Source organism: Salibaculum halophilum, from assembly GCF_002094885.1.
Taxonomy (GTDB): Bacteria; Pseudomonadota; Alphaproteobacteria; order Rhodobacterales; family Rhodobacteraceae; genus Salibaculum; species Salibaculum halophilum.
Genome location: NZ_MSIT01000015.1, coordinates 1 through 53913, shown reverse-complemented (window position 1 = coordinate 53913; position 53913 = coordinate 1). Strand labels below are relative to the sequence as shown.

At 68.6% G+C, this 53913-nt stretch carries 60 protein-coding genes, 1 tRNA gene and 1 pseudogene (1 of these 62 only partly in view); 16 read left to right on the top strand and 46 right to left on the bottom strand.

Features of this window, described 5'->3' with window-relative positions; all coding sequences use genetic code 11:
* The 23 genes from BU124_RS10835 to BU124_RS10730 all read right to left on the bottom strand — a co-directional run.
* Positions 1-1413, bottom strand: the 5' portion of a protein-coding gene (locus BU124_RS10835) for a baseplate multidomain protein megatron (protein WP_084863598.1). It extends 2490 nt beyond the left edge of the window; the window shows 1413 of its 3903 coding nt (coding positions 1-1413); the start codon lies at positions 1411-1413; its stop codon lies beyond the left edge, outside the window.
* Between the two features lie 3 nt (positions 1414-1416).
* Positions 1417-1857: an NlpC/P60 family protein gene (locus BU124_RS10830; protein WP_084863597.1), complete on the bottom strand. Its 441-nt coding sequence runs from the start codon at positions 1855-1857 to the stop codon at positions 1417-1419.
* The gene (locus BU124_RS10825; RefSeq protein ID WP_084863596.1) at positions 1854-2756 is read right to left on the bottom strand and encodes a DUF2163 domain-containing protein; all 903 of its coding nucleotides are present in this window, start codon (positions 2754-2756) and stop codon (positions 1854-1856) included. Before BU124_RS10825 ends, BU124_RS10830 begins: the two co-directional genes overlap by 4 nt.
* The gene (locus BU124_RS10820; RefSeq protein ID WP_084863595.1) at positions 2753-3385 is read right to left on the bottom strand and encodes a DUF2460 domain-containing protein; all 633 of its coding nucleotides are present in this window, start codon (positions 3383-3385) and stop codon (positions 2753-2755) included. Before BU124_RS10820 ends, BU124_RS10825 begins: the two co-directional genes overlap by 4 nt.
* A gap of 10 nt (positions 3386-3395) precedes the next feature.
* On the bottom strand, positions 3396-4055 hold the full coding sequence (locus BU124_RS10815; protein WP_084863594.1) for a phage tail tape measure protein: 660 nt from the start codon (positions 4053-4055) through the stop codon (positions 3396-3398).
* Positions 4042-4236, bottom strand: a complete 195-nt coding sequence (locus tag BU124_RS10810; RefSeq protein ID WP_084863593.1) for a rcc01693 family protein — start codon at positions 4234-4236, stop codon at positions 4042-4044. Before BU124_RS10810 ends, BU124_RS10815 begins: the two co-directional genes overlap by 14 nt.
* A 5-nt stretch (positions 4237-4241) precedes the next feature.
* Positions 4242-4556: a gene transfer agent family protein gene (locus BU124_RS10805; RefSeq protein ID WP_084863592.1), complete on the bottom strand. Its 315-nt coding sequence runs from the start codon at positions 4554-4556 to the stop codon at positions 4242-4244.
* The gene (locus BU124_RS10800) at positions 4556-4972 is read right to left on the bottom strand and encodes a phage major tail protein, TP901-1 family (protein WP_084863591.1); all 417 of its coding nucleotides are present in this window, start codon (positions 4970-4972) and stop codon (positions 4556-4558) included. Before BU124_RS10800 ends, BU124_RS10805 begins: the two co-directional genes overlap by 1 nt.
* Before the next feature lie 25 nt (positions 4973-4997).
* Complete coding sequence (locus BU124_RS10795; RefSeq protein WP_084863590.1) at positions 4998-5408, bottom strand: DUF3168 domain-containing protein; 411 nt, start codon at positions 5406-5408, stop codon at positions 4998-5000.
* Positions 5405-5740 (bottom strand): head-tail adaptor protein, encoded by a 336-nt coding sequence (locus BU124_RS10790; RefSeq protein WP_084863589.1) that lies wholly within the window; start codon positions 5738-5740, stop codon positions 5405-5407. Before BU124_RS10790 ends, BU124_RS10795 begins: the two co-directional genes overlap by 4 nt.
* Entirely contained in the window at positions 5740-6336 is a 597-nt protein-coding gene (locus tag BU124_RS10785; RefSeq protein WP_084863588.1) for a head-tail connector protein, read from the bottom strand. The genes BU124_RS10790 and BU124_RS10785 overlap by 1 nt, the downstream gene beginning before the upstream one ends.
* Positions 6337-6505: 169 nt before the next feature.
* Positions 6506-7699: a phage major capsid protein gene (locus BU124_RS10780; RefSeq protein WP_084863587.1), complete on the bottom strand. Its 1194-nt coding sequence runs from the start codon at positions 7697-7699 to the stop codon at positions 6506-6508.
* Between the two features lie 39 nt (positions 7700-7738).
* Positions 7739-8278: an HK97 family phage prohead protease gene (locus tag BU124_RS10775; RefSeq protein WP_084863586.1), complete on the bottom strand. Its 540-nt coding sequence runs from the start codon at positions 8276-8278 to the stop codon at positions 7739-7741.
* A gap of 12 nt (positions 8279-8290) precedes the next feature.
* A complete protein-coding gene (locus BU124_RS10770) occupies positions 8291-8518 on the bottom strand; it encodes a GTA head formation protein, RCAP_rcc01685 family (protein ID WP_084863585.1) in 228 nt (75 codons plus the stop codon).
* Positions 8511-9710 (bottom strand): phage portal protein, encoded by a 1200-nt coding sequence (locus BU124_RS10765; protein ID WP_084863584.1) that lies wholly within the window; start codon positions 9708-9710, stop codon positions 8511-8513. The genes BU124_RS10770 and BU124_RS10765 overlap by 8 nt, the downstream gene beginning before the upstream one ends.
* 181 nt (positions 9711-9891) lie before the next feature.
* Positions 9892-11169: a DNA-packaging protein gene (locus BU124_RS10760; protein ID WP_245831673.1), complete on the bottom strand. Its 1278-nt coding sequence runs from the start codon at positions 11167-11169 to the stop codon at positions 9892-9894.
* On the bottom strand, positions 11156-11509 hold the full coding sequence (locus tag BU124_RS15035; RefSeq protein ID WP_245831672.1) for a hypothetical protein: 354 nt from the start codon (positions 11507-11509) through the stop codon (positions 11156-11158). Before BU124_RS15035 ends, BU124_RS10760 begins: the two co-directional genes overlap by 14 nt.
* 159 nt (positions 11510-11668) lie before the next feature.
* Positions 11669-12829, bottom strand: a complete 1161-nt coding sequence (gene mltG / locus BU124_RS10755) for an endolytic transglycosylase MltG (protein WP_084863582.1) — start codon at positions 12827-12829, stop codon at positions 11669-11671.
* Positions 12830-14089 carry a beta-ketoacyl-ACP synthase II gene (gene fabF, locus BU124_RS10750; protein ID WP_084863581.1) on the bottom strand — a complete coding sequence of 420 codons (1260 nt, stop codon included), beginning with the start codon at positions 14087-14089 and terminating at the stop codon, positions 12830-12832. It abuts the gene before it with no gap.
* A gap of 215 nt (positions 14090-14304) precedes the next feature.
* Positions 14305-14538, bottom strand: coding sequence for an acyl carrier protein (locus tag BU124_RS10745; RefSeq protein ID WP_084863580.1), 234 nt, complete (start codon positions 14536-14538; stop codon positions 14305-14307).
* Between the two features lie 195 nt (positions 14539-14733).
* Complete coding sequence (fabG, locus tag BU124_RS10740; RefSeq protein ID WP_084863579.1) at positions 14734-15471, bottom strand: 3-oxoacyl-[acyl-carrier-protein] reductase; 738 nt, start codon at positions 15469-15471, stop codon at positions 14734-14736.
* A gap of 83 nt (positions 15472-15554) precedes the next feature.
* Positions 15555-16493, bottom strand: coding sequence for an ACP S-malonyltransferase (gene fabD / locus BU124_RS10735; RefSeq protein ID WP_084863578.1), 939 nt, complete (start codon positions 16491-16493; stop codon positions 15555-15557).
* Between the two features lie 80 nt (positions 16494-16573).
* Positions 16574-17152, bottom strand: coding sequence for a hypothetical protein (locus tag BU124_RS10730; RefSeq protein ID WP_084863577.1), 579 nt, complete (start codon positions 17150-17152; stop codon positions 16574-16576).
* 248 nt (positions 17153-17400) lie between these two features.
* Between BU124_RS10730 and rpsF the strand changes: the two genes are divergently transcribed.
* The 3 genes from rpsF to rplI are packed head-to-tail and all read left to right on the top strand — an operon-like array spanning position 17401 to position 18651.
* The gene (rpsF, locus tag BU124_RS10725) at positions 17401-17745 is read left to right on the top strand and encodes a 30S ribosomal protein S6 (protein ID WP_084863576.1); all 345 of its coding nucleotides are present in this window, start codon (positions 17401-17403) and stop codon (positions 17743-17745) included.
* A gap of 29 nt (positions 17746-17774) precedes the next feature.
* The gene (gene rpsR, locus BU124_RS10720) at positions 17775-18002 is read left to right on the top strand and encodes a 30S ribosomal protein S18 (protein ID WP_084863575.1); all 228 of its coding nucleotides are present in this window, start codon (positions 17775-17777) and stop codon (positions 18000-18002) included.
* A 13-nt stretch (positions 18003-18015) separates the two neighbouring features.
* Positions 18016-18651, top strand: a complete 636-nt coding sequence (gene rplI / locus BU124_RS10715; RefSeq protein WP_084863574.1) for a 50S ribosomal protein L9 — start codon at positions 18016-18018, stop codon at positions 18649-18651.
* 164 nt (positions 18652-18815) lie between these two features.
* Here rplI and tig read toward each other — a convergent pair whose 3' ends face one another.
* The 3 genes from tig to BU124_RS10700 form a co-directional block, all read right to left on the bottom strand.
* The gene (tig, locus tag BU124_RS10710; RefSeq protein WP_084863602.1) at positions 18816-20150 is read right to left on the bottom strand and encodes a trigger factor; all 1335 of its coding nucleotides are present in this window, start codon (positions 20148-20150) and stop codon (positions 18816-18818) included.
* Positions 20151-20279: 129 nt separating this feature from the next.
* Positions 20280-20364 (bottom strand) — tRNA-Leu (locus tag BU124_RS10705).
* 62 nt (positions 20365-20426) lie between these two features.
* Positions 20427-21479 (bottom strand): Hint domain-containing protein, encoded by a 1053-nt coding sequence (locus BU124_RS10700; RefSeq protein WP_084863573.1) that lies wholly within the window; start codon positions 21477-21479, stop codon positions 20427-20429.
* 200 nt (positions 21480-21679) lie between these two features.
* On the opposite strand from BU124_RS10700, the gene BU124_RS10695 reads away from it, so the two are divergent.
* Positions 21680-22147 carry a Hint domain-containing protein gene (locus BU124_RS10695; RefSeq protein ID WP_245831671.1) on the top strand — a complete coding sequence of 156 codons (468 nt, stop codon included), beginning with the start codon at positions 21680-21682 and terminating at the stop codon, positions 22145-22147.
* A 24-nt stretch (positions 22148-22171) separates the two neighbouring features.
* On the opposite strand, the gene BU124_RS10690 is transcribed toward BU124_RS10695, so the two are convergent.
* Positions 22172-23695, bottom strand: coding sequence for an NAD(P)H-hydrate dehydratase (locus BU124_RS10690; protein WP_084863572.1), 1524 nt, complete (start codon positions 23693-23695; stop codon positions 22172-22174).
* Between the two features lie 179 nt (positions 23696-23874).
* On the opposite strand from BU124_RS10690, the gene BU124_RS10685 reads away from it, so the two are divergent.
* Positions 23875-24213 carry a P-II family nitrogen regulator gene (locus BU124_RS10685; RefSeq protein WP_084863571.1) on the top strand — a complete coding sequence of 113 codons (339 nt, stop codon included), beginning with the start codon at positions 23875-23877 and terminating at the stop codon, positions 24211-24213.
* 45 nt (positions 24214-24258) lie between these two features.
* Complete coding sequence (glnA, locus tag BU124_RS10680) at positions 24259-25665, top strand: type I glutamate--ammonia ligase (protein WP_084863570.1); 1407 nt, start codon at positions 24259-24261, stop codon at positions 25663-25665.
* A 66-nt stretch (positions 25666-25731) separates the two neighbouring features.
* Here glnA and BU124_RS10675 read toward each other — a convergent pair whose 3' ends face one another.
* Complete coding sequence (locus BU124_RS10675; protein WP_084863569.1) at positions 25732-26547, bottom strand: class I SAM-dependent methyltransferase; 816 nt, start codon at positions 26545-26547, stop codon at positions 25732-25734.
* Positions 26548-26744: 197 nt separating this feature from the next.
* Here BU124_RS10675 and BU124_RS10670 point away from each other — a divergent pair, with 197 nt between their 5' ends.
* The 3 genes from BU124_RS10670 to BU124_RS10655 all read left to right on the top strand — a co-directional run bounded on the left by BU124_RS10670 (position 26745) and on the right by BU124_RS10655 (position 30301).
* A complete protein-coding gene (locus BU124_RS10670) occupies positions 26745-27413 on the top strand; it encodes a winged helix-turn-helix transcriptional regulator (RefSeq protein WP_084863600.1) in 669 nt (222 codons plus the stop codon).
* A gap of 500 nt (positions 27414-27913) precedes the next feature.
* A complete protein-coding gene (locus BU124_RS10660) occupies positions 27914-28855 on the top strand; it encodes a hypothetical protein (RefSeq protein WP_084863567.1) in 942 nt (313 codons plus the stop codon).
* A 234-nt stretch (positions 28856-29089) separates the two neighbouring features.
* Positions 29090-30301: a bifunctional alpha/beta hydrolase/OsmC family protein gene (locus tag BU124_RS10655; protein WP_084863566.1), complete on the top strand. Its 1212-nt coding sequence runs from the start codon at positions 29090-29092 to the stop codon at positions 30299-30301.
* A gap of 159 nt (positions 30302-30460) precedes the next feature.
* Here BU124_RS10655 and BU124_RS10650 read toward each other — a convergent pair whose 3' ends face one another.
* Together BU124_RS10650 and BU124_RS10645 are read right to left on the bottom strand one after the other, a co-directional pair.
* Complete coding sequence (locus BU124_RS10650; protein WP_084863565.1) at positions 30461-31057, bottom strand: biotin transporter BioY; 597 nt, start codon at positions 31055-31057, stop codon at positions 30461-30463.
* A gap of 129 nt (positions 31058-31186) precedes the next feature.
* Positions 31187-31612, bottom strand: coding sequence for a DUF6314 family protein (locus tag BU124_RS10645; protein WP_245831670.1), 426 nt, complete (start codon positions 31610-31612; stop codon positions 31187-31189).
* An 84-nt stretch (positions 31613-31696) separates the two neighbouring features.
* On the opposite strand from BU124_RS10645, the gene purB reads away from it, so the two are divergent.
* Complete coding sequence (gene purB, locus BU124_RS10640) at positions 31697-33004, top strand: adenylosuccinate lyase (RefSeq protein WP_084863564.1); 1308 nt, start codon at positions 31697-31699, stop codon at positions 33002-33004.
* A gap of 56 nt (positions 33005-33060) precedes the next feature.
* On the opposite strand, the gene BU124_RS10635 is transcribed toward purB, so the two are convergent.
* Complete coding sequence (locus BU124_RS10635) at positions 33061-33711, bottom strand: acyl-homoserine-lactone synthase (protein WP_084863563.1); 651 nt, start codon at positions 33709-33711, stop codon at positions 33061-33063.
* 128 nt (positions 33712-33839) lie between these two features.
* Positions 33840-34457, bottom strand: coding sequence for a helix-turn-helix transcriptional regulator (locus tag BU124_RS10630; RefSeq protein ID WP_084863562.1), 618 nt, complete (start codon positions 34455-34457; stop codon positions 33840-33842).
* A gap of 133 nt (positions 34458-34590) precedes the next feature.
* On the opposite strand from BU124_RS10630, the gene BU124_RS10625 reads away from it, so the two are divergent.
* Both BU124_RS10625 and BU124_RS10620 read left to right on the top strand, forming a co-directional pair.
* Positions 34591-35088 (top strand): autoinducer binding domain-containing protein, encoded by a 498-nt coding sequence (locus BU124_RS10625; protein WP_084863561.1) that lies wholly within the window; start codon positions 34591-34593, stop codon positions 35086-35088.
* An 87-nt stretch (positions 35089-35175) separates the two neighbouring features.
* The gene (locus BU124_RS10620) at positions 35176-36201 is read left to right on the top strand and encodes a flagellar motor switch protein FliG (protein WP_084863560.1); all 1026 of its coding nucleotides are present in this window, start codon (positions 35176-35178) and stop codon (positions 36199-36201) included.
* Between the two features lie 21 nt (positions 36202-36222).
* Here the strand turns inward: BU124_RS10620 and BU124_RS10615 are convergent, their stop codons facing one another.
* Entirely contained in the window at positions 36223-36927 is a 705-nt protein-coding gene (locus tag BU124_RS10615; protein ID WP_084863559.1) for a DUF1223 domain-containing protein, read from the bottom strand.
* A 225-nt stretch (positions 36928-37152) separates the two neighbouring features.
* On the opposite strand from BU124_RS10615, the gene acnA reads away from it, so the two are divergent.
* Positions 37153-39903, top strand: a complete 2751-nt coding sequence (acnA, locus tag BU124_RS10610; protein ID WP_084863558.1) for an aconitate hydratase AcnA — start codon at positions 37153-37155, stop codon at positions 39901-39903.
* Here the strand turns inward: acnA and BU124_RS10605 are convergent.
* The 10 genes from BU124_RS10605 to yajC all read right to left on the bottom strand — a co-directional run bounded on the left by BU124_RS10605 (position 39867) and on the right by yajC (position 47248).
* Complete coding sequence (locus tag BU124_RS10605) at positions 39867-40151, bottom strand: hypothetical protein (RefSeq protein WP_084863557.1); 285 nt, start codon at positions 40149-40151, stop codon at positions 39867-39869. The genes acnA and BU124_RS10605 overlap by 37 nt on opposite strands.
* 164 nt (positions 40152-40315) lie before the next feature.
* Positions 40316-40849 (bottom strand): DsbE family thiol:disulfide interchange protein, encoded by a 534-nt coding sequence (locus tag BU124_RS10600; RefSeq protein ID WP_084863556.1) that lies wholly within the window; start codon positions 40847-40849, stop codon positions 40316-40318.
* A complete protein-coding gene (gene ccmD, locus BU124_RS10595) occupies positions 40842-41003 on the bottom strand; it encodes a heme exporter protein CcmD (protein WP_084863555.1) in 162 nt (53 codons plus the stop codon). Before ccmD ends, BU124_RS10600 begins: the two co-directional genes overlap by 8 nt.
* A complete protein-coding gene (locus tag BU124_RS10590) occupies positions 41000-41725 on the bottom strand; it encodes a heme ABC transporter permease (protein ID WP_084863554.1) in 726 nt (241 codons plus the stop codon). Before BU124_RS10590 ends, ccmD begins: the two co-directional genes overlap by 4 nt.
* A 42-nt stretch (positions 41726-41767) precedes the next feature.
* Positions 41768-42424, bottom strand: coding sequence for a heme exporter protein CcmB (gene ccmB / locus BU124_RS10585; protein WP_084863553.1), 657 nt, complete (start codon positions 42422-42424; stop codon positions 41768-41770).
* 85 nt (positions 42425-42509) lie between these two features.
* Positions 42510-43127, bottom strand: a complete 618-nt coding sequence (ccmA, locus tag BU124_RS10580) for a heme ABC exporter ATP-binding protein CcmA (protein WP_084863552.1) — start codon at positions 43125-43127, stop codon at positions 42510-42512.
* A gap of 22 nt (positions 43128-43149) precedes the next feature.
* Positions 43150-43503, bottom strand: a complete 354-nt coding sequence (locus tag BU124_RS10575; protein WP_084863551.1) for an Mth938-like domain-containing protein — start codon at positions 43501-43503, stop codon at positions 43150-43152.
* A 3-nt stretch (positions 43504-43506) separates the two neighbouring features.
* Positions 43507-44226: a sulfite exporter TauE/SafE family protein gene (locus tag BU124_RS10570; protein WP_245831669.1), complete on the bottom strand. Its 720-nt coding sequence runs from the start codon at positions 44224-44226 to the stop codon at positions 43507-43509.
* A gap of 30 nt (positions 44227-44256) precedes the next feature.
* Positions 44257-46893, bottom strand: a complete 2637-nt coding sequence (gene secD / locus BU124_RS10565; protein ID WP_084863549.1) for a protein translocase subunit SecD — start codon at positions 46891-46893, stop codon at positions 44257-44259.
* Between the two features lie 73 nt (positions 46894-46966).
* Positions 46967-47248, bottom strand: coding sequence for a preprotein translocase subunit YajC (yajC, locus tag BU124_RS10560; protein ID WP_084863548.1), 282 nt, complete (start codon positions 47246-47248; stop codon positions 46967-46969).
* Between the two features lie 234 nt (positions 47249-47482).
* Between yajC and serS the strand changes: the two genes are divergently transcribed.
* Both serS and BU124_RS10550 read left to right on the top strand, forming a co-directional pair.
* Positions 47483-48775: a serine--tRNA ligase gene (gene serS, locus BU124_RS10555; RefSeq protein ID WP_084863547.1), complete on the top strand. Its 1293-nt coding sequence runs from the start codon at positions 47483-47485 to the stop codon at positions 48773-48775.
* Between the two features lie 49 nt (positions 48776-48824).
* On the top strand, positions 48825-49538 hold the full coding sequence (locus BU124_RS10550; RefSeq protein WP_084863546.1) for a hypothetical protein: 714 nt from the start codon (positions 48825-48827) through the stop codon (positions 49536-49538).
* Between the two features lie 106 nt (positions 49539-49644).
* Here BU124_RS10550 and der read toward each other — a convergent pair whose 3' ends face one another.
* The 3 genes from der to BU124_RS10535 all read right to left on the bottom strand — a co-directional run bounded on the left by der (position 49645) and on the right by BU124_RS10535 (position 53235).
* Complete coding sequence (gene der, locus BU124_RS10545; protein WP_084863545.1) at positions 49645-51111, bottom strand: ribosome biogenesis GTPase Der; 1467 nt, start codon at positions 51109-51111, stop codon at positions 49645-49647.
* A 47-nt stretch (positions 51112-51158) separates the two neighbouring features.
* A complete protein-coding gene (locus tag BU124_RS10540) occupies positions 51159-52478 on the bottom strand; it encodes an outer membrane protein assembly factor BamB family protein (RefSeq protein ID WP_084863544.1) in 1320 nt (439 codons plus the stop codon).
* A gap of 85 nt (positions 52479-52563) precedes the next feature.
* Entirely contained in the window at positions 52564-53235 is a 672-nt protein-coding gene (locus BU124_RS10535) for a tetratricopeptide repeat protein (protein ID WP_084863542.1), read from the bottom strand.
* Between the two features lie 247 nt (positions 53236-53482).
* On the opposite strand from BU124_RS10535, the pseudogene BU124_RS10530 reads away from it, so the two are divergent.
* Positions 53483-53913, top strand: a pseudogene (locus BU124_RS10530) (efflux RND transporter periplasmic adaptor subunit); the annotation flags it as partial.

The window sequence follows — 53913 nt, the reverse complement described above, 5'->3', positions numbered from 1 at the left end:
GCCGCGCAGTTCCGAGCCCAGCAGGAAGGCATCGACGCCGCCTGCGGCGGCGCAGAGATGCGCGTAGTGCAGGATCATGCGGCGATAGGACCATTCGGCCGGGCCGGTATAGGTGACCGTGTCGCCCGCGACGCTGAAATCCCCCGGCTGCGCCTGGCCCAGGAAGGCCGCGACCTGCGCCTCGGCCTGCGCCGTCCCGTCCGGGCTGCCGGCCACACCGGCGGCCAGGCTGGCGGTGATGCGCCCACGCCAAGGCAGATGCGGCTGGCCCTCGGCCCCGGTCCAGGGGTCGGTCAGGGTGTTGCCCGCCAGTTGATCCATCAGGAGGAAGGGATAGAAGACCGGCGACAGCCCGCGGTCGCGCAGCCCGCCGATCGCCTCGATCACCGCCGCGTCGGCCGGCGTGCCGCCGTAAAGCTTGACACCGTCCTGCGCGGCGACCTCTTGCGCCTGGCCCCGCGACAGGCCCGAGACCTGCCAGGGCATCGCCGCGCTGTCGGCCTCTTTCTGGTCCACCTTGGGGCGCAGGGCGCAGGTGCCACAGCGCAGGTCATCCCCGAACCATGACACCACCAGCGCGGCCGAGCCGCAGTGGGGCAACTCCTCCTGCAAGGCATCCAGCGAGGTGGCGAAATCCGTCTTGCCCGAGGCGGCGTTGAGGTTCACCGCCGCCCGGTTGCCGAAGCCGTGGTCGAGATAGACCGGCGTGGTGGCCAGGGCGTATTCGCCGGTGCCCGGGATCACGGAAACCGCGCGGATCGCGCTGTCGATGCCCGCAACCGGCCCCCCGGCCTGGTCGGGGCGCATGACCTCGAAGGTAAACTGCGGCACTCTGTTGCCGAAGGCGCCGAGCGCGAGATCCTCCATCACCACATAGGCGGTGCCGCGATAGGCCGGGGCCCGCCCCGCGCCCTCGACCGCCTCGATCTTGGGGTCGGGCAGCTGGTCGGGCGTGCCCGGGTGCAGGCGCATGTTCAGCTCTTCGGGGGCGACCTCCTGCCCGTCGGCCCAGACCCGGCCGACGCGCGCCACCGCGCCCTCGCAAAGCGCGATGCCAAGGCTGATCGAATAGCTGTATTCCGTCGTCGCGGGCTGCGGCGCGCCGCCCTTGCCCCCGCCCGAGCGGGTGCGATGCTCGCGGAACTCGGTCGCCCAGATCACCTGGCCGGGGATGCGCATCCGGCCGTGCAACTGAGCGATGGCCGTGCCCTCGCCCGCACCGGTCAGGCGCAGCCGGTCGATCCGGCCCACCTCGACCGGCTCACTGCCCGCGCCCAGCAGGCGCTGGTCGATCACCCGGCCCAGCGTGGCGCCGACCGCGCGGCCGATCACAGCCGAACTCAGCCCCAGGACCGAGCCACCGACGGCCCCGCCAGCCGCCATGCCCGCGGCGGAAAGTACGATCGTGGCCATGGCTCACTCCTTCTCAGTCAGGTCGGGAAAGGCGAAGGCGGCGACCAGCCGCCGGCGCCAGGGGGCCGAGAGGTCGGACTCGATCACGCCGTGGCCCTGGTAGGCATGCACGAAGCGCGGGCGCGCGCCGTCGGCGACCAGCAGCCCGAGGTGCTTGGCCACCGCGCCCCGGCGCATGCGAAACAACAGAACGTCGCCGGGCCGCGCCGCTTGGGGCGGTTTGCGGGTCAGGCGGGCCGACAGGGCATCGGTCAGGACCTCCTGGCGCTGCGGCTCGGCCCAGTCCGGCGTGTAGGGCGGCACCGGCTCGGGGGGCGTGCCGCTGTGTTCGGCCCAGACGCCGCGGATCAGGCCCAGGCAATCGCAGCCCACCCCGCGCAGGCAGGCCTGGTGGTGATAGGGCGTGCCGATCCAGCCCCGCGCGATCGACGCCAGCGCGCTCATGTCGGAAGCCCCGGCCCGATGCCCTGCAGGCTGCCGCCGGCGTTGTCGGCGCCCCGGCGCGGGACGCGCATCAGCCAATCTTCACCCGGGATGTGAGGAAAGCCCTGAAAGTTGATGAAATTGTTGAATTTCAGGCGGCAGGTCTCGGCGCGCTTGTCGCAGCCCGCCACCAGCCGCACGCGGTCCCCCGGCCCGGGCGCAACCCCCAGCGGCGCCCAGAGGCCGACCGTGCGGGTGCCATCGACGGCGAGCCGGTCCTGCTTGACGTGCTGGCGCAGGCCCACCGCCGGGCCGGTCAGCACCTCCAGCGTGCCGCGGGTGAACCAACCGGGCTCGTAACCATCCAGCCCGGCGAAGGTGAACACCCGCGCCCCTTCCGCACCCGTGACTTCAGCATCGGTGATATAGGCCGGATCGGACAGGTCCACCCGGCAGCGCGCATCGCCCAGCACCGCGCCGCAGGGGGCCTGATACACACGACCCTGCGGCTGGTTGAGCGCCTCGGTCAGCCCCCGCAACTCGGCATGGAAGGCCCCACCGCTGCGGCGCACCTCGCCGATATGGCCGCGAAAGCGCAGGGCGCGCTGCGCCGGGTCGGCCCAGTTCACCTGCCAGAGCCGCAGCTCGGCCCCGTCATAGCGCCCGGCCGCGATGTCGGCCTCGGTTATGGCGGCGTCGCTCAGCGCGCCCATGGCCTCGGTGTTGTCCACCGCCAGCCCTGTCCCGGCCACCACCGCCCGCGCGGTCAGGCCCGATTGCGCCCTGAAGTCAATGCCTTCAAAGGCGAGGTTCAAGTCGTGATCGGTAAAGCCATGCGTCACGCCGTCGACGCGGGTGATGGCCCAGCAGCGGCACAGCGTCGTGAGGCCCGTGGCGAGGTGGTCGTCCAGCGCGGTCATACCCGCACCTCGACAACCGGCACGTCGGGCACCTCGCCGGCCTGGAAATTGGCCACGCTGGTACGGATCTGGTCGATGTCAAAGCGCACCGGCACGTCGAACTCGAAACCCGCCGTTACCTCGGCCTGCAGGTCGGGCGGATGGCCGAAGGTGATCAGGCCCGTGGTCATGTCGATCTCGTAATCCACGCCCTCCTGCAACGGGTCGCCACTGACCTGGACGTGCACGCGGCCGGCCACGGGCTTAGTGATCGGGCGCAGGTAGCTGTTTTCACCTGAACGGTAGGTCTTGACCAGTTGAAAATCCGTGCGAATTTCGTCGCCCATGCCCAGCAGTTGGTCGCCGCCGTCGATCTCCTGCGAGGGGGGCGCGGATTTGTAATCGCCCCAGTCCTTCCAGCGAAACCCGTAGAGCTGGCCCTGGCGGGCCTCGAAGAACTCCACCAGCGCGGCCACGTCATCGAGCGAGCGCAGCCCCATCCCCGCGTCATAGCGGCGGCGCGAATGCGCCCAGGGGGTGTTGCGTTCCTCGAAGCCGTTGGCCAGCGTGACCACCTCGGTGCGCCGTTCCGGCCCGCCGATCGAGCCGAAGCTCAGCGAGGCGGGGAACCTGATCTCGTGAAAATTCATGCCTGCCTCCTCAGCGGTTGCGTTGGCCGCGCGCCACGAGGCGCGACATCTGCGCCGCGATCTGGCCCTGGCTGCGCCGGAACCCGGCGACATCCGGCGTGGTGATGTTCATCGTGACATTGACCGCGCCGCCGCCCTGGCCGCGCACGCCCAGCTTGCCGTCGGGGCCACGGGTCAGCGGCATGATCGCCTCGGGGCCGGCTTCGCCCATCAGCCCGGTGCCGCCGCGCATGGGAAAGGCCGTGGCGCGGTCGACGACCCCGCCGCGGGCAAAGGGCAGCACCCGCCCATCCGACAGCGCGCCGCCCCGGGCGAAGGGCATCATGCCCGAGACCAGCGAATTGACACCGTCGGCCAGCATCCCGCCGAAATGGTCGGTCACCGGTTTCATCGCGTTGTTGTAAACGGTTTTCGACATGGCCTGGGCCACGGTCGAGAGCGCGTCGGACAGTTTCATCCCGTCAAAGACCAGCCCGTCGAAGGCCCGCCGCAGCCCGCCGGAAAAGCCGCGCTCGAGCTTGCCCAGGTCACGGGTCGTCTCGGTCAGGGCCGATTGCGTGGCCCGCAACTGCCCCTCGAAGGCGTCGGTCAGCGTCGTGACCGTGCCCAGTGTCCGTTCCAGCGCCCGCGCCTCGTCCTCGAGCGCCTCGAAACCGTCAATCTCGTCCATCTTTCGCTCCTTCATCCGGGAAGGCCCGGCTCAGTTCCTCAAGGCGCCGGCGCGCCATGGGCGCGGCGGCCGCGTCCACGCCCAGCATCAGCCACAACTCGGCCGGGGTGAGCGCCCAGAACTGCGCCGGGCGCAGCCCCAGGTGGCCCAATCCGGCCCGCATCAATGCCGCCCAGTCCATGGCCCCTACTCCGGCACGGCAAAGGCGCGGGCCAGAAGCTCGGCGGCAACCTGCGCGGCGCGCACCAGCCCGCCCTCAATCTCGGCGCTGACCAGGTCGCGCGGGCCGCCCTGCCAGCCGCCGCCACGCAGCCCGGCCACGATCAGCGCAAGCACGTCGCGGCTGGAATAGCGGCCCTCGTCGAAGCGGCGCACCAGGTCGGGCAAGCTCTCGCCGCCGAGGGAATGCTCCAGCTCGGCCAGGGCCCCGAGGGTCAGCTTGCAGACATGCGCCTGCCCGTCGATCACCAGCGCCACCTCGCCTGCCTGCGGGTTGACCATCACGGCAGCGCCGTGAAATCGACCGCGCCGGCCGAGGCCAGCGCCATCTCGTAGGTGGCCTCGCCGTCGTGGTTGCCGGCGTATTCGATAGAGGCGACCTGGAACCGGCCCTGCACGGTGCCGAAATCGGGGATGATGACCTGAAACTCGGGCGTTTCGCCGTCAAAGAAGATCTGGCGCACCCGTTCGTCGGTGGCCGCGTCGCGGAACACGCCCGAGCCGCTGATCTCGGCGGTCTTGACGCCCGCTCCGCCCAGCAGCTCGCGCCAGCCGCCGGTGCTTTCCATGCTGGTCACGTCCACGCTCTCGGAATTGAAGGCGATCCGCGTGGCGCGCAGGCCGGCGGCGGTCTGGAACTGGCCGTCGCCGGTCATGTCGATCTTGATGAGAAGGTCCTTGCCGTTCTGGGCTGCCATGTGTCTTGCTCCGATGGGTTGAGGGTCAGGTGTCATCCACGCGGGCGCGGAAGGTCAGGTCGATGCGGCGCTGGTCGCCGGGGCGCAGGCGCCGCGCCCGGGCCCGGGAAAAGCCCAGCGCCACCAGCCGGCCGCGGCTCAGCGCCAGCGGCGCGTCGATCAGCGCGTCCGAGACGGCGCCGGCCAGCGCCTTGGCCTCGGCAAAGCCGGCGGAATTGGTGATGACCGAGATGGTGAAGTCATGGGTGGCCCCCTCGGCACCCTGGTCCGAGGCATCGCGCACGCGTTCCGGCCCCAGCGTGACGTAAAGCGCGGGTTCCGGCCCGGCGGGCGGCGCGTCGAAGATCTCGCCCCCCGACAGCGCGGCGACCGCAGAGTTGCCCGCCAGCGCCTGGTAGACGGCCGCCTGCAAGGCGGCAGAGACGGCATAGCTCATGCGATCACCTCTTCCTCGGTATCGGCGACAAGGTAGCGGCCGTCGGCATCCGCCTCGGCCACGGCCAGGATGCGAAAGAGGCGCGTGCCCTCGCGAAACCGCTGGCCGGCAACGGGCCGCGCGGACGAGCCCGGCGGGGCGGCACGCAGGGTGACGCGGTAGCGCGCCAGCGACACGGCCATGGCCGCGCCGGAGGTCTCGCGGCCCGTGCGCGCCTCGAGATGCGCCCAGAGCGTGCCCAGCGCCGCCCAGCTTTCGGTAAAGCCGCCGGCGCCGTCGGACACCCGCTGCGGGGTCTCCAGCACCAGGTGCCGGGTCAGACGCGGGGCCATCACACCACCCCCCGGCCCAGACGCAGGGCGCGGTAGCGTTCGATCAGGGCGCTGACCCCGAAGGGCATGCAGCCCCCGTCGTACTGGGTTTCGAGCCGGTATTCGTAGTAGTGTGCCGCCAGCAGCATCACCGCCTGTTGCAGGTCGCTGGGCAGGTCCGACCAGTCCGGCCCGAAGCCGGCCAGGAACCGTAGCCGCACCGACCCGGCACGCGGGATGGCCGGCAGCGCGCTGCCCGTGGCCAGCAGCGCCGGGCGCTGCATGTCGGGGCGCAGGCTCCAGGCTGCCGCGTCCACCGCGTTTTCCTGGCCGGTGCGATCCAGCAGCACCACCTCGGCCACGGCGCTGACCGGGGCGATCGGCAGCGGCTGGCGCACCGGGTCGGCCCAGGCCGACAGGGTCAGGGCGAAATCCCGCTCGATCAGCACCTTGGAGGTGCGCCCCTCGATGGCGGCCATGGCCGAGCGCAGGAACCCCTCGAGCAGCCCGTCCTGCAAGCCGTCATCGGAAAAGCCCGATCCGAGGCGCAGGTGCTCCTTGAACAAACCCAGCGGCAGGGCGCTTTGCGGCACCGTGGTCTCTTCGATCAACATCATCAGTTTTCTCCGAAAACGGCTTGTCGTGTCGTGGCTATGGTGCCCGGGCGCAGGCCCCCCGCATCGCTCGGACGGAAGGAAGCAGCTGGACAACACGGGCGGGCCCCGCGGTCTGCGTGCGCCCGGGCCGGAGGGCGGCGTCAGCGCCGCCCCCCGTCCGGTGACGGCCTCAGGACAGGCCGAATTTCAGCAGCTTGATCGCGGCATAGTCGCTGACCGCCCCGCCCACGCGCTTGGTGGCGTAGAACAGCACATGCGGCTTGGCGCTGAAGGGATCGCGCAGCACCCGCAGGTCGGGGCGTTCGGCCACGGTGTAGCCGGCCGAGAAGTCGCCGAAGGCCATGGCCATCGACCCCGAGGCGATATCGGGCATGTCCTCGGCCACCAGCACCGGATAGCCCAGCAGCCGCGCGGGTTCCCCGGCCGTCAGCCCGTCCGACCACAGGAAACGGCCATCGGCATCCTTGATCTTGCGCACCGCCCCGGCGGTCTTGGAATTCATCACGAAGGTGCCGCTGGCGCGATACTCGGCGCCCAGCGCATAGACCAGGTCGATGATCGCATCGGCCGGGTTGGCCGCGTCGAAGCCGCCGTCGGCCCCGGTCGCGACATAGCCCAGGCTGCCCCAGGACCAGCCGCCGTTGGCCACCACCGGCGCGGTCAGAAAGCCCTGCGGCTTGTCCACCCCGTCGCCGTCGACGAAGGCGGCCGCCTCGGAGCGGGCGAACTTGTCGGCGATGCGCGTGGCCAGCCAGGCCTCGATGTCGAAGGCGCTGTCGTCGAGCAGGCGCTGGCTGGCCTTGGGCAGGGCCGAGAGCTCGTGCAGGGGGATGCTGATCCGGTCGATCTGGGGCGTGCCGCTCTCGCTCGCCGGGTCGGTCTCGGTGGCCCAGCCCGCGCCCATCTCGGCGTGGTCGACCAGCACGTCGTAGGAGGTCGCCTCGACCTGCACGACATTGGCCACGGCCCGGATCGAGGCGGTCGCCGACAACGTCGAGCGGATCATGTTCGAGGTCTGCGGATCGACGAGGTAGCCGCCATCGGCGGCCACGGCGCTGGACATGGCCTTGCCTTCCATGTCGAGGCCGCGCAGCCCGTCGTCATCGCCCGAACGCAGGTAGGCGGCAAAGGCCTTCTGGTGGGGGGCCTCTTCCGAGGCGGCGGTGGCCAGGGCCGGGCGGGCCCCGGCGATGGCAGATTTGCGGTCAAGCTTGCTCATGCGTTTGTCCTGTTCCTGAAGCTTCTGGTGAATGTCGTCTGAAAAGGCCCGGAAATCGGACATGAACCCGGCCATGGCCGTTTTCAGCTCGCCGGCCGGGGACGTGTCGTCGCCGGTCCGGGCCTTCGTCTCGGGGGTGCTCATCTGTGCGGTTCCTTCAGACAAGTGGGTGAAACGCCGGGCCTATTTCGGGACCAGCAGGCGGCGGGCCTCGCAAAAGACCTGCGCCAGTTCACGCATGACCCGGGCCTCGGGATCGTCCCCCTTGGCCCCGACCCGCGCATCGGGAAGCATCGGGAAGGTCACGAGCGACACCTCCCACAGCTCCAGCTCGGACAAGAGCCGGCCGCCCTTGTCGTTTTTCGTCGCCCGCAGCGTGCGATAGCCGATCGACAGCCCGTCGATCGCGCCCGCCTCGATCAGCGCGGCGGCCTCGCGGCCGCGGTCCACGTCGCGCAGGATGCGCCCCTTGACCCAGAGACCCCGGTCATCCTCGTGCACCGCGTCCCAGACGCCGATGGGCTGGGACGGGTCATGCTGCCAGAGCATCTTGACGCGCCCGCCGCGGTCCTTCAGCCGGTCCAGCGAGCGGGTGTAGGCGCCGCGCTCGACCACGTCGCCGCCCTTGTCCGCCGCCCCGAAGAGCGAGGCATAGCCCGCCACCTCGGCGCCATCGACCACCAGTTCGGTGCCGAAACCCATGTACTTGTGTTCCAGGTTCATGCCTCTCTCCTCTCACGGGGCCGTGGCCATCAGCGACTGCGCCGCCTGCGCCAGGATCACCCCCACCACGCCGAAGACGGTCAGCCACAGGCGGCGTTCGAGCCGCTGCATCATGTCCTCGATCTTGCTCAGCTGCGTGTGCAGCTGGCTGAATTGCAGCGCCGTCAGCCGCTCCTGCGCCTCGATCCGCATCGCCGGGGCACAGTCGAAGGCCTCGCGCGGGAAGGGCCGCTCATCCATCGCCCACCTCCTGCGGCGGCAGGCCCAGCAGGCGGCGCTTTTCCGCATCCGTCAGGAAATCGGCGCCGCCGATGCGCGCCCATTGCGCCTCGCGCTCGCTGGCCAGCGCCGGCACCTGGTCCAGGTCGGGGCGCAGCGTCACGGCCTCGCCGGTGAAATCATTCAGCCAGTCGGACAGCGCCCCGGTCACCCGGGTCGCCAGCGGCAGCACCGTCAGCCGGTAGAAGGCGCGGTTGGCCTCCTGGTAGTTGGCGTAGGTCGCATCCCCGGGAATGCCCAGCAGCATCGGCGGCACGCCGAAGGCGATGGCGATCTCGCGCGCCGCGGCCTCCTTGGTTTCCTGGAATTCCATGTCGCTGGGCGAGAAGCCCATGGGCTTCCAGTCCAGCCCGCCCTCCAGCAGCATCGGCCTGCCGGCATTGCGCGCGCCCTGGTGCTGGGTTTCCATCTCCAGCAGCAGCCGGTCGTACTGGTCGGGGCTCAGTTGGCCCTGCCCGTCGGCCCCGGCATAGACGATCGCCCCCGAGGGCCGCGCGGCATTGTCCAGCAGCGCCTTGGACCAGCGACTGGCGGCGTTGTGCACGTCCACCGCGTTGGCCGCGGCCTGCATCGGCGACAAGCCGTAGTGGTCATCCTGGGGGTGAAAACTCTTGATGTGGCAGACCGGGCCGGGGCCGTCGCCGACCTGGAACCGGTGCGTGCGCCCGCCCACGGTATAGTCATAGGCCACCGGCCAGCCATCGGTGCCGGGCACCAGCGCCATCCGGTCCGAGCGCAGCACATGCAGTTCGGCCGGCGTGCCCTCGGGGCCGGGCACCGCCTCGAGGTAGCCGTTGCCGGTCAGCAGCAGCTGCCCGATCAGCGCCTCGATCAGTTCCGCCCGGCCCTGCGCCCCGTTGGGGCGCTGCACCAGGTCGAGCACGGGGTGGCTGTCATAGCGGCGCGCGTGATCCTGCAGCACCAGCGGCAGCGCGGCCACCGCCTCGGCGATCATCCTGACCGTGCGAAAGCCGATGGGATTGGCGGCAAAGCCGGTCTTGGTCAGGGTGACGCTGTCGCGGGCGCTCCAGGTCACGCGGCCGGCGCTGCCCCAGGCCGCCACGCGCCCCGCGGCCGAGGCCTTGGCCTCGGGAGCCGCCGGGTCGGGCGCCGGCTCGGGCCCGGTTTCGCCACGCTTGAGAAAGTCGAACATCCAAATCTCCTCGATCCGCCCGATCCGTCGTCTTGCGATCCAACAGGGCACACCCTGCGCCAAGGCCCTGAACGGGCCGGAAACGCCCCGTGCGCCGGGCGCGCAACGATGCCAATACCCTGACATCAAACGAAAAACGCCGCCCCGAGGGGCGGCGCTTCCGTGTCGATGGCGCAGGCGGTCACAACGTGCGCATCCGCGGGCTGCGGTGGGCGCGGGCCGGCGCCAGCACAAGGTCGGTGATCGCCCAGACCAGCGCGTCGACCCGGTCGGGCGAGCCCGTTCCCGCATACCCCTGCGCCGTCATCTGGCACATCTGGTCCTCCAGCTCGCCCAGCCCGCGCAGATGCGCCACGCGCCCCTGTTCGTAGAGCGCGGCCACGGGCTCGGCCCGCGCCGCCTTGGACCGGCCGGCATGAACCGCCTTGTAGGGCACCGTGTCATCGAGCGAGCGCACGATGCTTTCCACCATGGCCCCGCCCTGGTTGACCTCGGCCACCAAACGCTCAGCCCCGTGCCGGGCCATGGCGCGCAGGGCGGCCGCGGCCCAGCCCATGGGCGAACATCCCTGCACGCTGGCATCCTCCAGAACCACGACGCGCCAGTCCCGCGGCGGCCCCTGGGTGCAGGCCCCGGCGACAATGATGCCGCAGGTGTCGGCCTGCGCCCCCTGCCCCGCCGGCGGGTCCACGGCGACCACGATGCGGTCCAGGTCGGGCGCCGCGTCCACCCGCGCGGCCTCCAGCCCGGCGGTGGACCACAGCGCGCCATCCACGTCCGACAACAGCACCCCGTCCAGTTCCTGCCGCCCCAGCCGGGTGCCGGCGTATTCGGCCATGATCTCCTCAAGGAAGGTATCGGCCAGATAGGCGCGGTTGGCCTCGGTCGGGGCGTGGGTCTGCACCGTCGAGGGCCGCGCCAGCAGGTCGGTCAGCGCGCTGACCCGGCGCGGCGTGGTGGTCACGCAGGCGCGCGGGCGCCGGCCCAGCCGCAGCCCGAACTGCAGCATCGGCCAGACCGCCGCGGCCTTGGGCCATTTGGCCAGCTCGTCGGCCCAGGCCGCGTCGAACTGCGGGCCGCGCAGGCTCTCGGGGTCGTGGGCGGAAAACACCCGCGCCGTCGCCCCGTTGGGCCAGACCAGCATCTGCCGCCCGGCGATCCACCGCGGCCGGCGATCCCGTGGCGTGCAGGCCAGGATGCCGCTTTCGCCGAAGACCATGACCTCGCGCGCCTGGTCCATGGTCTCGCCCACCAGCGCGATGCGCCGCGCCGGGCCGGGGTCGCGCGGACGCGACCCCTCTGCCATGGACCGGACCCATTCGGCCCCGGCGCGGGTCTTGCCCGCGCCACGCCCGCCCAGGATTACCCAGGTCCGCCAGTCGCCCGCCGGGGGCACCTGGTGCCCCAGCGCCCAGAAGTCGAAAAGATACGGCAGCGCGCGCAGCTCAGTCGCCTTCATCTGCCGCAGGAAGGCCTTTCTCTCGGCAACAGCGGCGGATGCGAGCAAGTCGGCACCCGATCTCAAATCGGGCGCGCTCGATGTCGATCTCGTCGCTCTCGATCCCGGTTCCGAACCTTTCATTGAACTCCGCCTCCAGTTTCTGGGCCTGTGCGATGGCCGTTTCCAGTTGTTTCTGCTTGACCGCCAGGTCCCGAACCTCGTCCAGCCGGCCCGCCTGCAGGTCGGCCAGGATACGGGCGAGGGTCGCGTTGATGCTTCGATTGAGCTGCCTAGCCTCCTTGATACGTTCAGCAGCGATTTCCTGATCGGCGGGTTTGCCGCCGCGTTGGTTGCTCATAAGGGTCCACCCCACTGGTTGCTCCGCCCAGCGAGCGCGATGAAAACGGCCCCCGGGAGTTTTCCCCCGGGGGCCGTCACAGCTTGTCCAGCATATGGAAAATCTACGTCGGACCGCGCGTTCGGTCAAAACTTGCACGCGCCTGAACGGGCGTTGCGTTCATTGGGCCTGCTCGGCCTCAAGCGCGCGGTAGGCCGAAACATTGCGGTTGTGTTCTTCCAGCGTGGTCGCGAAGTTGTGCCCGTCGCGCGGGTCCAGCGTCTTGGCCACGAAGTAGATGTAATCGGTCTCGGCGGGAGTCATCACCGCCTCGATGCTGCGCCGCCCCGGGTTGGCGATGGGCGTGGGCGGCAGCCCCGCGTTGACATAGGTGTTGTAGTCGGTCTCGGCGCGCAGCTCGCTCTGGCGCAGGCCCCGGCCCAGAGGCCCGCGCCCCTCGGTGATGCCGTAGATCACCGTCGGGTCGGTCTGCAGCCGCATGCCCCGCTCCAGCCGGTTCTCGAAGACGCTGGCCACCTGACGCACCTCGTCGTAGCCGCCGGTCTCTTTCTCGACGATCGAGGCCAGGATCAGGGCCTCCTGCGGGGTCTCGATCGGCAACCCCTCGTCGCGCTCCGCCCAGGCCTCGGCGAGGATCCGCTCCTGCGCGGCCTGCATTCGCGTGATAAGCTCCGCCGCCTCATCGCCGGGCGAAATCTGGTAGCTGTCGGGTGCCAGGCTGCCCTCGTCAGGCACCTGCGCGATCTCGCCCGCCAGCACGTCCAGGTCGTTGAGCGCGGTTATCACTTGCCAGCTCGTCACGCCCTCGGACACCACCACGCGGTACTGGGTATCCGCCGCCGCGCGCTGCTGCCGGTAGGCCTGGGGCGGCGCCCCGGTAGCGGGATCGAACTGCGCAAGCTGCTCGTATTGCCGCGTCTCGGGATCGAGCGCGCGCACCTCGGCCAGCACCCGCGTGACCCCGATGCGATAGACGATCTCGGTGCCGCAGGTGCTCTGGCCGCTGGCGGTCACGATCTCGGTTATCTCTTCCATCGAGGCCCCGGCAGGCACCAGGAAGGACCCCGCCTTGAGCTGCGACGCCTTGTCGGCGTAATCGGCACCGATGCGGAATATCGCCGGCAAGCTGATGGCGCCGCGCGCGGCCAGATCCTCGCTGACCCCGCGCATGGTCGCACCACGCTCGACCTGCAGGCAGATCGCCGCCTCCAGCGGGCCGCGGGCGGTGTACTCACGGTTACCCCAGGCGACCACGCCGGCCAGCAGGAACAGCAGCACGATCAGGAAGGTCAGCGCGTTGCTGGCGATGTGTCGCCACATCTAGCCGGCCTTTCCGAACAGCACGCTCGCGTTGGTGCCCCCGAAACCGAAGGAATTGGACAGCGCCACGTCGATCTTGCGCTTGACCTTGGCGTTCGCGGCCAGGTCCAGCGGCGTCTCGGTCGCCGGGTCGTCGAGGTTGATCGTCGGGGGCGCGACCTGGTCGCGAATGGCGAGAATCGAGAAGATCGCCTCGATCGCGCCGGCCGCCCCCAGCAGGTGCCCCGTCATCGACTTGGTCGAGGACATGGTGACATTGCCCGCGTGATCGCCCAGCAGGCGTTCGACCGCGCCAAGTTCGATCACGTCGGCCATGGTGCTTGTGCCATGGGCGTTAATGTAATCGACGGCATCGGGCGCCAGCGCGGCATCCGCCAGCGCGGCCTGCATCGACCGCTCGCCGCCCTCGCCATCCTCGGACGGGGCGGTAATGTGGTAGGCGTCGCCGGTCAGGCCGTAGCCCAGAACCTCGGCATAGATTTTCGCACCGCGCGCCCTGGCGTGCTCGTAGTCTTCCAGCACGACCATGCCCGCGCCCTCGCCCATGACGAAGCCGTCGCGGTCGGTGTCATAGGGGCGGCTCGCCGCCTGCGGGTCGTCGCCCCGCTTGGTGGAGAGCGCCTTGCAGGCGTTGAACCCGGCGATGCCGATCTCGCAGATCGCCGCCTCGGCCCCGCCGGCGATCATCACGTCCGCCCGGCCCGCCTTGATCAGCTGCGCCGCGTCGCCGATGGCATGGGCGCCGGTGGAACAGGCGGTGACGACTGCATGGTTGGGCCCCTTGAAGCCGTACTTGATGGCGATCTGGCCCGAGATCAGGTTGATCAGCGCCCCCGGCACGAAGAAGGGCGAGACCCGGCGCGGCCCCTTTTCCTTCATCATGACGGCCGTGTTCGCGATGGAATTCAGCCCGCCGATCCCCGAGCCTGTCAGAACGCCCGTGCGCAGAAGCGCCTCCTCGGTATCGGGGGTCCAGCCTGCGTCGCGAACGGCCTGGTCGGCGGCCGCCATGGCGAAGAGGATGAAGGTATCGACCTTTCGGGCCTCCTTGGGCTCCATGTACTGATCGGGGTTGAAGGTGCCGTTCCCGCCGTCACCGAAGGGCACCTCGCAGGCATAGGACGTGGCAAAGCCCTCGGGGTCGAAACGGGTGATCCGCCCCGCGCCGCTCTGGCCCGCCAGCAGGCGTGCCCAGCTGTCTTCCACCCCGTCGGCCAGGGGCGTGACCAGCCCCAATCCGGTTACCGCGACTCGACGCATGCTCGGCCCCTCGACTTGCTGTTTCGCCGCTACCTGATAGCCCGGCCCGGGGGCGCGGGGCAAGGCCCACCGGCGCCATTGGCGTCGACGCGCCCCACCGGTCCGACGCCCTGTTTCCATGCCGCGGCCTCAGCCGGAAGACCACGAAAAAGGGCGGCACCGCGCGGCCCGCCCCCGTTCTTTCTGGCCCGGATCCCCCTCGCGGGGCGGCCCTGTCAGCCAGCGTCGTTGATGAACTTCACCGCATCGCCGAAGGTCTGGATGGTCTCGGCGGCATCGTCGGGGATCTCGATGCCGAACTCCTCCTCGAAGGCCATGACCAGTTCGACGGTGTCCAGCGAGTCGGCCCCCAGATCGTCGATGAAGGATGCGCCCTCGACGACCTTGCCCTCTTCAACACCCAGGTGTTCCACAACGATCTTGCGGACGCGATCTGCGACATCGCTCATGATAGTTCCTCACTTCGCTTCGGGGCCTTGCGCCCCCTGTTTGGGTTGCCCTCGCCGGGGTTGATACGGCCGGGCGGCTCTTGCGGCCCTGCTCGAGGACCCGGACGGGCGGGCAAGACACCCAGCCGCGAAATCTGAGCGGCCTATACCAGAGATTCCCGGCAACGCAAACGCTTTCAGACCCGCCATGGCCGCTCACGACATGGCCATGCCGCCGTTCACGTGCAACGTCGTTCCCGTTACGTAACCCGCCTCTTCGCTGGCCAGGTAAAGAACGGCCGCGGCGATCTCTTCGGGGGTGCCCATGCGCGCCGCCGGGATCTGGCTGTTGATCGCCGCCTTCCGGTCGTCGTCCAGCTTGTCGGTCATGGCCGTGGCGATGAAGCCGGGGGCGACGCAGTTCACGGTGATACCCCGTGTGGCGACCTCCTGCGCCAGCGACTTGGACAGACCCACCATGCCGGCCTTGGCCGCGGCATAGTTCGCCTGGCCCGCATTGCCGGTGGCGCCCACCACCGAAGTGATGTTGACGATGCGGCCCCAGCGGGCCTTCATCATCGGTCGGATGGCGGTCTTCGACAGCCGCATGGTCGAGGTCAAGTTGACCTCCAGAACGCTGTCCCAGTCATCGTCGCCCATCCGCATGAACAGGTTGTCGCGGGTGATACCGGCGTTGTTGACCAGAATATCGACACCGCCCATGGCCGCCGTGGCCGTCTTGATCAGCCCATCCACCTCGGCGCGGTCGGACAGGTTGCAGGGCAAAACGTGCGCGCGGTCGCCCAGGTCGGCGGCCAGGTCCTGCAAGGGTGCCTCGCGGGTGCCCGACAGGCCCACCGTGGCCCCGGCCGCATGCAGGGCCCTGGCGATTGCGCCGCCGATCCCTCCCGATGCGCCGGTCACCAGCGCGGTCTTTCCCGTCAGATCGAACATATCGTCTTTCCTCTCCTGGCCCCGTCGCGGGGGCAACAAAATTCCAGAATTATTTCGCGCCGCCCGACCGCCGGGCGCGTTTTCTACCCGTCCAGGGCCGCCGCCGCAGCCAGGACGTCCTCCGGCGTGCCGACCGCCCGCGTCGCGACCGCGCGGTCGATGCGCTTGATCATCCCCGACAGCGCCTTGCCGGCGCCGATCTCCCAGGCGTCGGTCACGCCCTGGCCGGCCATCCAGGCCACGCTCTCGCGCCAGCGCACCGGCCCGGTGACCTGCGCCACCAGCAGATCGCGGATCTCGTCGGGCTCGTCGACCGCCTCGGCCCGCACGTTGGCCACCAGCGGCACTGCCGGTGCGGCGATCTCGACATCCGCAAGGGCCGCGGCCATGCGGTCGGCCGCCGGTTGCATCAAGGCGCAGTGGAACGGCGCGCTGACCGGCAGCAGCATGGCGCGCCTGGCGCCTTTCTCCTTGGCGATCTCCACCGCCCGCTCCACCGCCGCCTTGTGGCCCGAGACGACCACCTGGCCGGGATCGTTGTCATTCGCCGCCTGGCAGACCTCGCCTTCGGAGGCCTCCTCGGCCACGGCGGCGGCGGTGTCGAAATCCAGCCCGAGCAGCGCGGCCATGGCGCCCTCGCCTACGGGCACGGCCGCCTGCATCGCCTCGCCGCGCAGGCGCAACAGGCGGGCGGTGTCGGCGATGCTCAGGGCGCCCGCTGCGGCCAGCGCGGAATATTCCCCGAGGCTATGCCCGGCCACGTAATCGGCCGCCCCGATCCCGACGCCCTCGGCCTCCAGCGCCCGCATCGCCGCCATAGAGGTCGCCATCAGCGCCGGCTGGGCGTTGCGGGTCAGCGTCAGCTCGGCGATCTCGCCCTGCCAGACAAGCCGCGAGAGCGGTTCACCGAGGGCCGTGTCGACCTCCTCGAAGACGGCCCGCGCCGCCGGATAGGTCTCGGCCAGCGCCTGGCCCATGCCGATGGCCTGGGCCCCCTGGCCCGGAAATACGAATGCCCGCATCGATGTGCTGTCCCGTCTGAGTCCCCGTTCCCCCCGGACCTAGCCGAAGCCGGCGCGCGGCACAACAAAGCGGGCCGGCCTCAGGCCGCGCCCGAACGGCCGATGGCGTGCACAAGGCGCGCGCGGAACGGCTCGAGGACCGCCGGATCGCCGGTGCCCGCGGGCAGAACATCACCGCAGGACAACTGGACCCGGATCTGGCCACGCTGTCCCGCGCCGTGCAGCTCCACATCCGTGACAGCGTCGAAGCCGTAAACGCCCAACACATGCGCCCGTCCGATACCCGAATCCGCGACCTCGCGCAGCTCGCCGCGCGCGGTGTCGACCTGCAGCCGGACCGCTCGCCGCGTGACCGCCTGCGCATGAAGCGCCGCCGCCGCGCCGCCCAGCGCCGCCGACAGCCCCAGCCGCGGCAGCAGGCCCGGCCCGCCCCAGGCCTCCGCTGGTATCAACCAGACCCCCGCCGCCGCCAGGACGCAGGCCATGGCAAGCAGGGTGAGGATCGCCCGCGCCAGCGCCAGCGCACCGCGTTCGGCTTCGGCCGGGACTACCTCGTAGCCCCAGACCTGCCTCTCGATCCACGGCCGGTCCGGCCATGACGGCCCATGACCGGTGCCGCTTTCCGGAAAAGTCTGTCCGACGTCGGTGAAAGTCGCCATCCTGTTGCCCCCTTGAAGCTGCCCTCGAAAAAGGCGTGCCCGCGCAATGTGGCCCGCGGAGGGCGGCATGATGGAAACACCTTGCCCGGCCCCGCTCCCCCGTCGCCGGGGCTTGATGCGCAGGCCGCAACCTGTATAAGGCCCCATCTTCCGCGCAACACCGATGAACAGCGCAGTCTCTCGTGGGCCGGGTGCGGAAGATGAATTGCCCGCCCTTTGAAATGCGCCGCAACATGAATGGAGTGCACATGCCGCTTTACGAGCATGTCTTTATCGCGCGTCAGGACCTGTCCAACGCGCAGGCTGAGAGCCTCGTCGACCATTTCGGAACCGTCCTGTCGGACAACGGCGGCACGCTCGTCGGATCGGAATACTGGGGCGTCAAGACGATGGCCTACAAGATCAAGAAGAACCGCAAGGGCCACTATGCCATGATGCGGACCGATGCCCCGGCACCGGCCGTGCAGGAGATGGAACGCCTGATGCGCCTGCATGACGACGTGATGCGCGTGATGACCATCAAGGTCGACGCGCACCAGGAGGGCCCCTCCGTGCAGATGCAGAAACGCGACGACCGTCGCGAGCGCCGTTAAACCACCGCATCAGGAAAGGACCATAAATCATGGCAGCCAAACCGTTTTTCCGCCGCCGCAAGACCGATCCCTTCGAGGGCGAGAACGCTCCCAAGATCGACTACAAGGACACCAAGCTTCTGCAGCGCTACATTTCCGAGCGCGGCAAGATCGTTCCCAGCCGCATTACGGCCGTGGGCGCCAAGAACCAGCGCAAGCTGGCCCAGGCCATCAAGCGCGCCCGGTTCCTTGCCCTGCTGCCCTACTCGGTCAAGTAAGGAGACCCGCAAAATGGATATCATCCTTCTCGAACGCGTCGCCAAGCTGGGCCAGATGGGCGACGTCGTCTCCGTCCGGCAAGGCTATGCGCGCAATTACCTGTTGCCCCAGCGCAAGGCGCTGCGCGCCAACGCGACCAACCTGAAGGCCTTCGAGGATCAGAAGGCCCAGCTCGAGGCCCGCAACCTCGAGACCCGCAAGGAAGCCGAAGCGCTGGCCACCAAGCTCGACGGGGCAACCTTTGTTGTGATTCGCGCCGCCTCCGACGGCGGGTCGCTCTACGGCTCGGTCTCGCCACGCGACATCGAGCGCGAGGCCAAGGCGCAGGGCTACGACATCGACCGCAAGCAGGTCGTGATCGGCGATCCCATCAAGACCCTTGGCCTGCGCGACGTCACCATCCACCTGCATCCCGAGGTCGAGGCGACGATTACCCTGAACGTGGCCCGCTCGCCCGAAGAGGCCGAGGTCCAGGCCTCGGGCAAGTCCATCCAGGACCTTGCCGCTGAGGAAGAAGCCGCCGCCGAGTTCGAGATCCAAGAGCTGTTCGACGACATCGGCGCCTCGCAGCTCGACGACCTCGAAGATGGCGCCTCGGGCCTGGTTGAAACGCCCGAGAGCGGCGAGGACGACACCGCCAAGGGCTGACGCCAACTATAGCATCGCGAAATCCGAACCGCCCGTGGCCCGGCCACGGGCGGTTTTTTTATCATGAGCTCCGAAGACGTGCAGCCGCTGACAAGCGATGCCTGACGCAAAAAGGGCCGCCCACAGGCGGCCCTTATTCCAGAAACGGTGACACGCGCCGTTGCCTATTCGTCTTCCAGCGCCTCGACGGCCTTTTGCAGGTCGTCCTTGGTGACCTCCTTCTCCGTGACATCGGCCTTTTCGAGGATCAGGTCGACGACCTTGTCCTCGAACAGGGGGGCGCGGATCTGCTGCTGCATTTGCTGGTTCTGCTGCACGAACTCGAAGAACTGGCGTTCCTGCCCCGGGTACTGGCGGGCCTGTTCCATGACCGCCTGGGTGAACTCGCTGTCCGAGACCTCCACCTCCTCGGCCTGGCCGACCTCGGCCAGGTAGAGCCCCAGCTTGACCCGCCGGCGAGCCAGCGCGACGTGTTCCTCGGTGGGTTCGATCTCGGGGTGATCATGGCCCTCGACCTCCGGGTTTTCCTCGTGCCAGAGTTGATGCGCGATCTGCTTGGCCTCGGTCTCGACCAGCCCCTCGGGCAGGTCGAACTCCACCGCCTTGTCCAGCTCGTCGAGCAGGGCGCGCTTGGCCACGGCCCGCGCGGCGGTGCCGAATTCGCTTTCCAGCCGCTCGCGGATCTGGCCCTTGAGCGCCTCGAGGTCCTCGGCCCCGTACTGGGTGGCCAGGTCGTCGTTGATCTCGGCCTTGGCCGGGGCCTTGACCGCCTTGATGGTGCAATCGAAGGTCGCTGTCTGGCCGGCCAGGTGTTCGGCGCCGTAGTCCTCGGGGAAGGTGACCTCGACGGTCTTTTCCTCGCCCGCTTTCACACCGACGATCTGCTCCTCGAAGCCGGGGATGAACTGGCCCGAACCCAGCACCAGCGCGAAATCCTCCGAGGCGCCGCCCTCGAAGGGTTCGCCGTCGACCTTGCCGACGAAGTCGAAGACCACCTGGTCGCCATCCTGCGCCGCGGCCCCCTCCTCGCGATCCTCGAAGTTCTGGGCGCTTTGGGCCAGGTTTTCCAGCGCCTCGGTCACGTCGGCGTCGGTGGGCGTGACGACCATGCGCTCCAGCTTGATCTGGCCGAAGTCGACCTCGGGCACCTCGGGCAGGCGCTCGTAGGTCATCTTGACCTTGACGTCCTGGCCTTCCTTCCAGCCCTCGCCGTCGACCATCTCGACCGACGGCTGCGCGGCGGGCTTGTCGCCGGTGTCCTCGAAGTGCTGCGACATGGCCCCGTCAACGGCCTCCTGCATGGCCTCGCCCAGCAGACGCTGGCCGAACTGCTTTTTCAGCAGCGGCAGCGGCACCTTGCCCTTGCGGAAGCCCTTCATTTCCACCTCGGGCTGGGCCTCGACCAGCTTGTCGGTGACCTTCTGGTCCAGTTCGTCGGCGGTGACGGTGATCTCGTAGCCGCGCTTGAGACCTTCGTTGAGCGTTTCGGTGACCTGCATGTCGTCCTTGTCCATAGCATGGGGGCCGCGGAGGCGTCCGCGGCGGTCAAAATCAGGGGCGTTCTAGGGGTCGGCGCGGCACGGCGCAAGGCGATTCACGGCCCCGGGGGCGGCCCGGCCGTACAGCGATGGTGCGGGTGGAGGGACTCGAACCCCCACGCCTTGCGGCGCTTGGACCTAAACCAAGTGCGTCTACCAGTTCCGCCACACCCGCACAGCCCGCCAAGGCAGGGCTCGCATAGCAAAGCCGCCCGGGGGACGCGAGCGCAAAATCCCTTACCCGGCCAGGAGCGCGGCCTCGGCCCGGCGCAGCATGGGCCGCGCCGCCGCGAAGGGGGCGCGGTCAAGCAGATCGTGATCGGGAAACAGCGCCTGCAACTCGTCGCGCGCGGCGCGGTCCATCTGGCGCAGGACCACGGGGCCGGGGTTGAAGCTCTCGGTCGGCAGACCGTCGGAGATCAGCACTTCGTGCGCCGCGCATTGCAGGTGGATATAGGTCACTTCGCGCACCTCGGGGCAGCGCAGGATCGTGGACTCGTTCACCAGATGGGCAGCGGCGACCAGTACCTCGGGTTCGGCAAAGAGCATCTCGGCGCGCCACCCGTCCACGAGGATGCGATGCTGGGGCGAGACCTGCATGTCCCGCGCCGGCCGGCCGCGGCCCAGCGCATGGGCGCGGATCAGAACGGGGCGCAATTGCGGATGCAGGGCCAGCCGCAAGCTGGGCACATGCGTCTGCCCGGCCCAGGTCAGCCGCTGCGGCCCGTTGTCCACTGTCAGAACCATGTCGCCCGCCGACAGGGTTTCGACCGGGCGCGGCCCATCCGGCGTCTCGATGAGGGTGCCCGGGGTGAAACAGGGCACGATGTCCGCTTCGGGGATCGAAGGCTGGCCGAAGGACCCGGGCCCTTCAGCCGCGTCGGTCACCTTCAGCGCCACGCCCTCGGGCGGAAGCATGTCGAGAAACACCAGCCCCTCGACAGTGCCATAGGCCGGCGAGGAATTGTTGAAGTTCAGCGCCAGCGCCTGGTACGCGTCGCCCGTGTTCGGGTCCGTCAGCGTGATCTGGTACTCGGCCTCGACTTTGGTGTTGTTGCCATACGTCGTGCCATCGAACGTCTGGCTCTGGTGCAGCTTTTGCTGCGAGTCGTTATCGTCGAAGTTCCAATCGTTGTCCTTGAGCGTGATCTCTTCGAAATTCGTGTAGTTGAGGGTGATATTCAGACCGACAAGGTGCGAGCCATCACCCTGATTGACACCATCGAGTTGCCCGCCACCGGACACGGTGACGGAGGTCTCGCCCAACGCCCAGAAATCGTATTTCGCCATTGCCTCACACGCGCCGTTTCGGCCGACGCGTCCTTGTTTGATGTTTTGTTAGCAGAGTCTTCACCGCAACACCGCTAGAAAAATCGCACCTGTCAGGGCGCTGTGGCCGGCCGGGCACACCAAAAGGACATGACAGCATCCCGTTTTTGCCACAATCTGGCGAAAAAACCCGAGGCTAGGACATCAGGAGCGAGAATGCCATGCAGCAGGACCTGAGAGACAAGACCGTCGAACCGGACGCCAAGACCATGCCCGCGGCAGGGTTGGCCGCCGGCACCATCGTATTGACCCTGCAGGGCGAAACCCTGGTCGAGGACCTGGTGCCCGGCTGCAAGGTCATCACCCGCGACAGCGGCGTCGCGATCCTCAAGGCGCTGCGGCACCGGGAGGTCACCCTCGCCCCGGTCGAGGTCAAGGCCGGCTCGCTGGGCCACACCCGTCCGGACAAGACCATGCTGCTGGGGCCCGAAACGCGGCTTCACGTGCGCGATTGGCGCGCCAGGGCGCTCTTCGGCACCGAGGTGGCGACGGTCAAGGCGCACCGGTTGCTGGACGGCGAATTCGTCCGCCAGCTGGCACCGCGCCGCATGACGCTCTGGGACCCGGTCTTCGACCTCTCCCACATCCTTTATGCCGACGGGCTCGAGGTTGCCACGGCCGCGGATTGATCCGACGGGGCACTGCCGGCCCGCCTAGAGGCTCCGCAGAACCTCGGGCAGTTGCTCGGGCAGGTCCTCGGCGATCAGGCCTGGCCCGACGGACAATGCGCATTCGGTGTGCAGCCAGGCCCCGGCCTCGGACGCCCGCTGCGGGGCTAGCCCGCGGGCCAGCAGCCCCGTGATGATCCCCGCCAGAACATCGCCCGATCCGGCCGTGGCCAGCCAGGGCGCCGCCCGGTCGCGGGTGCTCGAATTGATGGCACCGGGACCATCGGGACTGGCGATCACCGTGTCCGGCCCCTTCAGCACCACCGTGCAGCCGGCCCGGGCGGCCGCCGCACGGGCCGCGTCGACCCGGGAAAAGGCCGGGCCCGCGTCGGGCACGCCGTCAAGTTTTTCGGCCAGATCGGGGAACAACCGGGCGAACTCGCCCCCGTGCGGCGTCAACACGCAGCGGTCGTGCAAAAGCGCAAAGAGCGCCGGGTCGGCGGCCAGATGGCCGAGCGCATCGGCATCCAGCACCGCCGCGCGCCCGCTTCGCAGGGCCGCCTCGATCAGCGGGCGGCGGTCCTTGCCCAACCCCAGTGCCGGCCCGAAGCAGAGCGCGGTGATCCGACCGTCCGCCAGAGCATCCCGCAGCGCCGCGGCGTCGCCCAGGCGCGCCAGCATGACGGCCGTGAGCTGCGCCGCCGCCTCCTGCTGGGCCGCCGGCGGCACGCCCAGCGTGACAAGCCCCGCCCCGATCCGCAGCGCCGCGCGCGCGGCCAGCCGCGCTGCGCCGGTCTGGCCCGGCCCGCCCGACAGGACCAGCGCATGGCCATGGGCGTACTTGTGGCCCGCCTCCGTCTTTATCGCCAGGCCGGGCGCCGGGCCGGTCAGGGTGACGCGCTCGGCCGCGTCGGGCACCTTGTCGTCCAGCCCGATCGGCACGACCTTCAGCCGGCCGCAGTGCGCCGGCCCCTCGGCAAGGTGATGCCCCGGCTTGGCCCGGTGAAAGGCAACGCACAGGTCCGCCGTGATGCAAGCACCCAGGGGCCGCCCGCTGTCCGAACACAGGCCCGAGGGCAGATCGACCGCGACCACCCGGGCGCCCTGCGCCCGCAGCCGCGCCGTCTCGGCCACCACCTGCGCGAGCGGCCTCTCAATGGGCCGTCGCGCGCCGGTGCCGAAGAGCGCATCCACCACGAGGTCCGGCGCGGCGCGGCCCGCCAGCATCCCCGGCGCCGCAAGATCGGCCACCGGGCCGCCCCACCGGTCGTGATTGGCCCGCGCATCCGGCGGCAGGTTCTGCGCCGCCCCGAAAAGCGCCACCTCGACCGTCCAGCCCCGGTCTGCCAGCAGGCGCGCCACGACGAAGCCGTCGCCGCCGTTGTTGCCGGGGCCGCAAAGCACCACGGCCCGGTGCGGCCCTTGCCCAAGCACCGGCCAGTGCGCGACCACGGCCGCGACCAGCGCCCGGCCGGCGCGTTCCATCAGGTCAAGCCCCGTTGCCGCGCCTGACTCGATGGCCGCACCCTCGATGGCGCGCATTTGTGCGGCGGTCAGCAGGTCGGTCATGGTTTCAGCACCCCGGCGATTCAATTCCGCACACCCTCGCGCCGATTTGCATAAAAATTGGGCAGCGCCCGCGGATTCGGCCCGCTCCCGCCCCTGTAGCTACCCTACCGGATTGAGGCCCCCGGCGGGAAGTGGTCTGACACCGTGCAAGTAGACCTTGGCAAGGGGGAGTCGTGCCGATGAAGAAGATCGAGGCCATCATCAAACCGTTCAAGCTGGACGAGGTGAAGGAGGCCCTGCAAGAGGCCGGCATCCAGGGTCTGTCGGTGGTCGAGGTCAAAGGCTTCGGCCGGCAGAAGGGGCACACCGAACTTTACCGCGGCGCCGAATACGTTGTCGACTTCCTGCCCAAGGTCAAGATCGAGCTCGTGCTCGCCGACGACCAGGCCGACGCGGCCGTCGCGGCCATCGTCGAGGCCGCCAAGACCGACAAGATCGGCGACGGCAAGATCTTCGTGTCGCCCGTCGAACAGGCGATCCGCATCCGCACCGGAGAGACGGGCGACGAAGCCCTCTGATCCGATCCACATCACCCAACATGACAGCAGGGGAAGACTAGAGACATGAGCAAAGCTGACGTTCTCAAGACGATCAAGGACGAGGAGATCGAGTATGTCGATATCCGTTTCACCGACCCGCGCGGCAAGCTGCAGCACGTCACGCTGATCGCCGACGAGGTCGACGAGGACTTCCTGGAGGAAGGCTTCATGTTCGACGGCTCGTCGATCCAAGGCTGGAAGTCCATCGACCAGTCCGACATGAAGCTCATGCCCGACACCGACAGCGCCTACATGGACCCCTTCTATGCCGAGAAGACCCTGTGCATGCACTGTTCCATCGTCGAGCCCGACACCGGCGAGGGCTATGACCGCGACCCCCGCGGCACCGCCGAACGCGCCGAAGCCTACCTGAAATCCAGCGGCATCGGCGACGCGGCCTTCTTCGGCCCCGAGGCCGAGTTCTTCCTGTTTGACGACGTGCGCTACTCGGTCGCCATCAACAAGGTCGCCTACGAGATCGACGCGCTTGACGCCTCGTGGAACACCGATACCGAATACGAGATGGGCAACACCGGCCACCGCCCGGGCGTCAAGGGCGGCTATTTCCCGGTCAACCCGATCGACGACGGCCAGGACATCCGCTCGGAAATGCTCTCGACCATGAAGCGGCTGGGCATGAAGGTGGACAAGCACCACCACGAGGTCGCCAGTTGCCAGCATGAGCTGGGCCTGATTTTCGACAGCCTGACCCGGCAGGCCGACGAGCTGCAGAAATACAAGTATGTCATCCACAACGTGGCGCAGGCCTACGGCAAATCGGCCACCTTCATGCCCAAGCCCGTCGCGGGCGACAACGGCACCGGCATGCATGTCAACATGTCGGTCTGGAAGGACAACAAGCCGCTCTTCGCCGGCGACAAGTATGCCGACCTCAGCCAGGAGGCGCTGTGGTTCATCGGCGGTCTGCTCAAGCACGCCAAGACGCTGAACGCCTTTACCAACCCGGCGACCAACTCCTACAAGCGCCTGATCCCCGGTTTCGAGGCGCCGGTCCTGCGCGCCTACTCGGCCCGCAACCGCTCGGGCTGTATCCGCATCCCCTGGACCGAGAGCCCCAAGGCCAAGCGCGTCGAGGCCCGCTTCCCCGACCCCTCGGCCAACCCCTACCTGTGCTTCTCGGCGCTGCTGATGGCCGGGCTGGACGGGATCAAGAACAAGATCGACCCGGGCCCGTCCTCGGACAAGGACCTCTACGACCTGCCGCCCGAGGAGCTGGCCGACATCCCCACCGTTTGTTCCAGCCTTCGCGAGGCGCTGGAAAGCCTGGAGGCCGACCACGAGTTCCTGCTGGCCGGCGACGTCTTCTCCAAGGAACAGATCGACGGCTACCTGGAGCTCAAGTGGGAAGAGGTCTACGCCTACGAGCACACACCGCACCCGGTCGAGTTCAAGCTCTACTACAGCTGCTGAGCGGATCGGCATTGTATCAGGAAAGGGCGCCCCTCGGGCGCCCTTTTTCGTTCCCGATATGGGTACTCAGGGCTTTTTCAGGACAGCCTCGAGATAGGCGCTCGGCAGCCGAAGATGATCCTCGGCCGTATTCATCCGCTCCAAAAGGGCCTTGATATCCGCGCGCAACGCGTCCGCGCGGTCACCAACGGCGGCAGAGGCCCGATTGGTCGGCCCGTAATACTGAACGAACAGGTCGAGCCAGGCCTCGGCGTCGGTCATCCGGAATACATAATCCTTCCGCGTCGCCTCGATCGCGTGGCCGGGAAACAGCTCGGCAAGACCCGCCGCGGTGCCCCAGCGCGCGGGCGATTTGGCCCCCGGTGCGGGTGGAATGAATTGACCGATGATCTCGAACAGTTCACCGATGAATCCGTCCGGAGTCCAGGCCAGGATACCGATCTTTCCACCCGGGGCAGTGACGCGCGACATCTCTGCCGCCGTCGCCTCCTGGTCAAAGGCGAACATCGCGCTAAAACAGCAGATCACGGCATCGAACCTGCCGTCGCCGAAGGGCAGCGCCTGGGCATCCGCCGCCTCGGTCCGGATCGGCAGCTTCTCGGCGGCCGCGCGCATCCGCGCCACATCCAGAAGATCGGCCACGAAATCCGTAGCGAGGACGTCGATGCCACGCCGCGCCGCGGCAAGGGCCGAGTTGCCGCTACCGGCGGCCACATCGACAATCGTTGTGCCTGCGGGCAGGTCCATGCGCTCGACCAGGTCTTCGTTGGGCTTCAGCACAAGCGTGGCGACGCGATGATACTCGCCCGCGCCCCAGGTCGCCTGGAGCTTGGCGTTGATCGTGTCGGGATCGAATTGAACTGTCATGGGTCTGGACTCCATCGGCTGCAATGACGATGCCACGGTGCCGCACGCCAGAATGCAGGTCTGCTTTCGACAAAGAAGCAATCCTGCTACTGAATCTGTAGTGGACGGATCACGTATACGCCGCGCACTCTCATGCCAGACAGAAAGGAGCTGCCATGTCTCCCCAAAGCAGCGGATAAACCCGGTTCTGCCCGGTCGCGGTGGCCTGCGAAATGCTGGAACCGCGCTGGACGATGCTGATCCTGTGCGAAATGTGGTCCGGATCGACCCGGTTTTCCGAGATCCAGCGCGGGGTTCCCGGCATGAGTCCCAGCCTGCTCAGCAAGCGCCTGCGCGAGATGACTGACAAGGGGCTGATCAAACGATTCGACGCCACTGACAAAGGCGGCGCGCGCTATGCAACCACCGCGATGGCGGACGAGCTGGAACCGGTTGTCAACGCCCTGGGCAGTTGGGCCCATCGGCACATCGACCCGGAACCGGGACTCGAGTGTCTGGACGCGCGCGTTCTGCTGTGGAACGTCCGTCGCAAGATCGACGTGTCCGCGCTTCCGCGCCTACGCTCGGTTGTCGAATTCATCCTCAAGGCACGCGATCAAGCCGACTTCCACGCCTGGCTAATCATCCGCCCCAATGCCGAAAACGATCTTTGCATGGTCGACCCCAAGGACGAGGTCGATCTTTTCATCACCGCCGATCTCAAAGCGCTGACTGCTGCCTGGATGGGGCATACGACGTTTGCCAGCGAAATCGAAGCCGACCGCATCCAGCTGATCGGCGATGCCTTGATGGCGTCCAACCTGTCGAAATGGCTGATCCGGTCGAGTTTCGCGATCCAGGCAGATAGCGAGATCGAAACCCCGCTGGTTGCATCGGCTTAGGGCGGGATACCTGTTTGTATCATAGGGCGCCGGTAGCGCTATTGGTCGCCCGCGCGATCCATCGGCGCCCGTCCCGCAAGCTGCGCCTCACTTTCTGTCCGGTGTTTGCCGCGCTCCCTTTGGCCGGCGACGTCTTCTCCAAGGCGCAGGTCGACGTCTCCATGGAGCTCAAGCGGGAAGAGGTCCACGCCTACGAGCACACCCCGCACCTGGTCGAGTTCAAGCTCTACGACAGCGGCTGGGGCCACGGTCTAACCGGGCCATCAGGGAGTTCACGAGGGGCGCCTGACCGGCGCGCGCCCCTCGCGTGAATTCAGAAGAGTTGCTCGGGCAGCGACAATGTTGTTTCCATTTGAGATATAATAACTGGACGCTGGCAGGATTGATCGTCACCACCACCTAAGGATGTGCCATTTGCTCTCAATTTAACACAATTGCTTCCTATGCCGGACATTTTTGACGGTATTGTTGACGCTGCACTTGTTGCAGGAGATCGAGCAATGACCCACAATGCAAGAAGTACGATTGCCGCGCTTTGTTTTGCGAAACCGACAAACATCGACTTCCAGTCCCTCAAGCGGGAACTGGGCGTCGCCTTCGATGCCTCGCATGGGGCGGGCTACCGCATCACCGCCGAGTATGACGATTTCATCGTCTACGATCTCGACGGCGGGCGGGTCTGTCTCGGCCATGCGGATTTCAACGAAGATCTGTCCGAAACGCTGGGGGCGAGCGGCCTGCCCGCCGAGGGGCTGATCGTCTCGGTGGGGACGGGCCCGGGCACGCCCGCCACCGGCCCGTTCTATGCCAACCGCGAAGATCTCTGCCGCGGCCTTGCGCGGGAAATCGACCACGCCGCCCCGGCCGATCACCTGATGGTTTTCGACCGCGAGGAAATGATCACCGGCGACATCTACGATGAACTGGTCGACATGGTCCGCAGGCTGGCCCGGCAGGACGCCGCACAACAGGCCGGGGCCCAAGACGCGGACGCGGACGCGGAAGAAACCGTTTCGCCGATCCTGCCCGAACGGCCCGTGGCCTCGGGTAGCACACACGAGCGTCCGCAACCGCCACGCCCGCCGCGCCCGACCCACGCGGCACAGGCGGCCGACCGCGCCGGCGCCGAGTCCGTGGCCCGCGCCGACGCTCGGCAACGCGCGGAAGCTGCCGCCCTGCGCGACGCGCTCCACGCCGAAGAGGACGACGCGGCGGCCCTGGAACGCCGGATGGCCCGCCGCGTGACGCGGCGCCTGGCCATCTACACGATGAACGGCGGGGCGATCATGCTGTCGGCCCCGCTGGGCATGGCTGCCTTGACCTACTGCGCCCTGGGCCGCGAGGATGCTCGGGTGCCAGCCCGCGCCCTGGCCCTGGCCGGGGCGGCCATCGGCCTGATGCATGCGGGCGTGGGCACGCCGGTGCTGTCCTACCTCGTCTGAGCCCGCGCACCGACGCGTCCCGGCGCAAGGACCGGGCCCCGGGCCGCGACACGCAGCGCGACCCGGGGCACCATCCACCCGGCGCCCCGTCATATTGCCTCACACCACCGTCGGCCCAGAGCATGCCCGGGTCACCCGGCCATCACCATCCCGTCAACCGGGCGACCCGGGGCTTGCGAAGGCGCACCGGTGCGGGCACCTATCGGGTGTCCGAACTACAAGGCAGGCCAGACCATGCCCACCGAGAAATTCACCTTCGCGGGCCATTCCGGCCATGACCTCGCGGCCCGGCTCGACCGGCCCGACGGGCCGCAGCTGGCCACCGCGCTCTTCGCCCATTGCTTCACCTGCGGCAAAGACATCGCCGCCGCCCGCCGCGTCGCCGCGCGGCTGACCGCGCTTGGTATCGCCGTGCTGCGCTTCGATTTCACCGGGCTGGGCCATTCCGAGGGCGAGTTCTCGAACACGGATTTCACCAGCAACGTGCAGGACCTGGAAGCCGCCTGCGATGCGCTATCGTCGCGAGGCATGTCCCCCTCGCTGCTGATCGGTCATTCGCTGGGCGGCGCCGCAGTCATCGCCGCCGCCGCGCGCATGCCGCATATCAAGGCCGTGGCAACCATCGGCGCCCCCTTCGACCCGGCCCATGTCGCGCAGCATTTCTCGCATGCCCTGCCCGAGATCCGCGACCGCGGCGCCGCCGAGGTGACGCTGGCCGGCCGCCCCTTCCGGATCACGCAGGACTTTCTCGACGATATCGCACAGCGCGCCCTCGCGCCGGCCCTGGCCGACATGGACGCGGCCCTTCTGGTGCTCCACGCCCCGCGCGACGCGATCGTTGGCATCGACAACGCCGCCGAGGTCTTCAAGGCCGCCAAGCACCCCAAGAGCTTCGTCACCCTGGATGATGCCGACCACCTTCTCGGCCGCGAGGAGGACGCGCATTACGCCGCCGACGTCATCGCCGCCTGGGCCGGGCGCTACCTCGATCTCAAGCGCCCCGCCCCGCCGCCAGGCGCCCCCGAGGGCGTGCTGCGGGTCTCCGAGGCCGACCCCGGGGGCTTTCTGCAGGACATCCAGTCCGGCCCGCACCACCTGCAGGCGGATGAGCCCGAAAGCTACGGCGGCAGCAACCGCGGCCCCTCGCCCTACGGGCTGCTGGCGGCGGCGCTCGGGGCCTGCACCTCGATGACGATCCGCATGTACGCGCGGCGCAAGGGCTGGCCGCTTACCCATGTGACCGTAGACGTGAGCCACGACAAGGTCCACGGACAGGACGCCAGCGCCGAGGGCGGCGTCAAGGTCGACCGTTTCAACCGCCGGATCGTGCTGACAGGCGACCTCGACGCCGACCAGCGCCAGCGCCTGCTCGAGATCGCCGACAAGTGCCCGGTCCACCAGACGCTCGAACGCGCCAACGAGATCGTGACGGAGTTGGCCGACTGACGCGCCCCTTCATCTTGGCCGATAAACTCCTCCCGGAGGGTCGGCCTCAACACGTCCGCACGCGCGGGCCCGGGGGCTCAGGCGCGAAAATGTTCCCACCAGACCAGCAAAGGGCGGACCGGCCGGTCCGCCCTTTCCCGCTTGGCAAGGCTTGACAGATCAGCCGCGGGCGCGGCCGAGCAGTTTCCACAGCCCCGGCACGAGCAGCGCGGCCAGGGCCAGCTTGAGCGCGTCCCCGACCAGGAAGGGCGTGATGCCCCATTCCAGCGTCTGCGCCCAGCCATCCGCGAATTGGTGCAGCCAGAGCAGCCCCGGCACGTAGATCAGCGCGTTGCCGATCAGCATGGCCAGCGCCATCCAGGCGATGCTCCGGTCCCAGCCGCGCCGCGCCAAATGGCCCAGCGCGGCGGCAGCCAGCGCATAACCCACGAGGTAGCCGCCGGTGCCGCCCATCATGTAGGTCAGCCCGGCCTCCTGCCCGGCAAAGACCGAGGCGCCGAGCGCCCCGAGGGCGAGGTAGCCCAGCACCGTGATCAGCCCCAGCCGCGCCCCGTAGGCCGCGCCGATTGTCAGCACGCCGAAGGTGCCCATAGTGATCGGCACCGGGTTGCCCGGCAGAAAGACCTGCACCTTGGCCGAGGCGGCCAGCAGGGCGATGCCCAGCACGACCATGAGCGCCTGCTTGGCGCGTAGGGCGGTGCCGTCGGTCGGCCCGAAGGTGTCGAACAGAACGGTATTGTCAGCGGTTGCAGCCATGTCGCGGCTCCTTTCAGAATTCCCTCGGCAGATGGAATGCCTCACGCCCGGCAGCGACGCAACACTTTTGCCAGCGCGATCGCGCAAATCTGCAAAGCCGCTGCAAAGCCTGTCGATCAGGTTTGCAAATCAGGACAGGGGCGCAAAGGCGGTCCGGCTGGTGTAGTCCTTGCGCGGCCCGCTCACCTGCCATGTGGCCTGCCAGCGCGGCCAGCCGGCGAAATCATAGGCCACCCGGTAGTGATCCGCGCCGCAAGGATGTTCCGTGCCTGCCCCCTGCCCCGCGGGCACGAAGCGGTGAAAGGGCCGGCCATCCGCGAATAGGACCGAGACGCCCCAAGCGTCGAACCGCCAAAGATAGCGCCGCTCGGCCTGCATCGGCGCGTGCCCCGGCAGGTGCAACCGGCCACTCTCCTGGTAGATCAGGCCCGCCGCGTCGGGCGTGAAAGCCACGGTGCCCTCGGCCCGCACCACCTGGCCCGCCCGGGCATCCTCGATCTCGCGGTCGAACCGGAAGCCTTGCAGAAAATCCGCCGCGCGCAACCACTCTGCCATCCCGGCCGGCTCTCCCTTGCCCCTTGTGCGCCCCCCTTTTAAGAGGCCCGGAACCGATGCTCCAGTGATGAAGGTGTTCTGCCCATGATCCCCCGCTACGCCCGCCCCGAGATGACCCGGATCTGGGAGCCCGCCACCAAGTTCCGCATCTGGTACGAGATCGAGGCCCATGCCTGCGATGCCCAGGCCGATCTCGGCGTGATCCCCCGCGACAGTGCCGACGCGGTCTGGACGGCGCAGGACGTCGAGTTCGACGTCGCCCGCATCGACGAGATCGAGGCGGTGACCAAGCACGACGTCATCGCCTTCCTCACACACCTGGCCGAGATCATCGGCCACGAGGAGGCCCGCTTCGTCCACCAGGGCATGACCTCGTCGGATGTGCTGGACACAACGCTGAACGTGCAACTGGTGCGCGCCGCCGATCTTCTGCTGGACGGCATGGACAAGGTGCTGGCCGCGCTGCGCAAACGCGCGCATGAACACAGGGACACCGTCCGCATCGGCCGCAGCCACGGCATCCATGCCGAGCCGACGACCATGGGCCTGACCTTCGCGCGCTTCTACGCCGAGATGGACCGCGGCCGCAAACGGCTGGAGGCCGCCCGCGCCGAGATCGCCACAGGGGCCATCTCGGGCGCCGTCGGCACCTTTGCCAACATCGACCCGGCGGTCGAGGCGCATGTCTGCGCGCAGATGGGCCTGACGCCCGAACCGATCAGCACCCAGGTGATCCCGCGCGACCGCCACGCCATGTTCTTTGCCACGCTCGGGGTCATCGCAAGCTCCATCGAGAACATCGCGACCGAGATTCGCCACATGCAGCGCACCGAGGTTCTGGAGGCCGAGGAGTTCTTCTCGCAGGGCCAGAAGGGCAGTTCGGCCATGCCGCACAAGCGCAACCCGGTGCTGACCGAGAACCTGACCGGGCTGGCGCGGCTGGTGCGCATGGCCGTGACCCCGGCCATGGAAAATGTGACACTGTGGCATGAACGCGACATCTCGCACAGTTCCGTCGAGCGGGGAATCGCCCCCGACGCCACCGTGACGCTGGATTTCGCCCTGAATCGACTCGCCGGCGTGATCGACAAGCTGGTGGTCTATCCCGACACCATGCTGGCCAACCTGCACAAGTTCCGCGGGCTGGTCATGTCGCAGCGCGTGCTGCTGGCGCTGACGCAGGCCGGGGTCAGCCGCGAGGACGCCTATGCCCTGGTCCAGCGCAACGCGATGAAGGTCTGGGAGGAGGACAAGGACTTCAAGACCGAACTGCTCGCCGATCCGGACGTGACGGCGGTGCTGGGCGCCGACGAGATCGAAGAGAAATTCGACCTGAGCTATCACACCCGGCACGTCGACACGATCTTCGCGCGCGTCTTCGGCACGCCCTGAGCGGCAGGCCTGCGCCGCGCCGGCGCAGGCCCTCCACGAGAGTCAGAGCCGCCCCGTCAGGCAACCGGGGCGTGGACAACGCCGGGCTGCGGACGGTGGGTATGCCGGGGCAGCCGGGGGGCTTTCGGCTCGGCCTCGATGGCCATGACCGCGTATTTGTGCCCGTCGTCGGCGTTGACATAGGGATCGCCCAGAAGGTCCGCGCCATAGCCGAGGCGGCGCAGCGAGCGCAGCAACCACAGATTGCTGAGTGAAATCAGGGTGTGGGCGCCCTCGCGCGTAGCCATGTCGATCAGCCCGTCGACGATCATGTCCAGGCACAGGTTGCGCATCCTCATGGACTTGACCTCGGGGGTGATGACAAGGCGGGTGCATTCCCAGACCTCGGAACTGACGATGTGGTCCTTGAGAACATTCGGGGGGATCGTGCCAAGCTTGCCGGTCATGGCATCGCCGAGCATGTAGGTATGCTCGCCCCATTTCGCCGAACATGCCATGGCCCGGGCCCCGGCGACCACCCTGCCCTTGTCGAGCACGAGCGAGTAGCGCGCCTCAGGGTTGTCGTACTGGTCCATTTCCAGGTCGTCGTTGTGGGGGATGTCCCAGCCCAGCTGATCGACGAAGAACTGCTTGCGCAGGGCGAGATAGTCGAAATAGGCCGACCCGTACTTGTAGCTGTCGGACAAGCGAAACGTGATATTTTCCATGATGACTCTCCTTTCTGGAGAGTCCATTTAGCCTGCCGGTCGGCGCGCTGTTAACTGTGGATTTTAGGCACAAAACGAAATTGCGCAGGCGCACTCCATGTTAATATTATATTAATGAAAATCTGTAGTTATATAAGGCCGAACTCGCTCGCCATGGCCGCGGCCTGGGCGCTTGTCTGGGCGTTCAGTTTGGACTTGGCGTTCTTCAGGCGCTGCTTGATCGCCCCCTCGGTGACGCCCAGGTCATGGGCGACCTGCTTGAGCCGCATGCCACGCTTGACCATGCTCAGGGCCTCGATCTCGGCCGGCGTCAGGTTCGTCGGCGGCGCCTTGGCACGGTGCAGCCCATGCACATAACTCTGGAATTGCTCGATTTCCGCGTCGGTGAACTCCCGGTCCCCGCGCACGAAGGTCCCGAAGGAGCGTTGCCCCTCTCGGTTGCCGTCGTAACAGGCCACCGCCGCCCCGTAGCGCAGCCCGAAGACCTGGGCCTGTTCCAGCACGCGCATGGGGTCGGGCAGGTCAAGCGCGCTCCAGCGGGTGGCGCCGGTGTTGGAATAGATCCAGCGGATGACCGGATCGTGCAGCATGAAGCGGTTTTGCGTGTAATGTTCGACCCAGGCTCTGGGCAGGGCGTTGAGCTCTTCGAGAGGAAAGGCGAAGCCGACGCGCAGGGCGATGTAATAGCCCGCACTGGCCGGCGCCAGCACGCTGTCCGAGGGGTTTTCGCGATTCACATGATTCATGTCAGCGGGATGGATAACCGATTTCCCTGTTCTTCTTAAACCGTTAGACGTAGCATAAGGGGGCCTGCCTTTGAGCAATGTATGTCGGGTCAGCGGTTGCAGGCAACCATAAAGCGAGTTGGGGAAACGCCAAATGGCCGACAAGCAAGACATTCGGACCGTTCTGAAGAGGCTGGAGGACCAATCACCGACGGGGTTCGCGATTGCCTTCCACATCAAGTTCACGACACCCGAGTTCCTGTTCCAGACCTACCCGAAGGCCTGGATTGATCTTTACTCGGAACGCGGCTACGTCATGAGTGACCCGATCGTGCGCTGGGGGTTCTCGGAAACCGGCATCATCAGCTGGGCCGACCTCGGCGAATGGGATGACGCCGGGGTATTGGCCGAGTCTGCCCGGTTCGGAATGAACCACGGCGTCGCCATCTCCATCGAGGACGGCGGCACCCGCAGCGTGGCCGGGTTCGCCCGCAACGACCGCGCCTTCACCGACGAGGAAGCGGCGCAGCTCCAAGCCGACGTCGAGAGGCTGCACCACATGACCAGCTCGGCGGACGGCATGAGCCCCACCGTGCGCGAGGCCTTGCACGACCTCTCGGTGCAGATGACGCACCCCGGGCCTTCGGAGTGAGGCGCGGCGCGGATTAAGGGAATCGCAAGGGGCGCGACGGCAAAGTCAGCGCGACCGACCGCGTCGCCGCAACCGCCAGGGGCCCCGATGTCCGCCGCCACCGACCTCAGCCGCGCGCGCAAGGCCGCGCTCATCGTGCAATACCTGCTCAACGACGGGCAGGACCTGCCGCTGGCCGACCTGCCCGAGGACAGCCAGCTGCGCCTCTCGCGCGAGCTGGGTGCGCTGGGCCTTGTCGATCGCGCCACCATGGACAGCGTCGCCCGGGAATTCACCGAGGCGCTGGGCGACCTTGCCATGACGGTGCCCGGCAGCGTCGAGGCGGCCCTCGCCGGGCTTGACGGCAAGATCAGCCCGCAGGCTCTGCAGAAACTGCGTGACGAGGCCGCGAGCCAGGCCGGGGCCGATCCCTGGGTGCAACTGCGCGCGCTGGAGGCCGACGACCTGGTGCCGCTGCTCGAGGCCGAGAGTCCCGAGATCGGCGCGGTCCTGCTGTCGAAACTGCCCACCGCGCGCGCGGCCGAGCTTCTGGGCCGCCTGCCCGGCGAGCGCGCCCGCCGCATCGCCCACGCGGTGGCGCGCACCGCCGATATCCGCCCCGAGGCCGTGGCCCGCATTGGCGTGGCCCTGGCAAGCCAGTATTGCGGCACCGGCGCGCCCGCGTTCCACCAGACCCCGGGCCAGCGCGTGGGCGCCATCCTAAATGCGAGCACCGCCGAGACGCGCGCGCGGCTGCTCGAGGACCTTGCCACACAGGACCCGGACTTCGCCGAAACCGTGCGCCAGTCGATCTTCACCTTTGCCGACATCCCGCGCCGGCTCGCGCCGCTGGACGTGCCCGGCGTCATCCGCGACATTCCCGGTGCCGACCTGGTCAAGGCGCTCGGAACCGCCCAGGCCGCTGGCGGGGACCTGGACGCCGCCGCCGACCACATCCTGTCGAACATGTCGCAACGCATGGCCGACAGCCTGCGCGAGGAGGTCGCGGAACTCGGCAAGGTCCGCAAATCGGACGGGGAAGCGGCCCAGGCCGCCGTCGTCACCGCCATCCGCGCCGCCGCCGATTCGGGCGCGATCACCCTGATCGAGCCGGACGAGGACGATGAGGCGTGACAGCCATGCCTCGCGCCCGGGTCAGCGGGCCTCGCCCGCCGCAAGGATGGGGCCGGGGCCCACGCGCTGGACCAGGATGACGGCCCGGTCCTCGCCCGGAACCGGCGCGCGCAGGTCCAGGTCTCGGTTGCCCGACCATTCGGCCAGCACATCCCATTCGGTGACGATATTGCCGTAGGTCAGCCGACGGCCCGCGTTCTCGCCCCGGTGGATCTCCACGACCTCGCGCGGGGTGTAGCGCACGAGGTGGACGCGCGCGGGGCCAATGCCGGCGCCGTCATGGCGCAGGGCGACGCGCAATTCGTTGCCGCTGCGCTCCAGCTGCAGCGTGATTCCGTGATCCGTCCCGGCATGGGCGCGGATAGCATCGGCCACCTCCATCGCCTGGGCGCCGACAACGTGGGTCTCGCCGGCGATCACCATCTGCGGGGTATAAACCGTGGTCTGGTTGGCGGCATAGGCATAGGCCTTTTGCCGCTGCGTATGCGCCGGGTCGGCAAAAATGTCCTTCCAGCCGATGTAGTCCCAGTAATCGACGTGCAGCGCGAGGGCGATCACATCCTCCCGCTCGGCCAGGTCCAGCAGCATCGCGTCGGCCGGCGGGCAACTCGAACACCCCTGCGAAGTGAACAGCTCCACCACCACCGGCACTGGGTCGGCCCGCAGCGCCGGTGCCGCCATGGCCAGGACCGGGAGGAACGTGAGCAGTGTCAGAATTCGTCGCATGATGGAGTCCCGCTGTTGAATACCACAGCTAGCTCACCGCGCGCGCAACCGCCAATCAAGCGTTTGCGAGCCTCTGTCACATCGACAGCCCAGTGCAGGATAACGTAGACTGCCTGCAGCGAAGTCGGTTTCACCCTTGGCAAACGGCTGCATACAATAGTATACACGGCAGCGAATCCGACCCCGGACCCAACGCGCCCGTCGCCCACCCGCAAAGGAGGCCCCATGCCCATCACTGTCGGCCACGATTCGACCCGGACCCGCAAGACGCTGACCGCCGGCGACCAGTCCGTCGCCTATTATTCGATCCCCGCCGCCGAGGCCGCCGGCCTGGGCGATTTCTCCAAGCTGCCGGTCGCGCTCAAGGTGGTGCTGGAGAACATGCTGCGCTTTGAGGACGGCAAGACCGTCACCGTCGACGACATCAAGGCCTTCAGCGACTGGGCCAGCCAAGGCGGCCGCAACCCGCGCGAGATCGCCTATCGCCCGGCCCGCGTGCTGATGCAGGACTTCACCGGCGTGCCGGCGGTGGTGGACCTGGCGGCAATGCGCGACGGCATCAAGGCGCTGGGCGGTGACGCGCAGAAGATCAACCCGCTCAACCCGGTCGACCTGGTCATCGACCACAGCGTGATGATCGACGAGTTCGGCAACCCCCGCGCCTTTCAGATGAACGTGGATCGCGAGTACGAACGCAACATGGAACGCTACCAGTTCCTCAAGTGGGGCCAGAACGCCTTTGACAACTTCCGCGTCGTGCCGCCGGGCACGGGCATCTGCCACCAGGTCAATCTGGAATACCTGGGCCAGACCGTCTGGACCGACACCGACCAGCACGGCGCAGAGGTCGCCTACCCGGATACGCTGGTGGGCACCGACAGCCACACCACCATGATCAACGGCCTCGGCGTGCTCGGCTGGGGCGTCGGCGGCATCGAGGCCGAGGCCGCCATGCTGGGCCAGCCGATCTCCATGCTGATCCCCGAGGTCGTGGGCTTCAAGCTGACCGGCGCCATGGTCGAGGGCACGACGGCAACCGACTTGGTGCTGCGGGTCACGCAGATGCTGCGCGAGAAGGGCGTGGTCGGCAAGTTCGTGGAATTCTACGGCGACGGCCTCGATCACCTGCCGCTGGCCGATCGCGCGACGCTGGGCAACATGAGCCCGGAATTCGGTGCCACCTGCGCCTTTTTCCCGGTCGACGCCGAAACCCTGCGCTATCTGGAACAGACCGGGCGCGACAAGAGCCGCATCGCGCTGGTCGAGGCCTATGCCAAGGAGCAGGGCCTGTGGCGCGAACCGGGGGCCGAGCCGGTCTTCACCGACACGCTCGAACTGGACATGGGCACCATCGTGCCGGCCATTTCCGGGCCCAAGCGCCCGCAGGACCATACGCCGCTGGACGAGGCCGCCGAGGCCTTTTTCAAGGTCGTGGCCGAATACCGCGGCGCCGACGTCAGCGACAACGGCACCGGCATGGCCGACGAGGGACCGGCCCCCGACCCGGTGGTCGACCCCCGAAAGACGCAAGAGGTCAAGGGCGAGGACTACGCGCTGCGCGACGGGTCGGTCGTGATCGCCTCGATCACGTCCTGCACCAATACCTCGAACCCCTACGTGATGATCGGCGCCGGGCTGGTCGCGCGCAAGGCGCGCGAACTTGGGTTGGACCGCAAGCCCTGGGTCAAGACCTCGCTGGCGCCGGGCAGTCAGGTGGTGTCGCACTACCTCGAGGCGGCCGGCCTGCAGGACGACCTCGACGCCATCGGCTTCAACCTGGTGGGCTACGGCTGCACCACCTGCATCGGCAATTCCGGCCCGATCCAGCAGGAGCTGTCCGAAGCCATCGCCGAGGGCGACCTGGTGGCGGCCTCGGTGTTGTCGGGCAACCGCAACTTCGAGGGCCGGATCAGCCCCGACGTGCGCGCCAACTACTTGGCCAGTCCGCCGCTGGTGGTGGCCTATGCCCTGGCCGGGGACATGAACATCAACATCGCCACCGACCCGATCGCCCAGACGCCCGAGGGCCGCGATGTCTACCTCAAGGACATCTGGCCGACCCAGGCCGAGATCGCCGCGCTGGTCGAAAAGACCGTCACCCGCGCGGCCTTCCAGTCCAAGTATGCCGATGTCTTCAAGGGCGACGAGAAGTGGCAGGAGGTCGAGGTCACCGATTCCGAGACCTACGATTGGCCCGCGGCCTCGACCTACATCCAGAATCCGCCCTATTTCCGGGGCATGTCGAAACAGCCGGGCAAGATCACCAACCTGGAGGGCGCGCGCGTTCTCGCCATTCTGGGCGACATGATCACCACCGACCACATCAGCCCCGCAGGGTCGTTCAAGCCCGACACGCCCGCGGGGCAATACCTGACCGAGCGGCAGGTGCCGGTGCGCGAGTTCAACTCCTACGGCAGCCGCCGCGGCAATCACGAAGTCATGATGCGCGGCACCTTCGCCAACATCCGCATCCGCAACGAGATGCTCGACGGGGTCGAGGGCGGCTACACCAAGGCCCCGGACGGGACCCAGACCTCGATCTTCGACGCCGCCATGGCCTATCAGGACCAGGGCACGCCGCTGGTCGTTTTCGGGGGCGAACAATACGGAGCCGGGTCCAGCCGCGACTGGGCCGCCAAAGGCACCAACCTGCTGGGCGTCAAGGCCGTGATCGCCGAAAGCTTCGAGCGCATCCACCGCTCGAACCTGGTGGGCATGGGCGTGATCCCCTTCGAGTTCACCGGTGGCGACACCCGCAATAGCCTGGGCCTGACAGGGGATGAAAGCGTCTCGATCAAGGGGCTGGACAGCATCCAGCCTCTGCAGGAGGTGCCTTGCGAGATCACCATGGCCGACGGCACGGTCAAGGAGATCACGCTCAAGTGCCGGATCGATACCGCCATCGAGATCGAATACGTCGAACACGGCGGCGTGCTCCACTACGTGCTGCGCAACCTCGCGCAAGAGGCCGCCTGACGGGTTTCCCGCACCGGACCGCTATCAAGATGTCGCGCCCCCACCGGGGGCGCGGCTTTTTTGTCAGGGGCCTCCGGCGGCGGTATTTCTGACCCAAAGAAGCGGACTCGGGCCGCGTAGTGGGCCAGCAGGGCCCGGATCTCGGCCAGCTTGTCGGCCAGGAGGGCGGCATCGCCGCGCACCTCGAGGGTCAGCCACACCACCGGTTGGGTGTTGGACTGGCGCAGGTTCACGCGCCAGGTGCCCATGTCATAACTGATGCCATCGAACCGGTCCTCGGCGCAGGTCTGCGGGCCGTAGGCGGCGATCGCGGCGTCGACATCACCGATGCCGACGTTGACCTGGCCCGATCAGGGGTCGTCGCGGCGCAACGCGGCCAGCATCCGCGACACGCCCCTTTCCCTGCGCGGCATCATTCGGCGCGCGCCTCCGAGATCGCCGGGCGCAGGCGGGTTTCTATGGAGCGCCGGGTCACGGGGCCGGCCACACGCGTCAGGATGGTGCCGTCGCCATCGACGAGGAAGGTTTCGGGCACGCCGTAGACGCCCCAGTCCAGCGCCATGGCGCCGTCGGGATCTGTGCCCAACGCGGCATAGGGGTCGCCCAGTTCCCGCAGGAAGGCCAGCGCGTTCGTGTTCTTGTCCTTGTAGTTGACACCGTAGACGGGCAATCCGTCGTCGGCCAGCGCCGTCAGGTTGGGGTGCTCGACCCGGCAGGGCGCGCACCAGCTGGCCCAGAAATTGACCAGCTTGAGCTCGCCGTCGCGCAGCATGGCATCGGTCAGGACGATCTTGTCACCCAGGGGGGCGACCTCGGTCACCGGGGCGGGTTGCCCGGCCAGCGCGGTGGGCAGTTCGTCGGTGTCGCCGCTCAGCATTGTATAGGCGAAAAGCCCCGCGATCGCGGCGAAAACCACCGGGGGGATGACCATCAGCGGTTTAGCCATCGCGCCCCGCTTTCTGCCGCTCGACCGTCTCCAGCCAGGTGCGGGCCCGGCGGGCCGCGCGCACGGATATCCAGACCAATCCCAGCACAAGCAGGATCGACACCGCGTAGGCCGACAGAACCTCAACCGCGTATTTGCCCAAGTCGGGGATCATCCGGTCATCCTTGCCTGCAGGGCGCGGGCGCGGCGCAACCGGATCTCCGTCTGGGTGCGCAGGATCACCAGCCCGACGGACAGCAGCACGAAACCGGCGATGCAGACAAGCGCCGGATACCAGAAGACATCGGCGACGTTCTCCTCGGCGTCCAGCGACAGCGAGGCGCCCTGGTGCAGCCCCTGGTTCCAGAAGTTCACGGCATAGCGCGACAGCAGCGCGAAGACCGACCCGACAAGGCAGAGCACGCTGGTCAGGTCGGCGGCGGTGTCGTCATCCTCGATCGCGGTCCAGAGCGCCATGTAACCGAGGTAGAACAGGAACAGGATCAGAAACGAGGTCAGCCGCGGGTCCCAGGCCCACCACGTGCCCCACATGGGCTGGCCCCAGACCGCGCCGGTGAACAACGCGATCAGCGTCATCACGATGCCGATGGGCGCGGCGGCCTTGGCGGCAAGCGCGCTGACATGATGGCGGCGGATCAGCCAGATCAGCGAGGTGACAAGCATCATCACCCAGATATTGATCGCCATCATCGCCGCCGGCACGTGCAGGTAGAAGATCTTGACCGTGCTGCCCTGGCGATAGTCGTCGGGCGTGAAGAAGAACCCCCAGACGAGCCCGATCGTCAGGGTCACGGCAGCCCCCCCCATCACCCACGGCAGGACCGGGGTGGTGGTGGCGATAAATTTCTTGGGGTTGGCATATTCCCAGACCGACATGTTTGTTATCTACCCTCTCGCGCGCGGCGGCTCAATGTCTCTTCACCGCAGATTGACCCGCAGCGCCGCCGCCGTGGCGAAGGGCAGAAGCGCAACTGTGCCCAGCGTGATGCCGCCCTGCAGGACAAGCGCCGTCGCGGCCGAAGCCCCGTCGGCCCCGCGGCGCACGGCCTCGGCCCCGAAGATCAGCGTCGGAATGTAGAGCGGCAGCACCAGCAGCGACATCAGCAGCCCGCCGCGGCGCAGCCCCACCGTCAGCGCCGCGCCGAAGGTGCCGATCATCGACAGCGCCGGGGTGCCGACCGCCAGCGAGACCAGCAGGAAGGCATAGGCGGCCGGGTCCAGGTTCAGCAGGAAGCCCAGCGCAGGCGCGGCCAGCGTGAGCGGCAAACCGGTGGTGATCCAGTGGGCCAGCCCCTTGACCAGCGCCACCGCCTCCAGCGGCAGCGGCGAAGTCGCCAACAACGGCAGCGCGCCGTCCTCGAAGTCCAGCGCGAAGATGCGGTCGAGCGACAGCAGCGCCGACAGCAGCGCCGCCACCCAGAGGATGCCGGGCGCGATGCGCGCCAGCACCTCGGCCTGTGGGCCGACACCGAAGGGCACCAGCACCACGACGATCAAGAAAAACGCCAGGCCGAGGCCGAAGCCACCGCCCGCGCGCACCGCCAGCGCGAGGTCGCGTTTGAGAAGGGCGATCACCGGCCGCCCCCGATCCGGCGCCCGCGCCGAACCGGGGGCGGCCCGGCTGCGGTTCGCCGCGCGCGCCGGATCGACGCCGCGCCCCTCACAGGAAGGCCTCGTCGCTGCCGCCACCCGCGTCGGGGGCGGCGACATAGGGGCTCAGGTCCAGCGTCGGCGCCTCCAGCCCGAGGTCGATATGGGTGGCGATCACCGCGATCCCGCCCTGCCCCAGATGCCTGTCGCGCAGCCAGTCCGCGAACATCTTCACCGCGGCGCCATCAAGCGACACGGTGGGTTCGTCCAGAAAAAGCACGCTGCGCCCGATCACACCCAGCCGGGCCAGCCCGAGGCGGCGTTTCTGCCCGGCGCTGAGCGTGCCTGCTGGCCGGCTGCGCAGGGCGGCGAGGTCGAAATCAGCCAGCACGCCCTCGTCCAGCGCGCCGCCATGGACCGCGGCCCAGAAGGCCAGGTTCTCGGTCACGCTCAGCTGCGCCTTGATGCCGTCGGCATGGCTGGCGTAGGCGCTGCTGTCCTCGGGCAGGGTGATGTCACCGGACATGGCCGGCTGCAGACCGGCCAGGGTGCGCAGCAGCGTCGTCTTGCCCACCCCGTTGGGGCCACGTAGGACCAGTGCCTCGCCCGGGGCGCAGTCGAAGCTGACCGCTTCCAGCACGGGGCGGCCCCCGCGGGCCACGCCCAGGTTTTCAACGTGCAGACTCATCGCGGCACCGATAGCGCACCGCTCAGACGGGCAACAGGGCCAAACCGACGCGGCGCCCCTCGGCCAGCAGGACATTGTAGGTCCGGCAGGCGGCCGGCGAGGCGCTGAATTCCACGCCGATGCCCGCTTCTTCCAACCGGGTCCGCATGCCGCGCGGCAGGTGCGCGATCTCGGCCCCGGTCCCGACAAGCAGGACGTCGATCACCGGGGCCAGGTCGAGCAGCGGATCGACCGCGTCGAGGCCTGCCCAGGCCGCGACCCCCCGCGGCGAGACGAGGACCGCGCCCTGATGCACCTCGCCGCCGATGCGGAAAAACCCGGGGCCGTAGCCGTCAACCGGCTGCGCCTCGTCGAAAACAACTTCGTTCATGCGCATGTTTTACCCCCAGATCGGCAGTCCCATGATCCCGGCCGCCCCGATCAGCAGGTAGGCCGTGCCCCGGTATAGGCCAGCCCGGCCGGGATTGAAAAGCCGTCGGCCAAGATAGGCGCCCAGCGCGTATATGGGCAGCAGAACAAGACCCAGCAGCACGGTCTCGCGGGTGATGACGCCCTGCAGGGCCATGATCGGAAGCAGGGCCAGCGTCGACAGCGACAGCACGACGATGGCATTGGCCCGCGTCCGCGCGGCGGCATCCGGCCCGCCCAGCTGGAACAGCACCAGGACGGGTCCGTTCAGGCCCACCGATCCGCCCAGAAACCCCACGCCCGCGCCCACGCCCAGCCAAGCGGGCAGGCCCGGGCTCTGGCGATAGCGCCAGCCCGACAGCAGCGCGGCCAGCGTGCCCAGCACCACGGCCGAGACCGCCCAGCGCAGGGCCGTGGGGTCCGTGGTGCGCAGCACCCAGACCCCGACGGGTTCCAGCGCCACGGCGGCAGCCAGCATGGTCAGTGCCGCGCGCTTGTCCGCCTGCGGCCAGGCCTGCGGGACGACCGTAGCCATGGCGCCCAGCCCGGCCAGCGCGAACCCGGCGACGGCGACGACCGGGTCCACCACCAGCAGGGCGACGGGCATGAAGATCAGCGCCGCCCCGAAGCCGGTAAATCCGTAGACAAGCCCGGCGATCAGGGCGGTTCCCATGAGACAGGGATCGATCACCGCGGTGCCCGCCCGGCCCGCGCGGGGCCATCAGGCGTCGACATTGCCGAACTGGTTGGCCACCTGCCCGGGGTCCTTCTTCGACCAGTCGCGCTTGACGCCCAGCACCAGAAGCACCGTCGAGGCCACGAAGACCGAGGAATAGGTCCCCACGATCACGCCCCAGATCATCGCGAAGACGAATCCGCGGATCACGTCGCCGCCAAGCACGTAGAGCGAGATCAGTGCGAGTAGCGTGGTCAGCGAGGTCATGAAGGTTCGGCTCAGCGTCTCGTTGATCGAGATGTTGAGAACGTCCTTGAGGTCGCGCTTCTTGTACTTGCGCAGGTTCTCGCGGACCCGGTCGAAGACGACCACCGTGTCGTTGAGCGAATAGCCCACGATGGTCAGCAGTGCCGCGATGATGGCCAGGTCGAACTTGATCTGGAACTCGGAAAAGATGCCCAGGGTCAGCACCACGTCATGCACCAGCGCGGCCACCGCGCCGAGGGCGAACTGCCACTCGAAGCGCATCCATATGTAGACAAGCACCGCGGCAATTGCCAGCAGCACGGCGATGGCCGCCGTCTGGATCAACTCGCCCGAAACGGTGGGCCCCACGGATTCCACCGACGGGAAGCTGACCTGAGGATCAATCTCCTGCAGGGCGCCCTGCACGGTGCTGATCGTCTCGTTGGTGACACTCTCCTCGCCCTCCTGGGCCTGGATCGAGACGGTCTTGACGTTCTGATCCGGCCCGAAGGTGGGATCGAACACCTCGGTGATGGTGACATCGCCGAGGCCCAGCGGTTCCAGCGCGTCGCGATACTCGGCCACTGACACGGCCTGCGGGCTGTCGGTGCGGATCGTCGTGCCGCCCTTGAAGTCGATGCCGTAGTTCAACCCCTGCAACAGGAAGCTGACGACGGCCACGACCACCAGCACCGAGGACAGCCCCAGCCAGAGCCGCGCGCGGCCGAAGAAATCCCAGGCCGTGCCTTCCTTGACCAGCCGCAGGTACTTGCCCGCAAAGAGCTGTTTCGGGCGCTTGCGCTCGAAACACATCACGATCAGCAGGCGCGTCAGGAAGATCGCCGTGAAGACCGAGGTCAGGATGCCCAGCCCCAGCGTGACGGCAAAGCCGCGCACCGGCCCCGCCCCCATGAAGAACAGGATGCAGGCGGTGATGAAGGTGGTGATATTGGCGTCCACGATGGCCGAGAGCGCCTTTTCGTAGCCCAGCTCGATCGCCCGCGCCGACCCCTTGGCCGATTTGCGTTCTTCTCGGATGCGCTCGAAGACCAGCACGTTGGCGTCCACGGCCATGCCGATGGTCAGCACGATCCCGGCAATGCCCGGCAGGGTCAGCGTCGCGCCCAGCACGCTAAGCGCGCCGAAGACCAGCACCAGGTTCACGATCAGCGCGACATTGGCGAAGACCCCGAACAGCCCGTAGCTGAGCACCATGTAGATCAGCACCGCGATGAAGGCGACGATGCAGGCGATCGTGCCCGCCTCGATGCTGTCCTGGCCCAGCTCCGGCCCGATGGTGCGTTCTTCGAGGAAGGTCAGCTCGGCCGGCAGGGCGCCGGCGCGCAGTAGCACGGCCAGTTCCGTGGTCTCTTCGACGCTGAACTGTCCGGTGATGATGCCCGACCCGCCGGGAATATGGCTCTGGATCACCGGGGCGCTGACCACCTCGTCGTCCAGCACGATGGCGAAGGGCGAGCCGATGTTGTCTGCGGTGTAATCGCCGAAGGCGCGCGCGCCCGAGGTGTCGAACCGGAAATTCACCGCGGGGCTGTTGTTCTCGTCCATCGTCGGCTGGGCATTGACCAACGACTCGCCCGAGACGACGGGCGTGCGTTCGACGATGTAGAAGACGCCCTCCTGATCCAGCGAGGGCAACAGGATGTTGCCCGCCCCGGGGCTGGCCTCGGCGTTGGCCGTCCGGCTGACCACCGGGTGGAAGGTCAGCCGCGCGGTGGTGCCGATGATGTCCTTGACCTCCTGCGCGCTGCCCACGCCGGGGACCTGCACGAGGATGCGGGTCGCGCCCTGGCGCTGGATGTTGGGCTCGCGGGTGCCGACCTCGTCGATCCGGCGGCGGATAATCTCCAGCGCCTGGCGCACGGTGCGGTCGTCGCTGGCGGCCTTCTCGGCCTCGGACAGCTGCACCACGATCACCCCGTCGCGGGCCTGAACATCCAGGTCGGTTGCCGTGGCCCCGGTCAGCGACTGAACCGGCTCGGCCAGCCCGCGCACCAGTTCCAGCGCCCGCGGCATGGCCTCGGGGTTCGAGATGCGCACGTGCAACTGCCCCGGCGGCGCGTCCTCGACACGGGTGACGAAACCGAGGGTCTCGCGCTCGGCGGCGAGCACGTCGCGCACCTCGGGCCACAGCGCGTTGATGCGACGCTCGTAGACGTCGGCGACATTGACGTCGGCCAGCAGATGCGCCCCGCCGCGCAGGTCGAGCCCGAGGTTCACCAGCCCGTCGGGCAGGAACCCGGGCCACTGCGCGGCCTGCTGGCGCAGTTCCTCGTCGCTGATGCCCTCGGCGATGACCGACTCGGCATCGTTGGACTGCTCGACCCGGCTGTAGAAGGCATTGGGCAGCGCCAGCATCACCCCGGCCAGCACCATCAGCCAGATGGCGACGCGTTTCCAAAGATCGATCTGCAACATAGGCCTGTGTCCCTGCCGGGCCGCGACCGACCCCCTTTTGAACGTGAAAACGGGGCCGCGCTGGCCCCGGCTGTCAGCCCTCGGCGGGCTCGGTCTTGCTCAGGACCTGCGAGATGGTCGACTGCACCACCCGCACCTTGACGCCCTGGGCCAGTTCGACCTCGAGCTCGTTGTCGTCCTTGACCTTGGTGACCTTGCCGATCAGCCCGCCCTGGGTGACGACCTGGTCGCCGCGGCGCAGCGCCTTGACCATGGCCTGGTGATCCTTGAGCTTCTTCTGCTGCGGCCGGATCAGCAGGAAATACATGATCGCGAAAATCAGCAGCAGTGGCACGAACTGGGCGAGCGCTTCCATCGGGTGTCCTCTCGTTGCATGGCCCGGCGGGCCGGTCGTCTGGGTAGAACGCGCCGGGTGACTGTGCAACGCCCCCGCGCAAGCTTGCATGGGGATATGGGGCAAACGGCCGCCGGGTGCAATGCGTGTGGGTTTCTCGAGCCGGATTTCGCGGTCTCGCGGCCCCGGCCGCCCTTTCCCGCCACCGCGGAATGGGGCATACCGAGCGCGCCATCCAACCGAAGGACCAGACCGATGCACGATATTCGCGCGATCCGAAACACCCCCGATGCCTTCGACGCGGCCCTGGCGCGTCGCGGGGTGGCGCCGGTCTCCGCGCAGATCCTGGCCATCGACGAGGCCCGCCGCGCGAAAATCCGGGCCGCCGAGACCGCCCAGGCCGAGGCCAACGCTGCCGCCAAGGCCATAGGCGCGGCCAAGGCCGCCGGCAATGACGCCGAATTCGCGCGGCTGCGCGCCGAGGTCTCAAATAAAAAGGCCGATATCGCCCGCCTACAGGACGAGGCCAAGGCCGAGGACGCCCAGCTGACCGACCTGCTGATGCGCCTGCCCAACCTGCCGGCCGCAGACATTCCCGACGGCGCCGACGAGGAGGACAACGTCGAGATCAAGCGCTGGGGCAGTCCGCGTGCTTTCGATTTCACCCCGCTGGAGCACTATCAGATCGCCGCCGCCCGGCCCGGCATGGACTTCGAGACCGCCGCCAAGCTTTCGGGCAGCCGCTTTGTGGTGCTGTCGGGTGCCATGGCTCGGCTGCACCGCGCGCTGGCCCAGTTCATGCTGGACTTTCACGTGGAAAACCATGGCCTTGCCGAAACCCTCACCCCTGTGCTGGTGCGCGACGAGATGATGTATGGCACCGGGCAACTGCCCAAGTTCGGCGACGACAGCTATCGCACCACCGACGGCTGGTGGCTGATCCCCACCGCCGAGGTGACGCTGACCAACCTCGTCAATGGCGAAACCGTCAACGCCGACAGCCTGCCGCGCCGGCATGTCGCCCATTCCCAGTGCTTCCGCTCCGAGGCGGGCAGCGCCGGGCGCGACACCACCGGCATGCTGCGCCAGCACCAGTTCGAGAAGGTCGAGATGGTCTCGATCACCCACCCCGACGAGAGCGAGGCCGAACACCGGCGCATGACCGCCTGCGCCGAGGCCATCCTCGAGGCGCTCAACCTGCCCTACCGCACGGTCGTCCTGTGCACCGGCGACATGGGCGCGGGCGCGCGGCGCACCCACGACATCGAGGTCTGGCTGCCCGGGCAGAACACCTACCGCGAGATCAGCTCGGTCTCGACCTGCGGCGATTACCAGGCGCGGCGCATGAACGCCCGGTTCAAGCCAGCCGATGGCGGCAAGCCACAGTTCCTGCACACGCTCAACGGGTCCGGCCTGGCCGTGGGCCGGACGCTGATCGCGGTGCTGGAAAACGGCCAGCAGGCCGACGGCGCGGTCACCCTGCCCGAGGCCCTGCACCCCTACCTGCGCGGCAAGACGGGCGTCGCGGCGGATGGCACCCTTGTCTAGGCGCGCCGGCCGCCGAGGACGCCCCACCTGAGTACAGGACACCCCGCGCATGACACAGCCCCGCGCCCTGCTGACCGCCCTTTTCACCCTGACCTTCGTGCTGTCGCCGCTGGTGACAGCCCCCTTCTCGGGCTTTCGCGAAGACCAACTGCCGATCCCCCAGATCGACCCGCCGGTGCAGCCCGCGGGCTACGCCTTCGCCATCTGGGGGCTGATCTACGGCTGGCTGGTGGTCTCGGCGGGCGTCGGCCTCTGGGCCCGGGCAGAGGACCCCGCCTGGGACCGAATGCGCGCGCCGCTGCTGGCCAGCCTGGCCCTCGGCACGCCGTGGCTGTGGGTCGCGAACATCAGTCCCGTCTGGGCCACCGGTCTTATCTTCGCCATGGCCGGCACGGCGCTGTTGGCCGTCCGGCGCAGCCCACCCCACGACCGCTGGCTGGCGCATGCTCCGGTCGCCGTCTACGCCGGCTGGCTGACGGCGGCCGCCTTCGTCTCGCTAGGGTCGACGGCGGCCGGCTACGGCGTGCTGTCCGGGGCGCTTGGCTGGGCCTGGCTGGGCCTGGCCGGGGCGACGCTGACCGCGCTGGCGATGCTCCTGGCCCTGCGCCGGCGGCTGGAATACGCGCTGACCCTGGCCTGGGCGCTCACCGGCATCATCGTCGCCAATGGCAGCGATCCGCTCTCCGTCAGCCTCGGCGCGGCGCTGGCCATCGCACTCCTTGCCGGGGTCGGCGCACTGGCCCCGCGGGCGTCTTCTGGCTGAAAATATCCACGATACCACCGGCGCGTCTTGCACATCCGCCGGGGGCGGCGCGTCGCCTCTCCACTCGGCCGAATGAAAGCGCGCGGAAGCGCCCCGCGGGGTCACGCTAACCGTCGGCGGGGCCTTTGCCCAGATGCTTGCGCAGGCGCGACGGGGTGGACTTCCTGCGGTTCTTGTAGGGGTTCTTGTCGCCCTGCCCGCGCAGGCTCAGCCGGATCGGCGTGCCGGGCATGTCGAAATCCGCGCGCAGCCCGTTGACAAGGTAGCGCGTGTAGCCCTCGGACAGTTTCTCGGGGTTGGAACACATCACGACGAAGGCCGGCGGCCGCGTCTTGACCTGGGTCATGTAGCGCAGCTTGATGCGCCGCCCGCCCGGCGCGGGGGGCGGATGCGCCTCGACCATGCCGCTCAGCCAGCGGTTCAACTGCGCTGTCGTCACCCGCCGGTTCCAGATGTCATGCGCCCGCAGCACGGCGGCCTGCAGCCGGTCCAGCCCGCGCCCCGTCTTCGCCGAGACGGTGACGAGCGGCGCGCCGCGCAACTGCGGCAGCAACCGGTCGAAGGCCTCCTTCAGGCCCGTCAGCTTGGCCTGCTTGTCCGCCTCGATGTCCCACTTGTTGACGGCAACGACCACGGCGCGGCCCTCGCGCTCGGCCAGGTCGGCGATGCGCAGGTCCTGCTGCTCGAAGGGGATGGCAGCATCCAGCAACACGACGACCACCTCGGCGAACTTGACCGCGCGCAGCCCGTCCGAGACCGACAGCTTCTCGACCTTGTCCTGCACCCGCGCCTTCTTGCGCATCCCGGCGGTGTCGAACAGGCGCACCGGGGTGCCGGCCCACGCCATCCTCAGCGAGATCGCATCGCGGGTGATCCCCGCCTCGGGGCCGGTCAGCAGGCGCTCCTCGCCGAGGATCCGGTTGATCAGAGTGGACTTGCCCGCGTTGGGCCGGCCCACAACCGCCACCTGCAGCGGCCGCGCGTCGGTCGGTTGATGCCGGTCCGGGTCCGCCTCGGCCTCGGGGTCGTCGATCGCCACGTCCGTGGCGGGCGCATCGCGGGCGGCGCGCGCGGCATATCCGTCGGCCAGCGGCGTGAGGACCTCCAACAACTCGCCCAGCCCTTCGCCGTGTTCCGCCGACAGGCGCAGCGGCTCGTCCAGGCCCAGGGCATAGCCCTCAAGCACACCGGCGTCCGCCGCGCGGCCCTCGCCCTTGTTGGCGGCCAGGATCACATGCGCCGACGTGCGCCGCAGGATGTCGGCAAAGACTTCATCGGTGGGCGTCACCCCGGCCCGGGCGTCATACAGGAACAGGCAGACATCGGCCATCTCGACCGCACGCTCGGTCAGCCGCCGCATCCGGCCGGGCAGGCTGTCGTCGGTGGCCTCCTCCAGCCCTGCGGTGTCGATCACGGTAAAGCGCAGGTCGCCCAACCGCGCCTCGCCTTCGCGCAGGTCCCGGGTGACACCTGGCTGGTCGTCGACCAGCGCAAGGCGCTTGCCGACCAGCCGGTTGAAGAGCGTGGACTTGCCCACGTTGGGCCGGCCCACGATGGCGAGAGTGAAGCTCATGACGCATGCCCCATCGGATCAGAGGCGCCCGATACACCCTTTGCGGCTCAACGGAAAGCCAGCAATTGCCCCCGCTTGGTCACCACATAGAGCGTGCCGCCTGCCACGACCGGGTTCGAGGTCGCCCCGCCGGGCACCGCCAGGGTGCCGATCAGCGCGCCATCCACGGGGTCGACCTGCCTGATCTGCCCGTCGGACGAGGCCACGATCAGCCGCCCGCCCGCCAGCACCGGGCCGTAATGTTCGTGCCGCGTGCTCTGGCGGCGTTCGCGGCTCTCGACGAAGCCGGGCAGTTCCACCCGCCAGACGGGGCTGCCGTCGGCCGTGTCCAGCCGCAGCAACTCGCCCAGGTCATTGACCAGAAAGATCGATCCGCCCGCGGGCCAGACCGGGCCGACCGCGCCCTCGCCGACATTCCAGATCGGCTCGCCATCGGCCAGCCGCAGCGCCGCCAGGCGGCCCGAGACATTGCCGACATAGACGCGGTCGCCGTCGATGACCGGATCGCCGGCGAGGTCCGCGACTGACGCGGCCGCCCGCCCCGGCCGCTGGCCGGTCACGAAAGAGGTCCAGCGCCGCAGCCCGCCGCGCGGGAAGGCGCCCAGCACTTCGCCTGTGGGCAGGGGAACAACGGCGAGGTCCTGTGTCACCGCGGCCCCCGGGCCGCCGGCGAAATTCGCGGTCGAGGGCGTGCCGGCCAGCGTCCAGCGGACGCGGCCGGTCTCCAGCTCGACCGCCCAGGCGCGGCCGTCGCGCGCGACGACATAGGCCAGCCCGTCGCGGATGGTCGGCGCCGAGGTCCCCGGCGCGTCGAGGTCTTGGGTCCAGCGCTCCGCGCCGGTCTCCGGGTCCAGCGCCACCAGCTCGCCGAAGCCGGTGGTCACCACCAGCGTCTCGCCATCGGTGGCCAGCCCGCCGCCCGAGGCCTCGGAGCGGCGGTCCGAAGCGGGGGCGAGCGCGCGCGCCCAGAGCCTGTCGCCTGCCGTCGAGGTGGCGACGACCTGCGTGCGCGCGTCCAGCGTGAAGATGCGCCCCCCGGCCACGACGGGGTCGGCGGTGATGCGGTGGCGGCGGCTGTCGCCCGCGCCGATGTCGGCGGCAAAGCTCTGTGTCAGGCTCCGGCCCAACGCCGGGTGGGTGATCTCGTGCGTGGGGGTGCCGTTGCGATGGGTCCAGGCCGCGTTCTCGACCGGCCCGGGCAGGGAAATCGGGCGCGCCTGGTTGGCAAAGGGCGCCGCGGCCTGCGTCGGGCGGTCGATGTCGGTGCGGATGTCCAGCCGCTCGCCGGGCAGGATTTCCTCCTGTTCGCCGCAGGCGGCCAGGGTGCCAAGGGCGATCAGCCCCGCCAGAAAGTGATTCACAGTCACGCGTTCCCCCTGTCCCGGCCGCGGGCCCCTTCGCGCGGCCCGATCCGGCCCGCGCCAATCACCAGGCGGGGTCCGGGCCGCATGGTCATTCTCCGCCGGGCAGCGCCAGATCCTCGATCTCGCCGCCCAGCGCCACAATCATCTGCAGCGCCCGTTCGCGCAAGCCCCGCGTTGCCTCGGCGTCCACGGCGATGGCGCGAAACTGCTCGACGGCGGCGTCGGTCTCGCCCTCGTCGACCGCGATCAGCGCCAGTTGCTCCTGCGCGATCATGCGGAAGGGCGCGCCGGGCCGTGACAGCCCGGCAAGCGTGGCGCGGCGGGTCTCGGCATCGCGGACCCCGGCCCCGACCATGGCCCCCTTGAGCGCGGCGAGATCACGGTAGATCGCGGGCACGGCCTCGTCGGTGGCCACGGCCTCGAGCGCGGTCACCGCGCCCTCGGTGTCTCCGGCCTGTTGCAGTTCGGCCGCCGCCAGCATGTTGGACACCGCGACCGAGGCCCCCTCGGGATCAAGCCCCGTCAGTGCCTCGGCGCGGGCCGCGGGCTCGTCGCGGCGGATGGCGGCCAGCATGGCGTCGCCCCGGGCCTGCGCCTCGGCGCGGGCCTCGGCCTTGCGCCACTCGTTGAAGGCGGTGCCGCCGACCAGCACCAGCACCACCGCAACGGCGATCCAGCCATAACGGCGCAGATACTGGAAAAGCTGGTCGCGCCGGACCTCCTCGGTGACCTCGGTGATGAAACTGTCGCTGTCGCTCATGCCTGCCCCATGTGCCGCGCGGCGTGGCGCGGACGTGCCCGTTTCGCCTCTCATATCCCGAAGCCCGCCGCGGAGACAAGGGCGCCAGCCCCGCGATCACCGCTACAGTCCATTTCGCAGGTGCAGAAGACGCCTTGCGGCACGGGCGTAATTTTTCTAAACTAAACTGGTCGGTTCAGATGCTGGCCGCGTAGAAGGACACAGTGGCCGGGTTCAATGGCCGCTCGACCAGAGGAAAGACCCTTTCATGCGCCTGATGCCGATCCTCACCGCCGCGCTGGTGTCCGTATCGCTCTATTTCCTGATTTTCGAGCGCGAGACGGTCCTGGCGATTGCCCAGGTCGATACCGCCGAAGACACCGGCGACCCGGCCGCGGAAACCGGGCCCGACCCTGTCAGCGTGGTGGTCGAAACCTCGCAGGCGCAGCCGGTGGACAGCGCCGTCGTCCTGCGTGGCCGCACCGAGGCAGCCCGGCAGGTGACCGTCGCCGCCGAGACCTCGGGCCAGGTCGTCTCGGAACCGATCCGCAAGGGCGCCTTCGTCGAGGCCGGCGACCCGCTGTGCGAGCTCGACCCCGGCACGCGCCAGTCGACCCTTGAGGAAGCGCGCGGCCGTCTGCGCGAGGCCCGCGCCCGCCTGCCCGAGGCGCAGGCCCGCGTCCCCGAGGCCGAGGCGCG

What these genes read in the sequence shown, in the direction of transcription:
- BU124_RS10575 (WP_084863551.1), bottom strand. Translation starts at nt 43,503, where the DNA reads ATGCGCATGAACGAAGTTGTTTTCGACGAGGCGCAGCCGGTTGACGGC.
- BU124_RS10600 (WP_084863556.1), bottom strand. Translation starts at nt 40,849, where the DNA reads ATGGCTAAACCGCTGATGGTCATCCCCCCGGTGGTTTTCGCCGCGATC.
- BU124_RS10820 (WP_084863595.1), bottom strand. Translation starts at nt 3,385, where the DNA reads ATGAATTTTCACGAGATCAGGTTCCCCGCCTCGCTGAGCTTCGGCTCG.
- BU124_RS10730 (WP_084863577.1), bottom strand. Translation starts at nt 17,152, where the DNA reads ATGGCGACTTTCACCGACGTCGGACAGACTTTTCCGGAAAGCGGCACC.
- BU124_RS10795 (WP_084863590.1), bottom strand. Translation starts at nt 5,408, where the DNA reads ATGAGCTATGCCGTCTCTGCCGCCTTGCAGGCGGCCGTCTACCAGGCG.
- BU124_RS10810 (WP_084863593.1), bottom strand. Translation starts at nt 4,236, where the DNA reads ATGGACTGGGCGGCATTGATGCGGGCCGGATTGGGCCACCTGGGGCTG.
- fabG (WP_084863579.1), bottom strand. Translation starts at nt 15,471, where the DNA reads ATGTTCGATCTGACGGGAAAGACCGCGCTGGTGACCGGCGCATCGGGA.
- ccmA (WP_084863552.1), bottom strand. Translation starts at nt 43,127, where the DNA reads ATGAGTCTGCACGTTGAAAACCTGGGCGTGGCCCGCGGGGGCCGCCCC.
- BU124_RS10800 (WP_084863591.1), bottom strand. Translation starts at nt 4,972, where the DNA reads ATGGCAGCCCAGAACGGCAAGGACCTTCTCATCAAGATCGACATGACC.
- BU124_RS10775 (WP_084863586.1), bottom strand. Translation starts at nt 8,278, where the DNA reads ATGAACCTGGAACACAAGTACATGGGTTTCGGCACCGAACTGGTGGTC.
- rplI (WP_084863574.1), top strand. Translation starts at nt 18,016, where the DNA reads ATGGATATCATCCTTCTCGAACGCGTCGCCAAGCTGGGCCAGATGGGC.
- BU124_RS10660 (WP_084863567.1), top strand. Translation starts at nt 27,914, where the DNA reads ATGACCCACAATGCAAGAAGTACGATTGCCGCGCTTTGTTTTGCGAAA.
- BU124_RS10815 (WP_084863594.1), bottom strand. Translation starts at nt 4,055, where the DNA reads ATGGACGAGATTGACGGTTTCGAGGCGCTCGAGGACGAGGCGCGGGCG.
- fabD (WP_084863578.1), bottom strand. Translation starts at nt 16,493, where the DNA reads ATGCGGGCATTCGTATTTCCGGGCCAGGGGGCCCAGGCCATCGGCATG.
- BU124_RS10635 (WP_084863563.1), bottom strand. Translation starts at nt 33,711, where the DNA reads ATGGAAAATATCACGTTTCGCTTGTCCGACAGCTACAAGTACGGGTCG.
- BU124_RS10830 (WP_084863597.1), bottom strand. Translation starts at nt 1,857, where the DNA reads ATGAGCGCGCTGGCGTCGATCGCGCGGGGCTGGATCGGCACGCCCTAT.
- BU124_RS10625 (WP_084863561.1), top strand. Translation starts at nt 34,591, where the DNA reads ATGGCCGACAAGCAAGACATTCGGACCGTTCTGAAGAGGCTGGAGGAC.
- BU124_RS10605 (WP_084863557.1), bottom strand. Translation starts at nt 40,151, where the DNA reads ATGGGCACCTGGCGCGTGAACCTGCGCCAGTCCAACACCCAACCGGTG.
- tig (WP_084863602.1), bottom strand. Translation starts at nt 20,150, where the DNA reads ATGCAGGTCACCGAAACGCTCAACGAAGGTCTCAAGCGCGGCTACGAG.
- BU124_RS10765 (WP_084863584.1), bottom strand. Translation starts at nt 9,710, where the DNA reads ATGTTCGACTTTCTCAAGCGTGGCGAAACCGGGCCCGAGCCGGCGCCC.
- BU124_RS10785 (WP_084863588.1), bottom strand. Translation starts at nt 6,336, where the DNA reads ATGATGTTGATCGAAGAGACCACGGTGCCGCAAAGCGCCCTGCCGCTG.
- purB (WP_084863564.1), top strand. Translation starts at nt 31,697, where the DNA reads ATGATCCCCCGCTACGCCCGCCCCGAGATGACCCGGATCTGGGAGCCC.
- mltG (WP_084863582.1), bottom strand. Translation starts at nt 12,829, where the DNA reads ATGTGGCGACACATCGCCAGCAACGCGCTGACCTTCCTGATCGTGCTG.
- BU124_RS10655 (WP_084863566.1), top strand. Translation starts at nt 29,090, where the DNA reads ATGCCCACCGAGAAATTCACCTTCGCGGGCCATTCCGGCCATGACCTC.
- BU124_RS10685 (WP_084863571.1), top strand. Translation starts at nt 23,875, where the DNA reads ATGAAGAAGATCGAGGCCATCATCAAACCGTTCAAGCTGGACGAGGTG.
- secD (WP_084863549.1), bottom strand. Translation starts at nt 46,893, where the DNA reads ATGTTGCAGATCGATCTTTGGAAACGCGTCGCCATCTGGCTGATGGTG.
- BU124_RS10615 (WP_084863559.1), bottom strand. Translation starts at nt 36,927, where the DNA reads ATGCGACGAATTCTGACACTGCTCACGTTCCTCCCGGTCCTGGCCATG.
- BU124_RS10535 (WP_084863542.1), bottom strand. Translation starts at nt 53,235, where the DNA reads ATGAGCGACAGCGACAGTTTCATCACCGAGGTCACCGAGGAGGTCCGG.
- BU124_RS10770 (WP_084863585.1), bottom strand. Translation starts at nt 8,518, where the DNA reads ATGGATGAGCGGCCCTTCCCGCGCGAGGCCTTCGACTGTGCCCCGGCG.
- rpsF (WP_084863576.1), top strand. Translation starts at nt 17,401, where the DNA reads ATGCCGCTTTACGAGCATGTCTTTATCGCGCGTCAGGACCTGTCCAAC.
- BU124_RS10645 (WP_245831670.1), bottom strand. Translation starts at nt 31,612, where the DNA reads ATGGCAGAGTGGTTGCGCGCGGCGGATTTTCTGCAAGGCTTCCGGTTC.
- rpsR (WP_084863575.1), top strand. Translation starts at nt 17,775, where the DNA reads ATGGCAGCCAAACCGTTTTTCCGCCGCCGCAAGACCGATCCCTTCGAG.
- BU124_RS10745 (WP_084863580.1), bottom strand. Translation starts at nt 14,538, where the DNA reads ATGAGCGATGTCGCAGATCGCGTCCGCAAGATCGTTGTGGAACACCTG.
- BU124_RS10790 (WP_084863589.1), bottom strand. Translation starts at nt 5,740, where the DNA reads ATGGCCCCGCGTCTGACCCGGCACCTGGTGCTGGAGACCCCGCAGCGG.
- BU124_RS10805 (WP_084863592.1), bottom strand. Translation starts at nt 4,556, where the DNA reads ATGGTCAACCCGCAGGCAGGCGAGGTGGCGCTGGTGATCGACGGGCAG.
- fabF (WP_084863581.1), bottom strand. Translation starts at nt 14,089, where the DNA reads ATGCGTCGAGTCGCGGTAACCGGATTGGGGCTGGTCACGCCCCTGGCC.
- BU124_RS15035 (WP_245831672.1), bottom strand. Translation starts at nt 11,509, where the DNA reads ATGAGCAACCAACGCGGCGGCAAACCCGCCGATCAGGAAATCGCTGCT.
- BU124_RS10620 (WP_084863560.1), top strand. Translation starts at nt 35,176, where the DNA reads ATGTCCGCCGCCACCGACCTCAGCCGCGCGCGCAAGGCCGCGCTCATC.
- glnA (WP_084863570.1), top strand. Translation starts at nt 24,259, where the DNA reads ATGAGCAAAGCTGACGTTCTCAAGACGATCAAGGACGAGGAGATCGAG.
- BU124_RS10675 (WP_084863569.1), bottom strand. Translation starts at nt 26,547, where the DNA reads ATGGAGTCCAGACCCATGACAGTTCAATTCGATCCCGACACGATCAAC.
- serS (WP_084863547.1), top strand. Translation starts at nt 47,483, where the DNA reads ATGCACGATATTCGCGCGATCCGAAACACCCCCGATGCCTTCGACGCG.
- acnA (WP_084863558.1), top strand. Translation starts at nt 37,153, where the DNA reads ATGCCCATCACTGTCGGCCACGATTCGACCCGGACCCGCAAGACGCTG.
- BU124_RS10695 (WP_245831671.1), top strand. Translation starts at nt 21,680, where the DNA reads ATGCAGCAGGACCTGAGAGACAAGACCGTCGAACCGGACGCCAAGACC.
- yajC (WP_084863548.1), bottom strand. Translation starts at nt 47,248, where the DNA reads ATGGAAGCGCTCGCCCAGTTCGTGCCACTGCTGCTGATTTTCGCGATC.
- BU124_RS10760 (WP_245831673.1), bottom strand. Translation starts at nt 11,169, where the DNA reads ATGAAGGCGACTGAGCTGCGCGCGCTGCCGTATCTTTTCGACTTCTGG.
- BU124_RS10550 (WP_084863546.1), top strand. Translation starts at nt 48,825, where the DNA reads ATGACACAGCCCCGCGCCCTGCTGACCGCCCTTTTCACCCTGACCTTC.
- BU124_RS10630 (WP_084863562.1), bottom strand. Translation starts at nt 34,457, where the DNA reads ATGAATCATGTGAATCGCGAAAACCCCTCGGACAGCGTGCTGGCGCCG.
- BU124_RS10690 (WP_084863572.1), bottom strand. Translation starts at nt 23,695, where the DNA reads ATGACCGACCTGCTGACCGCCGCACAAATGCGCGCCATCGAGGGTGCG.
- BU124_RS10780 (WP_084863587.1), bottom strand. Translation starts at nt 7,699, where the DNA reads ATGAGCACCCCCGAGACGAAGGCCCGGACCGGCGACGACACGTCCCCG.
- BU124_RS10650 (WP_084863565.1), bottom strand. Translation starts at nt 31,057, where the DNA reads ATGGCTGCAACCGCTGACAATACCGTTCTGTTCGACACCTTCGGGCCG.
- der (WP_084863545.1), bottom strand. Translation starts at nt 51,111, where the DNA reads ATGAGCTTCACTCTCGCCATCGTGGGCCGGCCCAACGTGGGCAAGTCC.
- BU124_RS10700 (WP_084863573.1), bottom strand. Translation starts at nt 21,479, where the DNA reads ATGGCGAAATACGATTTCTGGGCGTTGGGCGAGACCTCCGTCACCGTG.
- BU124_RS10590 (WP_084863554.1), bottom strand. Translation starts at nt 41,725, where the DNA reads ATGTCGGTCTGGGAATATGCCAACCCCAAGAAATTTATCGCCACCACC.
- ccmD (WP_084863555.1), bottom strand. Translation starts at nt 41,003, where the DNA reads ATGATCCCCGACTTGGGCAAATACGCGGTTGAGGTTCTGTCGGCCTAC.
- BU124_RS10670 (WP_084863600.1), top strand. Translation starts at nt 26,745, where the DNA reads ATGCTGGAACCGCGCTGGACGATGCTGATCCTGTGCGAAATGTGGTCC.
- BU124_RS10825 (WP_084863596.1), bottom strand. Translation starts at nt 2,756, where the DNA reads ATGACCGCGCTGGACGACCACCTCGCCACGGGCCTCACGACGCTGTGC.